The organism is Lysinibacillus sp. NPDC096212 (genome assembly GCF_044763105.1).
Taxonomy (GTDB): domain Bacteria; phylum Bacillota; class Bacilli; order Bacillales_A; family Planococcaceae; genus Lysinibacillus.
The window spans coordinates 1-41,258 of the sequence record NZ_JBIWFQ010000011.1; the positions used below are offsets into that span (position 1 = coordinate 1).

The following is a 41,258-nucleotide window of genomic DNA, read 5'->3' on the forward strand; positions in this document are numbered from 1 at the left end:
TTGTTTCTCGACAATTCAAGTATATATAAATCGGTGAATCTGTGCTTTTTTTATGCGTGGAATTATGTGAATACCCCAACAAATATTATAGAACCGAAAAAAAAGAGTTGTCTCAGCACTTGAGACAACTCTTTTTTCATTATTTGAATGTTGATCCGATAAAATCACGGAACAATGGCTGTGGACGGTTTGGACGTGATACCAATTCAGGATGGAATTGACATGCTACGAAGAAATTATTTTCTGGTAACTCGATAATTTCCACTAATTTACCGTCAGGGCTTGTACCTGAGAAGACAAGACCTTCAGCTTCCATCGCTTCACGATATTCATTGTTAAATTCATAACGATGGCGGTGACGTTCATAAACAAGTTCTTGACCATAAGCTTGGATTGCCTTTGAGCCTTCTTTTAACTTACATGGATATAAACCTAAACGTAATGTACCACCGATGTCTACACTGTCGTTTTGATCTGGTAGGAAATCGATAATAGGATATTGCGTTTTTGGATCAAGCTCTGTAGAATGCGCTCCTTGTAAACCAAGTACGTTACGAGCAAATTCTACTGTTGCAAGTTGCATACCTAGGCAAATACCTAAGAATGGTACATTATTTTCACGAGCATATTGCGTCGCTAAAATTTTACCTTCAACTCCACGATCACCGAAGCCACCTGGAACTAAAATTGCATCAGCACCTTTTAATAATGAAACAACATTGTCAGCATCCACATGTTCTGCATTGATCCAATCAATCTCAATATCAGAATTAAATGCATAGCCTGCATGCTTTAATGCCTCTACAACAGAAATGTAAGCATCTTGTAGTTCTACATATTTACCTACTAATGCTACTTTTCGTTTATTTGGTAAGCTCTTCACTTTTGCTACAAGCTCGCGCCATTCTTCCATATCTGCCTCTGGTGCTTCAATGCCAAAATGGTCAAGCACGATATCATCAATATCTTGTGCATGAAGGTTTAGTGGTACTTCATATAAATGTTCTGCATCGCGAGATTCAATAATTTCGTGTGGCTGAACATCACAGAATAAAGCTAATTTTTCTTTCATATCCTGAGGCACTTCTTGCTCTGTGCGTACAACGATAATATTTGGTTGAATACCTAAAGAACGTAATTCTTTTACAGAATGCTGAGTTGGTTTTGTTTTTAGCTCACCTGCAGCTTTAATATAAGGAATAAGCGTACAGTGAACATACATCACATTGTTATGACCTAAATTCGTTTTCATTTGACGAATTGCTTCAAGGAATGGCAATGACTCAATATCTCCAACTGTTCCGCCTACTTCTGTAATAACTACGTCTGCATTAGTTTCGCGACCAGCTCGTTGAATACGATCTTTGATCTCATTTGTAATGTGAGGAATTACTTGTACTGTTCCACCGTTGTATTCACCGCGGCGTTCTTTTTGTAATACAGATTGATAAACACGTCCTGATGTTACTGTAGAATGTTTTCCTAGGTTAATATCAATGAAACGTTCGTAGTGACCTAAGTCTAAGTCAGCTTCTGCGCCATCATCTGTTACGAAAACCTCACCATGTTGATAAGGACTCATTGTACCTGGGTCAATATTGATATATGGGTCAAATTTTTGAATCGTTACTTCTAATCCGCGATTTTTTAATAAACGACCTAGAGATGCTGCTACAATCCCTTTTCCAAGTGAAGAAACAACCCCACCTGTTACAAAAATATACTTCGTCATGAAAAAATTCCTCCTTTTGTTGTTCTAGAAATTACTAGTAAGAAAAGTGCATTCACGTCCTAAGCTAAGTAATCTTGAGCATTAATGCAAATGTCTCTACGGCCTAAGAAATTGATATTTCTTATCCCTAAAATAAGAAAAGCCGAGAATGCCTACAAAATTGTAGTCGATTCGAAGCTGTAATCGTTTCTATCTCTTTTCTACTTTCCTTTTAAAAAATCCATCCTAACATATACTCAGTCACCGATTAATATACATCATGAATAATTTAGAGCATTTATATTCATTCCGTAGCTATAAACATGGGAGAACTTGACTGAATATAGTTAAAAAAATAAAAAAACGCTCCTCCTGCATAGGTTTGCAGGGGAAGCGTATTACATACACGGTCTTTCTCCTTTAATTAAGGAGCCCAAGTAAAAGATTAAACGGAACCGCGATAGAAGTCAAGATTTTTTACTACACGGATAAAAGAAAGAAAATTTCAAAGAGTAATTATCATCAATTATGCCTCAGCATAATTGCATCCGGAATCGGCTTATTTCAGCGGTTGTTTGCTGAAATAAGTTAGATTTCGTCCTCTTCTTCAAATTCCTCTTCATCTTCATCAGTAAAGTCCTCGTCGATTTCTTCATCGATTTCCTCTATATCTTCTTCATCAAAATCGATATCTTCTTTATCTTCTTCTTCATCTAGATCATCATCTTCTTCAACGAATTCTTCATAATCTTCATCGAAGTCAATATCTTCTTCCTCTATATCTTCATCTAAATCATCTTCTTCAACGGCAGCTTTAGATTTTTTCTTATGAGTTTTAACAGAAGGAGCTGTTTCTTCTTCAATCTGTTCAACTTTATACCATTCACGTAAGCCCCAGCCAGTTTCCTGATTAAATAAGAAGCGGCCATCTACATTTAAATCTGTGTAAAATTGTAGTAGGCGAGCTTTCATTTCTTCATCACTATAGCCTACAAGCTCTTGAATAATTGTTAATAAGTCATTAAAAGACACTGAGGCACGTTTTTCATTTAAAATTGCATACGCTAAGTTAATTAACGACTCTTCCGTTAATTGTTCTTTTGTCATTTCACGAAAATTCATTCGTGCACTTCCTTTCCCTCATCACATTGGACGTTTTAAAATTTATATAGCTTTATTGTCGGAGCGCAGCAAAAAAGGCCGCACAAAAGTAACTTTCCATATCATAAGCATAATACCCATTATATACAAAGTTTTATCCTCTTTGCTAGCTTCAATTACTGTTTTTTATATCACGCATTTTTTTTATCCCTAAGTAAAACAAATAGAAAGATAATATAAGTAAAGGAACAGCGCCAAATTGCTTATCATACAGGAAAATAACTCCTACCACCAAAGCCAAAATAATGATGTAGTTAATTGTTGATTTCATCATTCTACTGCGCCTCCCCTTTTTTTTACATTTCTTATTATAACGGAAATAAAAAGAAGTGCCTAATCCTAAGACTAGACACTTAAAACTTCACAAACATTTTGCACAAACAAAATACTACGAATTACATATTACGACGATATTGTCCGCCAACCTCATATAAAGCATTTGTGATCTGCCCTAAGCTAGCGACTTTTACGGTTTCCATAAGCTCCGCGAAAATATTACCGTTGTTTACAGCTACTTGTTGTAAACGGGCAAGGGCCGCTTCGTTCTCACCTTCATGTTGCTTCCAGAAGGCATGTAAATTATGAATTTGCGTCTCTTTTTCTTCCGTCGAGGCACGCGCAATTTCCATATTGTTAATTTCATCTTCTGAAGGTGGGTTCGGATTTAAGTATGTGTTCACACCAATGATTGGTAACTCACCTGAATGCTTTAGCATCTCGTAGTGCATGGATTCCTCTTGAATTTTACCACGTTGATATTGTGTTTCCATTGCACCTAGCACGCCACCACGATCATTGATACGATCAAACTCTTCTAGTACCGCTTCTTCTACAAGGTCTGTTAACTCTTCTACGATAAACGCTCCTTGTAATGGATTTTCGTTTTTCGCTAAACCATGTTCCTTCGTAATAATCATTTGAATAGCCATTGCACGACGTACAGATTCTTCCGTAGGCGTTGTAATGGCCTCATCATATGCATTTGTATGCAATGAATTACAGTTATCCTGTAATGCCATTAACGCCTGTAACGTTGTGCGGATATCATTAAAATCAATCTCCTGTGCATGCAAACTGCGTCCAGATGTTTGGATATGATATTTTAATTTTTGTGCTCGTTCATTGGCGCCGTACTTATCACGCATGACAACTGCCCAAATGCGACGGGCTACACGTCCAATAACTGTGTACTCTGGATCAAGTCCGTTAGAGAAGAAGAATGATAGATTTGGCGCAAAGTCGTCAATATTCATTCCTCGGCTTAAATAATATTCCACATACGTGAAGCCATTTGCTAATGTGAAGGCCAATTGTGATATTGGGTTCGCACCAGCTTCAGCAATATGGTAACCAGAAATAGATACTGAGTAATAATTACGAACTTTATGATCGATAAAGTATTGCTGAATATCTCCCATCATTCGTAACGCAAACTCTGTTGAGAAAATACATGTATTTTGCCCTTGGTCTTCTTTTAAAATATCTGCTTGCACGGTTCCACGTACAACCTGTAATGTCTTCTCACGTGTCTCCGTAAATTCTTCAACTGTTAAAGGTCGACCAAGTTCTTCCTCACGTAGTTTCACTTGCTGATCAATAGCCGTATTCATGAACATCGCCAAAATAACCGGTGCCGGACCGTTAATTGTCATTGATACTGAAGTTGATGGTGCACATAAATCAAAACCTGCATAAAGCTTTTTCATATCCTCTAGCGTACAAATAGATACACCCGATTCTCCAACTTTCCCATAAATATCTGGTCGGTAATCAGGATCCTCACCATAAAGCGTTACCGAATCAAATGCTGTTGATAAACGCTTTGCATCATCATCCTTCGATAAATAATGGAATCGTTTATTCGTACGCTCAGGCGTTCCTTCACCAGCAAATTGTCGCTTCGGATCTTCACCTTCACGTTTAAATTGGAATACCCCCGCTGTATAAGGGAATTCACCAGGTACATTTTCTCTATAAACCCAGCGTAAAATTTCACCATAATCTACGAATTTCGGCAAAGCAACTTTAGGTATTTTTGTACCAGAAAGGCTTATTGTCTTTAAAATTGTTCGAATTTCTTTATCACGAACTTTTGTGACAAATTCGTCTCCTGCATACGCTTCTTTTAAAGCATGCCAATTGTCTAATATTCGTTTAGACTCAGCTGTTAATTCATCTCTAACACCTTCCGCTAAAGAAGTGAGAGATGCGATAAGTGCATCATTTGGCGCTTTTTCCTTAACCGCTGCAATAGCTCCCTCTAATTGGTATAGACGACGAGCAAATTCCACCTGTTGCTCTGATTTTTTATGATAGCCACGCACAGTATCTGTCAGTTCTCGTAAATAATAACGACGGTCGTTCGGAATGATAACATCTTGTTTTTGGGTTTTCGCAAATTGCTCATAGCCTGTTTCCCAATTACTACCTGTCTTCGTATTAATGATATTGACTAATGCAGCAAATAAAGCATTCGTTCCTTTATCATTAAATTGACTGGCAATCGTACCGTACACAGGCATATTATCAAGTGATTCATCCCAAAGCTCTCGTGAACGTTGATATTGCTTCTGCACTTGACGTAATGCATCCTCAGAACCTTTGCGTTCAAATTTATTGATAGCGATCACATCCGCAAAATCAATCATGTCAATTTTCTCAAGCTGTGTTGGCGCACCAAACTCACTTGTCATAACATACATAGATAGATCAGTGTATTTTGTAATTTCCGCATCACCCTGACCAATACCACTTGTTTCTACAATGATTAAATCATAACCCGCTACACGCGTTACATCTAGCACATCCCCAATGGAAGCAGTAAGCTCTGTACGAGATCCACGGGTTGCTAAACTACGCATATATACGCGATTATTGAAAATCGCATTCATACGAATTCGGTCACCAAGTAAAGCCCCACCTGTCTTTTGCTTTGTCGGATCGACAGAAAGAATAGCTACGCGTTTATCCGGAAACTCCTTCAAGAAGCGGCGAATTAATTCATCTGTTAAGGAAGATTTACCCGCACCACCTGTTCCAGTAATGCCCAATATAGGCGTCCCTTTTGAGCGTTTGCGAGCTTCCGCTAACATCTTTTTCGTTTCTTCATCATCATTTGACTCAGCAGCAGTTAATAAATTTGCTAAAATTTCAGGTGTTTCTGTGGATAGAGCATCCAGCTTTTCTTGATAGCTACCTATAGCAGTCGGGAAATCAGTTCCTTTAATTTTCTCATTAATCATCCCTTGTAAACCTAAAACACGCCCATCCTCTGGTGAGAAAATCCCTGCAATCCCGTAAGCATGTAGCTCTTTAATTTCACGTGGTAAAATAACACCACCGCCACCACCATAAATTTTAATATGTGGCGCCCCTTTTTCACGCAGCAAATCATACATATATTTAAAGTATTCCATATGCCCGCCTTGATAAGAAGATACCGCAATACCTTGAGCATCCTCTTGAATCGCAGCATTTACGACTTCTTCCACGGAGCGGTTATGTCCTAAATGGATTACCTCTACACCGCTTGATTGTAAAATACGTCGCATAATGTTAACCGAAGCATCATGTCCATCAAAAAGACTCGATGCTGTTACAAAACGTACGTGATTTTTTGGACGATATACTTCTACCTTTGTCATATGAAATCCCCACTTTCTCCCCTTAATGTTCTTTATCGACTCATCATCATAAAGTGTGGTTGATTTCCGTTCCGACTGGGCGCTTTCCTGGGGGCGTCCGATGAGCCGCTTCACTCGCACCGCTCGCTCCAGGGTCTCATCTGTGACGCTGATCCCCAAGGAGTCGCCCAGTCTCCACTTCAATCAACTAATTTACATGACATACATTTTTAACAAATATCATCCCCAACTTTGGTGATGAGCCTCATAAAAAAGCCGGTAATTGCAATGTCGCTCTATGCAATTACCGACAACCCCTTTACGGAACTTATTAGAACCCCTTTATGCCCGAAATAAACAATGTTATTTGCATTTCAATAAATTCGTCAATAGAGTGCTGACGATGGAGCGCCCATTTACGGAATGCCCAGCTTTGTCCAGAAACGACTAAGTTATTTGCCGCCAAGTGAATTTGTTGATCCGTCATCGTTATTTCACCTGACTGCACACAGCGTTGTAGTAATCGCTCAAAAGTACCTACCATTTCAAACTCTTTACTAAATACATAACGTTGTGCTTCTTTTGATAATGATTTAGTTTCCTGATACATGATTGTCAGCTCATCAACCATACTATCAATTTGCAAGAAATACTCTCGAATCATTTCCTTTAACTCTTCTATAGTTCCTGCCTTAATCTCATAACTTGAAAGTCGCTCCATCGCATGGTGATAAATACTATCACATACAAGGTAAAGGACATCTTCCTTAGTACGAATATATTCATATAATGTTCCGATACTAAAGCCTGCAGCTTTTGCGATTTCTCTCGTGGTAGCACGATGAAAACCTTTTTCTTTAAATAATTTAATGGCTCCCTCTATCATTTGTTCTCGACGAATGGCGATGAGATTTTCATCTTTTACCGTTGACTGTACTTGGGGTCTTTTATCTCTTTCTGTCATACGTTATTTTGTCAACATACGAGAGATAACAAGTCGTTGAATCTCTTGTGTACCTTCATAAATTTGTGTGATTTTTGCATCACGCATGAAGCGCTCAACTGGATAATCTTTCGTATAGCCATATCCACCAAAGACTTGAACCGCCTCAGTCGTTACATTCATCGCAGTATCGCCAGCCATTAATTTTGCCATTGCAGATGCCTTACCATAAGGTAGACCATTTGATTCCAACCAGGCCGCTTGGTATGTAAGCAGTCGAGATGCTTCAATTTGAGTTGCCATATCCGCTAGTTTAAAGGAGACACCTTGGTTAGCAGTAATCGGCTTACCAAATTGCACACGCTCTTTACCGTATTCAACAGCTGCATCTAACGCACCTTGTGCAATCCCTACAGCTTGTGCCGCAATACCATTACGTCCTCCATCAAGTGTTGTCATCGCAATTTTGAAGCCTTCTCCCTCAGCTCCAAGCATGTTTTCTTTCGGAACGCGACAGTTATCAAAAATAATTTCAGTTGTAGGAGATGAACGAATTCCTAGTTTTTTCTCCTTCTTTCCTACCGAGAAGCCTTCATAGCCAGCTTCAACGATAAAAGCGGTTGTGCCATGTTTAGCTTCTGGGTCTGTTACTGCAAATACAACATATGTATCTGCTACTCCACCATTGGTAATGAAAATCTTCGAGCCGTTTAAAATATAATCATCGCCATCACGTTTTGCATAAGTTTTCATGCCTCCAGCATCAGAACCTGATCCTGGCTCCGTTAAGCCATATGCACCGATATGTTTACCTTCTGCCATCGGACGAAGATATTTTTGTTTTTGTTCTTCATTACCGAATTTATAGATCGGCCAACCCGCAAGCGAAGTATGTGCTGATAAAGTTACCCCTGTTGACGCACATACACGTGATAATTCTTCTACAGCAATGACATACGCAAGATAATCAAAGCCTGCACCGCCGTATTCTTCTGGCCATGGAATACCTGTTAAGCCTAGCTCCGCCATTTTATCAAAAATTGCACGGTCAAACTCTTCGTTCTCGTCACGTTCAGCTGCTGTTGGTGCTACTTCATTAATAGCAAAATCACGAATCATTTCGCGTAATTGCTCATGCTCTTCTGATAATTGAAAGTTCATTGTCCATTTCCCCTTTTTCGTTAGACTCTGTTAGTGCTATATTGTTGATTTCAATTTTTGATAATGTTTCTGGATTATTGCTTCGAGAAACCGAGCAAATCTTTTTGTTACCTGATCAGTTCTTCGAGGTACCTGAGCGATTCATTGCTTTACCTGATCAGTTCTTCAGGTTACCCGAGCGATTTATTGCTTTACCTGATCAGATTTCCGGGTTACCCGAGCGATTTATTTTAGCAATCGACATCATCCTTGAAAAATCAACATTGTAAAGACCTTATTTAAGTAAATGTTTACTAATGACTAGCTTTTGAATTTCACTTGTACCCTCGTATATTTCTGTCACCTTTGCATCTCGGAAATAACGCTCTACGGGATAGTCTTTTGTATAGCCATAGCCACCAAAAATTTGGATAGCGTCTATTGCTGTTTGCACTGCCGTACGAGAGGCAAAAAGTTTTGCCGTCGAGGCCTCGGCTCCACACGGTAACCCTTTTGTGCGTAAATCCGCTGCCCGATAAACTAATAATTTCGCTGCTTCTACAGCAGTCGCCATATCAGCAAGCTTGAAGCCAACCCCTTGTTGCGCTGCAATAGGCTTTCCAAATTGAACACGTTCTTTGGCATAGGCAGTAGCTGCCTCTAGCGTTGCTTCAGCAATGCCTAGAGCTTGTGCTGCGATTCCAATACGTCCAACATCTAAGTTGGCCATTGCAATTTTAAAGCCTTCCCCTTCCTCCCCAAGAAGGTTCGTAGCTGGAATGCGACAGTTGTCGAATGTTAGTTGAACTGTACGTGAGCCGTGTAGACCCATTTTATGTTCATCTTTCCCTATGATTAAGCCAGGTGTTCCTTTTTCAACTATAAATGCTGAAATACCGCGTGTTTTTTCAGCAGGATTCGTTGAGGCAAAGACAATATAAACATCTGCTTCTCCGCCGTTTGTAATAAACACCTTGGAGCCGTTGATGACATATTCATCTCCATCTCGCACCGCTTTAGATTGTAAAGAGCCAGCGTCAGAACCAGCGCTAGGCTCCGTTAAACAAAATGCCCCTAAATATTCACCTGCAGCAAGCTTTGGAACATAACGTTTCTTTTGTTCATCGTTGCCGAAATAAATAATGGGATTTGTTCCAACCGAAGTATGCACAGATAAAATAACCCCCATTACCGCGCTAACCTTCGACAGTTCATTGATAGCAATTATGTACGATGTAAAATCCATCGCTGAGCCGCCTAATTCCTCAGGCGTCGTGATCCCCATTAAACCTAATTCTCCCATTTGTGCAAGGAGTTCGCGTGGAAACTCTCCTGCCTCCATACGTTCTACCCACGGTTCGATTTTATCCTGAGCGAAATTCCGAACCATATCACGCATCATTATTTGTTCATCTGTAAATTGTAAATACATCTATAATGTCACCCCCGTACGTTGTCCCGTAGCATTACACTTCGTTTGAATCGTCCCATCCCCATAGGATTATTCGTAAACGTAAAAGCCTCTTCCAGATTTTTTACCTAGCCATCCTGCTGCCACATATTTACGAAGCAATGGACAAGGTCTATATTTACTATCACCTAAGCCCTCATGTAAAATCTCCATGATGGATAGACATGTATCAAGACCAATGAAATCTGCTAATGTTAATGGCCCCATCGGATGATTCATTCCGAGCTTCATCACATCATCAATAGCTTCCTTCGATGCTACACCCTCATACAATGCGTAGATCGCTTCATTAATCATTGGTAATAAAATACGATTTGAAATAAAGCCTGGGAAGTCATTTACTTCCACTGGCGTTTTCGATAATTTTACTGTCATTTCTTCAACCGCTTTGTAGACTTCATCACTCGTAGCTAACCCTCTAATAATTTCTACAAGCTTCATAACAGGTACCGGATTCATAAAGTGCATACCAATCACTTGCTCTGGACGATTTGTGACAGCTGCAATTTCCGTAATTGGTAAAGATGATGTATTCGTAGCTAAAATGGCATGTGCCGGTGCAATCTGATCAATTTGCTTAAAGATGGATTGCTTTACTTCCATATTTTCCACTGCTGCCTCGATGATAATATCTACGTCACTAGCATCCTCTAAATCTAGTGACATATTAATACGACCTAGAATGGCCGCCTTCTCATCCTCAGTTTTACGACCCTTTTCGACATCACGTGTCAGGTTTTTCGTAATGACTCCTAAACCACGTTCGAAAAATTCTTGCTTCATGTCGTTCAGTTTGACGTCATAACCAGCTTGTGCACAAACTTGTGCAATGCCGGAGCCCATTTGCCCAGCACCAATAACCATTACTTTTTGAATTCCCATCATTCATGTCCCCCTGTTTTCGGTACTTCAATCATAATCGCATCGCCTTGCCCTCCACCTGAGCAGATAGCAGCAATTCCGATACCACCGCCACGGCGCTTTAATTCATGAGCAAGTGTTAAAATAATGCGTGCTCCAGATGCTCCGATTGGATGACCTAATGCAACTGCACCACCGTTAACATTGACCTTTTCAGCATCTAAATCCGCCAATTGTTTGCTGACAAGTGCTACTGCTGCAAATGCTTCATTGATTTCGATCAAATCAATGTCAGCTAATGATTTCCCCGTCTTTTTCAGTAATTTGTTAATGACAAGCCCTGGTGTTTGCGGGAAGCTCTCTGGCTCAATAGCAATCTCTTCATGGCCGATAATAACTGCAAGTGGCTCTCTGCCTTCACGAGTTGCACGTTCTTCACTCATTACTACTAAGGCACATGCACCATCGTTAACACCAGGTGCATTACCTGCTGTAATTGTTCCATCCTTGTCAAAGGCTGGTTTGAGTTTTGCAAGTACCTCCATTGATGTACCAGCTCTTGGTGCCTCGTCTGTATCGACTTGAAGCGGTTCTCCCTTACGTTGTGGAATTTCCACAGGCACAATTTCTTCAGCAAAGTAACCTTTTTCAATTGCTGCAAGTGCACGTTCATGACTGCGAACTGACCAAGCATCCTGCTCCTCACGGCTTAACGAATATTCTTTCGCCGTTGTATTACCGTAGCTTCCCATATGCGGCCTTGCCTTATTAAAGGCACATGTTAAGCCATCATATAGCATGCCATCCACCATCGTTGAGTCGCCCATGCGTAAGCCAGTTCGACCATTTTGTAAATAATACGGTGCATTGGACATGGACTCCATGCCACCAGCGATCATTACTTCTTCGTCCCCTAATCGAATTAGCTGATCTGCTAGTGTTACAGCACGCATCCCTGACGCACAAACTTTGTTAATCGTTTCTGTTTTTACCGCTATTGGTAAATTTGCTTTGATTGCAGCCTGCCTTGAAGGAATTTGGCCCTGTCCCCCTTGTAAAACGGAGCCTAAAATTACTTCATCCACTTCATCAGGCGAAAGATTCGCTTTCTCAAGTGCCCCTTTTATGGCGATTGCACCTAAATCACTTGCACTTAATGCTGATAGTGAACCTCCAAACTTACCAAATGCAGTTCTTGCTCCTGCTAAAATTACAGCTCTATTCAAGTAAAACACCCCTTTTGTTTTACGTTCTAGAAGAAGTATTAGAGCATCTACGTTGACTGAACGCTCGCTCGACCTCTTGCGATGAAAAATGGGAGTTTATTGATCAACTCCCATCTCCATTTAATCTTATTCTACAAAACAATTATTTATTGTGCAATTTATATTTTTCAGATAACAGAAATATTTCTACAATAACTATCATTTTTCTGCGTTAGCCTCTGTATTCTTGTCTTGTTCGACACTGTCCACTGAAGCTACCACTTCTTCAACCATTACATCCGCTGCTTCTTCAACAGATTCTTCGACAGCTTTCACTTTTTCACCAAATACAGAACGCTCTAATAGTTCTGCAACATCGAATGTACCGATTGAATCCTCAACCTCTTTTGCCTTTGTTCCATCCTCAAGCATTGTTAAGCAGTAAGGACATCCAGAAGAGATAACAGATGCATCAGTTGCTAAAGCTTGTTCTGTTCGTGCTACGTTAATACGGTTGCCGACATGCTCTTCCATCCACATTAAACCGCCACCTGCACCACAGCACATTGCCGTTTCACGATTACGCTCCATTTCCACAAGCTTAACACCTGGGATACCACGTAATATCTCGCGTGGTGCATCATAAACATCGTTATAACGACCTAAATAACAAGAATCGTGGAAAACAATCGTTTCATGAACTTCATAATTTAACGCTAGACGATTTTCTTCAATCAATTGATTCAATAATTCAGTATGGTGGTAGACCTCGCCCTTCCAGCCAAAGTCTTGGTATTCATTTTTAAAGATATTGTATGCGTGCGGGTCAATCGTAACGATTTTCTTCACATCGTTTTTCTCAAATTCATCGATATTTGCTGTTGCCAACTCTTGGAATAAGAACTCATTTCCTAAACGACGAGGAGTGTCCCCTGAGTTTTTCTCTTTATTTCCTAAAATCGCAAACTTCACGCCCGCCTCGTTTAATAAACGACAGAAAGCTAATGCAATTTTTTGCGAGCGGTTATCAAATGCACCCATTGAACCTACCCAGAATAAATATTCCATTTCCTCGCCTGATTTTTTCAGCTCTTTCACTGTTGGAATATGAATTGTTGGATCTAGGTCACGCCAATTTTCTTTTTCTTTACGGTTTAAGCCCCAAGGATTACCTTGACGCTCGATATTTGTCATCGCGCGTTGTGCATCAGGGTTTACTTTCCCTTCAGTCATTGTTAAGTAACGACGTAAATCAATAATTTTATCGACATGTTCGTTCATAACAGGACATTGATCCTCACAGTTACGGCAAGTTGTACATGCCCAAATCTCTGATTCTGTAATAACATCGCCAATTAAAGAAGGATTGTAGATATCTTCAATGACTGCCCCCTCAGCACCAGCTGCCATCGCTAGCTGATTCCCCTTTGTATTAGCAAAGAATTGATAAGGAACCCATGGCTTTTGCTTTGTTACAACAGCACCTGTAAATGTTAAATGATCACGAAGCTTCACGATTAAATCCATCGGTGATAGCATTTTCCCTGTTCCTGCCGCTGGACACATATTTGTACAGCGTCCGCACTCTACACAAGAATATAAATCGAGCATTTGTTTTTGTGTAAAGTCTTGAATACGTCCAACACCAATTGCTGGAATATCCTCTTCATCTTCAGCATTTTCTAATGCTTCAAAGTCGATTGGTGTTAAAGTGCCTGTACGATCCAAACGGTTCATATACACATTAATCAGGCTTACAATCAAGTGGAAATGCTTCGATTGTGGTACATACACTAAGAATGTCAAAAGAGTTAGTAAGTGCACCCACCACATTACAAAGAAAACAACAGCCGCTGCTGATGCTGGTAAGAAACTAAAAATAGCGGCAATGCTAGAAGCAACTGGCTCTGTATAAGTTAGTTCTTCACCATGCCAAATTATTCCCATACCATTTGCAAGTAATGTGGATACCATTAACCCACCAATGAAAATTAGGACAAGACCATTTTTCCAGCCTCGTTTTAGACGTACTAGCTTTTCTACATAGCGTCGGTAAAATGCCCACACAACCGCCACTAAAATCATTAATACTACAAGCTCTTGGAAGAATGTAAACACACTGTAGAAAACGCCAAGCGGTAAATGTGATCCAGGTGCTAACCCCTTCCAAATTAAATCAATGGCACCAAGCTGCACCATCAAAAATCCATAGAAGAACATGACGTGAATTAAACCACTCTTTGGATCTTTTAATAGCTTGTTTTGGCCAAGTACATTGACCATAAGATAACGAACTCGTTCTTTAACACTTTCATCAAACTCAACCTTTTTCCCCAATTGCACAAACTTATAGCGTGTTTTTAACAGATAGAAAAACAATCCTACTGCATAAAGCACAACCACGACTGTTAGAACAATGTTTGCAATTACTAATGGACTCATGGTTGGTCCCCCCTTTAGTCTGTCGTAAGTTTCTCTCTTTGTGGTAAATTTGCTAGCTCATACGTAAATGTACGTCATTCCATCATTATATTCCCATTCTAATAAATGAGTGAGCATTCAGTCAACATAAAACGGAAATATTTCTGATAATTTTATATTCTTACATTTTACAAGAAAAAAAGCCACCCTGAATTTTTCAGAGTGACTATTTTTCTCATTATTTTAAATACAAATATATAACTTCTCACCATAACGTGGGTTGATTTCCGTTCTAATTGAAATTATTCCGATAAAAACTGAAATTGTTCCGATAAAACGAGAAAACATTCCGATAAAAGCTAAAATTGTTCCGATAAAGTGAGATTTTGTTCCGATAAATCTCCAAAGTATTTATATAAAAATGAATTATAGTCGGAACGGAAATCAACCCCATGTATTGCTAACGAGCGTAATTTGTCTATAAATAGCAGACTATTTTTTAAAGACATTGCCGCTTCGAATATACTCAACATCTGCGACATTCAATCTAAAATTAACAACACGTGCTGCTGCAAATAAATAGTCAGATAGACGGTTTAAATATTTTTGTACAATTGTCGGTACGTCTTCGATTTCCTTCATAAGCGTTACCATTTGACGCTCTGCTCGACGTGCTACTGTGCGAGCAATGTGTAATGTTGCAGCTGCTGGTGCACCACCTGGTAGAATAAAGCGCTGTAACGGCGGTGCTTCATCTGACAATGCATCAATACGCGTTTCCAACACTTCAATTGGCTGCTCTGTCAGCTTATAATGACGTTCCTTCATGACGTTAGCAAGGTCGCCACCCGCATCAAAAAGCTCATGTTGAATCGTTTCTAAATCAATTAAAATATCCTTGAATAACTCACGATCTAATTCACTAACTGCCTTACCAATAAAAGAATTTAATTCATCGATGGCCCCATATGTTTCAACGCGTAAGCTATCTTTATCAACGCGTCCACCGATAAGACTTGTTTTCCCTGTATCGCCTGTTTTCGTGTAAAGCTTCATTTCTCTCATCTCCTAGAATTATTTTATCAATTTCGCCTTGGCGTAATTGTTGCTGTCGCTACGTTAGCACTACGCTTTCGCACAGATAAACAATGCGTCCGGATTTTGAATTGTGCCCTCACAATTCATTCCCTTGAAAATCCGTGACATCCGCCGGAGGCATTATCTTCATTCAGCAGAGGTTTCTGCTGAATGAAGATAATTTTCTATTGCCTGCACAGTTGTTTCAAAAATACCTTTACCGATAATCTTACCTACATCAGTAATGGGGCCTCCGTACAGCATTTCTTCCCCTTTTTGTGTAGCTGCTATCAATAAACTATCTGTAGCAGTACCTGTCGCAATTGTACCACTAAGCTCATCACGAATATTTTCCGATTGCAATGCCTTTGTTTTCGCCTCGGTAGCCGTCATCATTGCTTGGAAAAACGCTTCTTCTGATAAACAACCATTAACAATAACCCACGTATTTATTGTACCAATATGTGGTTCATCTTGTCTTTCATGTGTACGAGACACATCAACAGCATTGCCAACTCCGGCCGTAACTGCAACAAGTACGCTGCCAAAGGAAGCTTTAAATTCATTAATAGCTACAAGATTTGTTGGGACAGCTGTTAACATGACGACGGTACTTGTAGATGAAAAATGCTCTTTTAGTAAAAATCCAGCAACCTCTTTCTTTACATCACTAATGACATAATCTATTGGTACAGAGCGATTTAACAGACAATCATACCAACCGATACCCGGATTATGGACAGCTGAGGACACTGTTTTTAACGGAAACTCTGATTGAAGCTTAATATAACGATCTGTAATAGTGAAATTTTCTTTTGTAATGACAGCACGCTGCTGATGTTCAACTGAGGCTGGCATCATTGTAATTTGAGGCTTTGGAATTTCTGGATGTGCATAAGTTGCAACTCTGGCATGATAAACATCTTCGATTTGCGAAGCGATTAATACTTCATGTGGCGCCCCCAATGCTCGCATCCGACCTTCCTCCATTAGTAATAATTCATCACAATAGAGGGAGGCTAAATTCATATCATGTAGTACCATAATAACGGTCAAACCACTTTCAATTGCTTCTTTTCGCACCATATCTAAAATTTGGCGTTGATGAGCAATATCTAGATGGTTCGTTGGTTCATCTAGCAGCAATATTTCCGCGGTTTGTGCAAGAGCTTGAGCTACAAATACCCTTTGCTGTTCACCGCCCGACAAAAATTCCAACGGTGTCTGTTCATAGCGTTTCACACCAGTTTGCATCATGGCATGTTGGACTGCTTGTTCATCGCGATCAGACCAGCTTGAAAAGAAGCCTGTTTGATGTGGATAACGCCCAAGTGATACTGCCTCCCGTACACTGTTTGAAAAGGCATTAGCATGTAATTGTGGAAGCACCGCCATTTTTTTTGCTAATGCACGAGCATTGTAAGAGCTACTATTTTTGCCATCTACTAATATAGTGCCTGCAGTTGCTGGTAGTATGCCACTTATTACTTTTAACAGTGTGGATTTCCCGCTACCATTCGGCCCTAAAATCCCTAGTATTTTGCCTTTTTCAACGGAAAAACTTATATCCTGGACGATCGGTACGTCTTCATAGCCGCCGGAAAGATGTTCAACAACAATCATGCCCGTACCCCCTTGCTTCTACGTTGCTTATAAAAAATATAGGAAAAAACGGGCGCCCCAATAAATGCAGTAATGACACCAATCGGTAGCTCTCTTGGCATAATAATTGTTCGTGCTATTAAATCACAAATAATCAGCAAAGTTGCCCCATTTAAAAATGATAATGGCAATAAATGACGGTGATCAGAACCCCAAACCATTCTCGTCATATGAGGAACAACTAAACCAACAAAGCCAATCGTTCCAGAAACAGCTACCGCAGCTCCCGTCAGCATGGATCCACCCACTAAAATAATATATTTACTGCGCTTAACATTGACACCTAAATGCTGCGCGCGTTCTTCTCCATATAACAGAACATTTAACTCGCGTCTTTGTGTCCAAAGCATAATTGAGCCAATTATGACAAACGGAATAATCATCTGAACATATGGCCAACCACGCATCGATACTGAGCCTAGCAACCATCCGATTACTTGGCGTAGCTCTTCACCAGACAATGCAATCATTAATGAAATCAAAGAACCTAAAAATGAACTAAATATAACCCCTGTTAAAATAAGAGTTTCCATTTTTAGCGAGCGGTCTACTATTCTAGCAAAGCCCATAACAGCTACCATCGTTAATATGGCACCTATCATACTAAAGGTCGGCAATGTAAAATGGCCTACTACAGGTATTGATATACTAAAAAAAATTGTCATAACTGCGCCAACTGATGCACCAGAGGAAACACCTAATGTATAAGGATCAGCCAAAGGATTTTTTAATAAGCCCTGAAAAGCTGCCCCTGCAATTGCAAGTGACGCCCCTACAAGCCCTGCCAGCAGGACTCGGGGTAATCGAATTTTCCATAAAATATTGGCGGCTGTTTCATCAGCCGCCTTATTCCACAACACTTCTAGTGGAATATGAACTGAGCCTATCGCCACACCACACCAGATGCTAATGGTTAGAAGCGTAATTGCTGTTACATAGGCTACAATTGTTTTACTCATTTAAACGCCTCAGGGTAGACAGCTTTTGCTAGTTCCTCAAGACCATCTGCTAATCGAGGACCTTGACGACTTATCATATTTTCATCTACTTGTACTATGGCTTTATTTTTTACGGCAGAGATTGTCTCAAAGCCTGCACGTTGTGGAATTTTCGTTAAAATTTCAGGTACATAATTATATGCCACAACAATGACATCTGGATTTTTCGCGATAATTTTTTCAGCATCGATTTGATACCAGTCATTTACATCTGCTGCCACATTTTCAGCATGAATCATTTCTAGCATTTCATTCATAAATGTACCTTTACCAGCTGTATAAATCTGTGGCTCATCAGACGATTCTACAAAGACTTTCTTTGGCTCAACACCGTCAAGTTTTGTTTCAACTTCTTTAACTTTTGCCTTCATATTTGCAACAATTTTTTTAGCTTCTTCTAGTTTTCCTGTTGCACGACCAAGCTGTTCAATCGTTGTGTAAGTTTCATTAAAGTTTTTTGCATCCGCTACAACAAATACTTTCACACCTACCGCCTCAAGCTGTTCAATGGCTCCTTTTGAATAACTCATACCTGACGCATGCGTAAAAACGATATCTGGCGATAAAGCAATAATTTTTTCAATATTATAATCCATACCGCCAACCTTTTCTTTTTTAGTAACCTCTGGTGGATAATCGTCATTATCGGTCACGCCAACTATTTCATTATTTAAGCCAAGGCTAAATAATATTTCTGTGTTACTCGGAATGAGTGAGACAATTTTTTCAGGAGGTGCCTCTAGCGTAATATCCTTGCCAGTAGCATCCTTTATCGTCATTGGGAATGTAGCTTGATCTACTTTCGCAGTCTCTTGTTGCTCAGAAGATGACGGCTTTTCATTTGTCGCCTCTTTAGTATTACATGCAGCAAGTAAGCCCATAGCTAAAAATGCTGATAACCCTATTTTCCAAATTTTCTTCATGTGAATCCTCCTTAGTCTATTTGTGCTTATAGTTTTTATTGTTTTTCTGATTGATCGATACATTTTAGTTTTTGATCGCCTAACATTGTGGGGTTATCGTCAACATTGCGAACTTCCAGCCAACATTTTGAGCTTATCGCCTAACATTGTGAATTTATCGCCCATGTTTTCAAATTTATCGACATTCATCTTCCAAAACAAATACCCCTCATCATAAAATAATGAGGGGGTCAAATTTGCACAAAAATACATATACAAAATCCACCATCCTATCCTCGTAGGCTACAACGTGTTTTCTATAAAGGCAGGTCTCCTGGCTCGTGCTCCATACGCTTTTTCAAGCCTTCCCGAAATTTTCAGTGGCGCAGATTGAAAAAACTCACACATACAGTGGCGGGACCGCATCGGAATTACACCGATTTCCCTTTTCACTTTACTTAAGTAAAGAACCTTTATAATATTCAGTTGATTGTATTATACATGAAAATGAAAGAAGTCGCCTCCATTCGAGACGACTTCAAAACAAATCAATTATGTCCGGCATACTCTGTGACTTCCGCCGGAGGCTTTTGGTCAAAAAGATGTTTTTGTGCGAAAGCGTAGCGACAGCAACACTCAGTCATTGCCACAGGACGTGGCGTTCTTAGATTGAGTTCCTCTATTTCATCTGGTGTTTGGACACCCGCTGAAACAAGTTATACTATATCTGAAAAATACTGTACCGTTTTCATTGGTGCACCCATTTCTCGTAATGCCCATGTATCCTCCAAATAAATATCTGCTAGCTTCTCATATTTGCCGCCGAATCTTTGTGCCCACTCGACTGCTACCACACTTTCATATAAATGCGCCATTTTCTCTGCGACCTTTTTTGCTTCAAACGTTTTTGTTGCATCATCTAAACGGCTAAATGTTTGCAAAGTTGATTCTAGTTTTGCTAATTGATCCATGACAATTTCAACTAATGGACTGGCAACTAGTTTTTCTAGACGTTCTTCCATGACACGAACAAACATTTCGTGCGCATGAAACTTATCAACTAAACGAATGAGCTCTAAAGCTAAAATATTCGCAGTCCCTTCCCACACAGTAAGTACCTGTGCATCTCTTAATAACCGAGGTGTAACAAAATCTTCAATATAGCCGTTTCCGCCATGTAATTCAATGGCTTCACTAGCATAATGTACAGCTTGCTCTGCCGTTTCTTTTTTCATGATAGCAATATACAAGCGGTTTAAAATAATGTCTTCTTTATTCCCCTGCCCACTAGTTACTTTATCGTAAAGCTGAATAAGATCAAAAACCGTGGCAACTTCTACATGAAGCTTGGCAGCGAATTTCCCTAGTGTATCCTGAATCATAGGATATTGCGTTAAAGGTTTACCAAAGGCATGACGATTTGTCACATAATGCTTCGCCTCTAAATATCCGCGGCGCATAATGCCGATAGAAGCAACCGCATTGCAAATTCTTGATAAATTAAGTGCCTCCAGCATATAATAAATTCCTTTATTCGGATCACCAACAACATATGCTAGCGCACCATCAAATTCCACCTCACCAGAAGGCACTGCTCTAACGCCAAGTTTATCCTTTAAACGCCTAATGCGTAGGTTATTAACTGTGCCATCCTCGTTTCGCCATGGAACGGCAAACAATGTTAAGCCCTTTGAGCCTACCTGAGCCCCTTCCATACGTGCCAATACCATGGTTACTCCACACATTCCTACATTAGATGCAAAATATTTTTCCCCATATAAACGATACTGCTTGCCGTCCTTTCTTGCCTCCACAACATTCGCCCCAACATCAGAGCCACCTTGACGCTCCGTTAAAAATGTAGCCCCTTCATATAGCTCTGTATCTCCTGTTGCACAAACATGTGGTAAAAAGCGCTCCTTCACTTCATCACTCGCATAATGATCAAGTAAATAAGCAGTAGCCATTGTTAAAGTAACAGGACAGTAAAAGCCTGGCTCAGCATGTGATAGTAAATAGCCCTGAGCAAAGCTATACACATAATTGCCCTTCCTACCTAATTGCGGAATATCCTTATGCACATAACCAACAATGCCGGTATTGTACGTCTCTTCAATTGTTCTTTTATAGCCATCATTGACCCAAATCTCTGACACTTCTTCACCATAGGCATTATACCTTTGTAATCGAGGTTCACCCTCTCTATCTGTATGTTTGGCTCTCACATCAATATCTCCAGCACAAAGCTCACCAAAATCTGTTAGCTCACGTGTGGCATATTCCACAAACTCTTTATCTAGCATCATTTCTAAAACTTTATGAAGTGTATCATTATCGTTAAAAAAGTTTGTTGTTTTCATATCTTCCTGCTGTAAAACTTTCATACTATCTCACCTCTTGTCCCTTCAAGGATTGTTTTAGTATTTTGCCTGATGCATTTCGTGGTAACGCTTCCACACGTTCAAAGATGCGTGGAATTTTATATTTAGCAAGATGCTCCTCCAAATAAGCTTTCAGTTCATCCTCGTCAATTTCCGTTTTAGCGGCATAAACGGCCTTCACCGTTTCTCCCCACTCCGGATGCGGTACACCTATTACTGCCACTTCAAAAATCCCCCCATAGCTCAACATACTATCTTCAATTTCTTTCGGATAAATATTCACACCGCCTGACAAAATGACATCCTTTTTACGATCGACAATCTAAATATAGCCGTCCTCATCTAAGCGAGCTAAGTCACCTGTTTTCAGCCAGCCATCTATAAATGCAGCCTTTGTTGCCATATCATCCTTGTAATAGCCCAGCATATTACCCTCACCGAATATCACAATTTCTCCTACTTCACCAACACTGACATCTTCTCCATTGTCGTTAATAATACGCAGCTCCGCCCCAAGTGGTGCACGCCTACCAACGCTCCCTGCCTTCGTTGCATGCTCTTCGCCAAACAATATTGAACCGTTTGGACCAGCCTCTGTTAGGCCATAAACACAAGTTAAGTTTTCTGTTCTGAAAGCTTCTTGTAAATGGCGGACTTCGTTTTGTGATAACGGCGCTCCACCATAAGACCACCATTTCATCGATGATAAATCAGCTGTTTGCAATCTTGGCATTTGAGCGGTTAACAAATACGCGACAGGTGCGCCGAAGAAATGCGTTGTCCGTTCCCGCTCGATTGAATCTATCAATAAATCAGGCGTAAATGTTGGCGTTAGCACATTTGTCGAGCCTACAAATACTCCTGCCATTAAAAATAAATGTAATGGGGCTGAATGCGTCAACGGCATCATAAGAAGAATCCGACTTTCTGGCTTTACTTCCATTTCTACTGCAATCATTTGCGCTACAGTTAAAATATTGCGATAGCTAAACAATACTCCCTTTGGTTTTCCCGTTGTACCCGAGGTATATAAAATCGTAGAAACATCATCTTCATTCAACTGGCAATCAATTGTTTGACTGCTTGCATGTTGAATAAGTGATTCATAGATTAGCCAATCAGCCTGCTCTTGACCTGTTTTGATTTTTAAAGGAACAACCGTGATGTTTTCAACTGCTGCAAAAATCGCCTCATGCACTAGAATAGCTTTAGCATCAGCATGCTGCGCTACATACTCAACCTCTTGCAGCGTAAATTTCGCATTTACTGGAACAACAATAGCTCCAATACGCTGAATAGCAAAATAGCTAACAACAAACTCTACAACATTTGGCATAAAAATGATCACTTTATCGCCTTGCCAGACCCCCTGCTCTAACAAAGCATGACTAAGACGTGTCACTTGCTCATCTAAATCACGATAAGTCACACGTCTGCCCTGACAAACAACAGCTTCACTCATAGGGTACTTTCGCGCATTACGTGCTAACAAATTCGAACTATTCATCATGCATCTCTCCCTTTAAAGTCGCTAATTTTTCTGTAAATATGCCTTGTAATTGCTGTAACTCCTTTTTCATCTGTACAAGCTCTGCAATTTTGCCATCAATTTCTTGCATTTTTTGCTCCCCATATTCGACCGTACGCTCCAACTGCTGAATGCCCGTGCGATCATAATCAAACAGCAATACCATTTCCTTGATCTCCTCAAGTGAAAAACCGTATCGCTTTCCTCGGAAAATAAGCTTAAGCTTCGCTAATTCTTTTTTTGAAAAGGTTCGCTGATTAGTAGATGATCGATTAGGATTAAGCAGCCCAAGTTCCTCATAATAACGAATGGTCCGTGTTGAAACATTAAACTGCTTAGCCACTTCTTGAATCGTCTTCAACATCATCTCCCCCTTCCGTTTTCCATCAGTATACCATTGACGCTAACGTAAACTACAACAAGATTTCTGAATTTTAGAGAAAATACTTACTTTAAGTAGCTGAATCGATTTATTTCGGGTGCTGTTTGTCAGTTTGGCTGTTGTATCCGTCGGGGCGGCTGTTCTTTCCGTCGTTTAGCGGGGCTTTCCGTCGCTTTGGCGATTCATTCCGTCACTTTGACTGTTCTATCCGTCACTTCTGCTTCTATCCGTCGATTCGTCTGTTGCTTCCGTCGCTCTGACGGGGCTTTCCGTCGCTTCGAAGGGCCTATCCGTCGGGTTGGCGAGTTTATCCGCCAAGTCCTTAATATTATGTAAAATTCTATACAAAGTTTTTCAACCCTGACTTTAGTTTTGTTAAATTGTGCAGCTTATGTTGGAATTCGCCGCTAAAAGTGTGAATTGCGCCGCTAACCAAAGGAGGAACGCCGCCAAAACCCGAAATTCCGCCGCTAACCAAGCAAGGAACGCCGCTAAAACCTGAAATTCCGCCGCTAACCACAAGATCAAATCCATTTCAACAGAAAAAACCCCCGGCACATTGTCGTGCCGGGGGCTAGAGAGACTAGTATTACATTTTTTCCGGTGCAGATACGCCGATTAAGCGTAATGCGTTGGCAATTGTTGTACGTACAGCAGTAATAAGGGCTAAGCGAGCTTCTGTTAGCTCTTTATTTGAAGCGTCTAATACTTTTTCAGCGTTATAGAAGCTGTGGAATGCAGCTGCTGTGTCTTGAATATAGTTGGCGATACGGTGTGGTGTACGGTGCTTCGCAGCATCTGCTACCACTTTCGGGAAGTCGCCCACTTTTTTCAGTAAATCAATTTCTTTTTCTGCAGTTAACAGAGTTAAATGATCTGTTGTTGCAGCAAAGCCTTGCTCATTCGCTGAGCGTAAAATTGAAGAAATACGTGCATGCGCATATTGTGCGTAATACACTGGGTTTTCGTTTGATTGAGATACGGCAAGGTCAAGGTCAAAGTCCATGTGAGAATCGCCGGCAGTTTTCACGAAGAAGTAACGTACTGCATCTAAGCCAACCTCTTCTACAAGCTCACGCATTGTAACAGCGTTCCCTGTACGTTTAGACATTTTGAATTTCTCACCGTTTTTATAAAGCTGAACCATTTGGATGATTTCCACTTCAAGCGTATCACGGTCGTAGCCAAGCGCTTGAATAGCAGCCTTCATACGTGGGATATAGCCGTGGTGGTCAGCTCCCCAAATATTAATTAATTTATCGAAGCCACGTACAATTTTATCCTCATGGTATGCGATATCTGGAGTTAGATATGTGAAAGAACCATCGTTTTTAATTAACACGCGGTCTTTATCGTCACCAAATGTTGTTGAACGGAACCAAGTAGCGCCCTCTTCTTCAAATACATGACCATTGGCTTTCAGTTTATCTAACGCTACTTCGATTTTGCCGTTTTCGTATAGTGAAGTTTCTGAATACCACACATTAAAGTTTACACGGAAGTTTGCAAGGTCTGTTTTTAACTTGTCTAATTCTAACGCTAAACCATGTTGACGGAAGAATGCAAAACGTTCTTCATCAGATTTTGCTAAAATTGTATCGCCATGCTCGCCTGCTAGTTTACCAGCGATTTCAATAATATCTTGACCGTGGTAGCCGTCCTCTGGCATTTCAGCATCCATTCCTAAAGCTTGCTTATAACGCGCTTCAAGTGAATAAGCTAAGTTATTAATTTGGTTACCCGCATCGTTAATGTAGTACTCACGAGATACATCGTAACCTGCCATATCTAATACGTTACATAATGAATCCCCTACAGAAGCTCCACGTGCGTGACCTAAATGAAGATCACCTGTTGGATTTGCAGATACGAATTCAACTTGAACTTTTTCACCCGCACCAGCATTAGAACGACCATAATCAGCACCTTGCTCAAGCACTGCTTTTACTACACCTGTTAAGAAATCTTTACGTACAGTAATATTCATGAAACCAGGGCCAGCAATATCGATTTTCTCAATATCAGTGCCTGCTGTGTCAAGATTTTCTAAAATAGCTTCTGCAACCGCACGAGGTGGTTTTTTTGCTAATTTCGTTAATTGCATAGCAATATTTGTTGCATAGTCTCCGTTTGCTTTATCCTTCGGTGTTTCAAGGTGAATATTTAATTCTGTGCCAGCCTCGACTAAGCCAGCTTTTTCAACAGCCTGCGCAATCGCTGCTTTAATGGCTTGTTGTACTTGTTCTACTGCGTTCATCATTGTACCTCCGTAAATGTAATATCTAATTTATAATTGCCAACGGATTGCCCACCCATTAGTAAATCGTACTGTACATGGAAATCTCCGCTTACTGCCTGTTTTGTATACGTCATTTTTTTTGTGTGGATGACGAGTGGCATTGAACCGAATTCACTTTCATAATGACCTATCTGTTGTTCAATTATGTTAAGTGGTAGTCGCATTTTTACTGCTCCAGTACGCATAATTAATGCCTGTTCATTGCCTAGCTTCATAGTTGTGCGGATGGTTTTATCCTCCTGCACCTCTTCATATTTCAAATACATGCTTCCTGCTTTTTCAAGTAGCTGCCCTGTCAGCCACATTTCATAACTTTCAGAATCACCATCAATCGGGCGAATCGTAGAATTGAGCTTAATGTTCACCTGCGATCTTGCTTCGTTCGCCATTATGGACGCTCCCTTTTAATGTTTTTACTATAACCTTTTTATTATAGGATGAATCCTCATATTTTTTCAAGGTAGAAGTAAGTATTCCATCCGATGTGGCAGTAATTTGTTCATTATTTAATGATTGACACAATTCACCTGCAAATCTACAGTTATATTAAATAATCAGAATACTCAATTACTTATATGAAATGAGGGTTGCTGTATGTTAACACTTGAACAAATTCATGCTGCTAAACGAAGAATTTCATCTTATATATATGAAACGCCTATTATTCGATTAAATGGGCTCGATCAATTTTTAGGATGTCACGTCTATATAAAAGCCGAGAATATGCAAAAAACAAACTCCTTTAAGCTTCGAGGGGCTCTCAATAAAATGCTTTCCATGCCGTTAGAACAATTACAAAAAGGCGTAGTCGCTGCATCCTCAGGTAATCATGGCAAAGGTGTTGCCTATGCTGCCAAGCTATTAAATAGTAAGGCGACAATTGTTCTACCAGATTCAGCTCCTACCATTAAGATTGATGGAATACGTGCCTTAGGTGCAGAGATTGTACAATGTAAGCTGGCAGAAAGACATGTACTAACAGAAAAACTCAGTCGTGATCATGGCTTTTGCAACATACATCCTTATGATGATTACGATATTATGGCAGGACAAGGAACAGCAGGTTTGGAAATATTAGCACAGCTTCCTGATGTAGATACTATTGTTGTTCCTATTGGTGGTGGTGGATTAATTAGTGGCGTTGCAACTGCTGTAAAATCTATGGCCCCTCATATTAAAATAATCGGTGTGGAGCCTGCTGTCGTATCGCGTTATAGCAAAAGCTTAAAAGCTGGCGAAAGATTGCTGTTAGCGGACCAAAAATCTTTTGCTGATGCTCTACTAACTTTACAGCCTGGGGAACGGAACTTCCCAATTGTTCAACAGCTTGTCGATGAGGTTGTAAGTGTGGATGAAGTATTAATTCAACGCGGGATAAAAACCTTACTTTCAGAGGGTAAAATTATTGCAGAACCCTCCTCTTCTATCGGCATTGGCGCTGCCCTGCAAGGAGCTTTACCTATTCGTACAAATGAAAAAGTGTGCTTCCTTATTTCAGGAGGAAATGTTGGATTAGAAGCTTTGACATAAGAAAAATAGACAAAAAAAAGCATCTGCTCAAATTTAACGAGTAGATGCTTTTTTGCTTGTCGTGTTTAAACGTAACTCTCAGGATTTTTTAAATTCATAACAGCCTTTTTAGGAAATAAGGCTTTCCAGAAATAAATTGCGAGACCAATTAACACTAGACAATGAATGACATAAATAGAAACAGAAAGAACATTCGGCTCACTATCGGTCAAGAAAGCAATAAAATCGTGCGAAGCGTGCCAGACAATCGGGAAAATAATACTTTTTGTCTTTGCAACAATTTCTGCACAAACTAACCCAAAGAGGAATGCAAAAGCTACTTGTAGTAATGTCAATAAGAAATCTTGACCGGCAAATAAATTTTCAAGATGCCCAATCCCAAACAAAATAGAGGAACCTATAATAGCCGTTTTAAGCCCTTTTGCTGATAAATATTTGAAAATTAGGCCCCGGAAAATAAACTCTTCATAAAAACCAACGGCAATAACAAATAGAAGCAAAATAAATACATATTGCGCAGAAAAACCATCTCGATCTGTAATACCACTAAAGAATGCAATCAACTCAGAAATAACGATAACAGCCATCCATGCCTCTACTTTAAACTTTCTAAATCCGAAATCTTGGAAAGAGAATTTACTTTTTTTCATGATCCAAAGAGTAACTAGTGCACCAACTGCAAAGGCAATAAATCGAATTAAATCTATAGAACTTAAGCTACTTATATTTTTGACAGTTATAATTGCACCAGCTATGAAAGGAAAAACAAGTGCAAGTAAAGTAAATAATATCGATAAAAGAATAGGCGAATTTTTTATTCTCATTTATTTTCTCCATTCAATAATTTTAGTTTAACGCCTTCAAAAACGTCTTTTAAAATACCCTCAATTTCCGAGCTATCTAAATCGCAAGTATTCGTCGCACACATTGTCGCAATACCATGTGTTGTTAACCATATCTCTATAAATAGAGATTTTGCAGAGGCTTGTGTTAATCCTGTTAATTTAGAAATTAGAGTTATAATTCCTTGGTTTTCTACATCATTTACTAATTCCGAAAAGCTCGAGATCTTATATTTATTGGATAGGAATAACAGCTCAAATAACCTTTTTTCTTCGCGAGCAAAGTTAATATAAGCTAATCCCATCCCTAAAAAAGAACTTTCTTGCAAGCCCTGAAACATTCTTTCGTTGTAAAGATTCTCAGCCCTTTCATATATTGCATACTTCAAATCGTCCATACTCGAGAATAATCGAAATATAGGCTTTGTCGAACAGCCTAACTCTTTTGCTAGATCTCTTGCATTCACACTATCAATGCCACTCTTCTTAACCATTTCAAAAGCACAATCCAATAAAATTTCCTCTGTAAACCGCTCTTTTGGTGCCAAAAAAATTTACCTCCTTTCGATAGGTAACGTTTGTTACCTATAATGTAACAGTGTTTTCCTATTAATGTCAATAATGTATTCAAAAAATTTTCCAAAGAAATAAAAAAAGCTCACTTTGAAATGAGCCTCCTTTTTCCCCTCAATAGCTATTGTGATAAACAACGGTATCCTTGGAATGATTATGTTAGTCAAGCTTTAAAAGCAAGTGAGGCTAAAAGCGAGCACATTACGCCTCCCCACTTTTAGCCCCACATTAATCAATTATGCCGAGGCATAATTGCGTCCGGAATCGACTTTGTGCTTACACAAAGAACTCCTTTTCTATTCCGTGACATCCGCTGAAAGAAGTTAAATAAATTGTTTTACCTATCCTAAAATCATTTATCTTTGCAATTTGTTATATTTGCGACTGATGTTTCACTTTCGCAGTATCGGCTATTTAAATCATCGGAAATGACTTCATTATTTTTCTCATTGCTTTCTTGTTTAATTTGATCAATTCTTTTTTTGCCCCAATCATACATCATCTCAACAATTGGTAATAACGTCATCCCTAGTTCTGTCATGGAATATTCGACTTTTGGAGGAACTTCTGGAAACACTTCTCGATGAACAATCCCATCTTCCATCAGTTCACGTAATTGGTTTGTTAATATCTTATGAGATATTTTCGGAAAAAGTCTTTGAAGCTCACTGAAACGATGCGTCCCTTCTACACCTAAATGCCACAAAATCACAACTTTCCATTTCCCGCTAATGATCGATAAGGTAAGTTCTTTTTCACAATGGTAATCGTTATTTATTATTCTCTCTTTTATCTCTTCTCTTAATTTATCTGACATAGAGCTAACTCCCTTTTCATATAAGTAACTTTTAGTAACCTCCGCACCAAAAAGTGCACTCTTCACAATGTATAAAACCGTAGTAAAATGAGGATAGTCTTAAAGACAAATCTTAATCTATTTTTTCGTCTAAATAAAATGATCTTAACTGAAGGAGCAAAAAAACATGCAAACAATCGCAGGGAAAGTGGCGTTGATTACAGGGGCAGGACGTGGAATTGGACGCGCAACAGCAGTAGCTTTTGCACAAGAAGGTATTCACGTAGGTCTTGTTGGACGTACTCTTGAAAATTTACAACAAGTAGCAGAGGAACTTAAGCAGTATGATGTGAAGGTTGCAATCGCTGTGGCAAATGTAGCGGATTTAGATTCTATTACCGCAGCCGTTGAATCTATTCGCGGCGAGCTTGGCGCCATCGATATTTTAGTAAACAATGCCGGCATTTCAAAATTCGGTAACTTCATGGACTTAACGCCTGAAGAATGGACAAATATTATCGATGTTAACGTAAAAGGTGTGTACTACACAACACGCGCTGTATTACCGGAGATGTTAGAGCGCAACACAGGCGACATCATTAATATCTCATCAACAGCTGGTCAAAAAGGTGCACCGATTACAAGCGCATACTCAGCTTCAAAAGCTGCGGTTATCGGACTAAGTGAATCATTAATGCTTGAAGTACGTAAGAAAAACATTCGCGTTACAACATTAACGCCAAGTACAGTTGCTACGGATATGGCAGTTGAGCTTAACTTAACAGATGGCAATCCAGAAAAAGTGATGCAAGCAGAAGATTTAGCAGATTTAATGGTTGCACAGCTAAAACTTCATCCACGTGTTGTATTAAAACATGCTGGACTTTGGTCTACGAACCCTTAATAGAACTATTCGAAATATCAAGGCGCTATCTTTTGGATGGCGTCTTTTTTTATATTGATAAGGAAAATGGGGCTAGCTTATCGCTAACCCCATTCCAACCGCTTCATTTCGAAGCCCTACTTATTTGTAAAATCATTTCTATTAACAAATTAGAAGCTGTATTTGCGACTGACGTTTCACTTTCGTCGCAGAAAGCATTATGAGTGTTTTATTGCTTTATTTTACCCAGCCCAAAATCATTTCTCTTAATAGTTTTGAAGCTGTATTCGCAGTCATTTCTGATGAGTCGTAGATTGGTGCTACTTCAACTAGATCAAAGCCCACTACATTGACGTTACTTGCTGCAATCGCATGGATGGACGCTAGTAATTCTTTTGATGTAATGCCTCCGCAATCTACTGTTCCTGTACCTGGTGCATGCGCTGGGTCAAGTACATCTATATCAATCGTAACGTAAACATTACGTCCCGCTAAAGACGGTAATACTTCTTTTAATGGTTCTAGCACTTCAAATTTCGAAATGTGCATGCCATTTTCCTTTGCCCATTCGAATTCTTCCTTCATACCTGAACGAATACCAAATGAATAGACATTTTTTGGTCCGATATGTTCAGCAATTTTACGAATAGGCGTAGAGTGAGAAAGTGGCTCCCCTTCATATTCTACACGTAAGTCTGTATGTGCATCGAAGTGGATAATTGCTAGGTCATCATATTTTGCAGATACAGCTTTCATAACAGGCCACGATACTAAATGTTCGCCACCCATACCTACTGGAATCTTGCCATCTGCTAAAAGCTTCTCGATATACTTTTCAATTTCATCTAATGAGCGCTGTGCATTGCCGAATGGTAACGGTATATCACCCGCATCAAAATATTTCACTTCATCTAGCTCACGGTCTAAATATGGGCTATATTCTTCTAGCCCAATAGATACTTCACGGATACGTTGCGGTCCAAAGCGTGAGCCCGGACGATAACTAACTGTCCAGTCCATCGGCATGCCATAAATGACCGCCTGAGCATCCTCATATGTAGGATGACTTTTTATAAAAACATTTCCTGAATAAGCTTCATCAAATCTCATTACTCGACCTCCACTATATTAGAAATTACTAAATTCATTTTCACCACTAGAGTTGATATCCGTGCTGGGCGCTTTTCTGGGGCATCCATCTTCACCACTGCAATTCTAACAAAATGTCATTCAAATCCTTCGATGATGAACCTTTTATCATTACTCTATTAAGGACTTACAGGAATGTAATGAAACCTCTATCCTTGTATCCTCGTATACATTATTGGAATGTCTAGCAAAATTCGATTAAACTCTACAATGTGTTATTTTTTGTCGAACACTAGCATTTCAAACAGTACAAAAAAAGTATAGATGTTTTTGAATAAAGTGCAATAGTTTTTACCAATAATTTCGATTAAATATGAATGTTCAGACACATACTATACGCAAGTGTGAGAAAACGAGGTGAAGTCGGATGCAGAGAAAAAGCTATCAACGTAAACAAAAGCGTGTAAAGCGTACGCGTAAAGCACTTACCCTTTTTATCGCCTTTACATCTGCAATTGTAGTAGCATTTATAGCTTTACGCGTCTATGTTCAAGTGGCTGGTGCCCCACCTTTAACCGTACCTAAAGCCTCTATTTTCTTAGATGAAAATGAGAACCAAATTGGGGATCACTTTACGAATGAACGACGTTATTGGGTTGGGCGTGATGAGATGTCCCCCTATTTAGCAAAAGCAGTAGTCGCTGTTGAGGATAAAGATTTTTATAAGCATGGCGGTTTGGATTTTTCTCGTATCGCTGGTGCATTATTAGTGGACCTTAAGGCTGGGGGTAAGGTTCAAGGAGCAAGTACAATTACGCAACAATATGCTCGAAATCTATATCTTTCACATGAAAAATCTTGGACACGAAAATTAAATGAAGCACTGTATGCTTATAGATTAGAAGTTTTTTATAATAAGGATGAAATATTGGAAGGCTACTTAAATACTGTTTACTACGGACATGGGATGTACGGCGTAGAAGCAGCTAGTCGATTTTATTTCGGAAAATCAGCAAAAGACTTAACATTAGCAGAAGCTGCAATGTTAACAGGAATTCCAAAAGGGCCAAGTATTTACTCCCCTATTGTCAATCTAGATAAAGCAACTAATCGCCAACACGTTATTTTAAAACTGATGGCCGATCAAGGTGCTATTACGCAAGATGAAAAAACACGTGCAGAAAGTGAAAAGCTTGTCTTAAAGAATGATAGCTGGGTAGCAGCAAAATCAGTAGCACCATTTTTCCTTGACGTAGCATGGCAAGAGGCTAGTGAAATTTTGAAAGCGAAAAATCTCGACATTAGTGAAGGTGGCTGGACTATCCAAACAACTCTTAATCTAGAACACCAAAAGGCAGCGGAAGAAGCTGTAGCCAAACATATGCCTAATGATGATCTCCAAACTGCTTTTGTAAGTATGAAATCAAAATCAGGCGCCGTTACAGCATTAGTTGGTGGTCGCGACTATGCTACAAGTTCATTTAACCGAGTTACACAGGCAAAACGTCAGCCAGGCTCAACCATTAAACCTATTTTATATGCGGCAGCTTTAGAGAATGGTTATACACCTTTAACCTATTTAAATGTAGGTGAGACAACTTTCACTTATGATCATGGACGTGCCACATATGCACCCAAAAATGTTAATGGCAAATTCGCAAACCATGATATGTCTATGGCCCAAGCTATCGCTATTTCAGATAATATATACGCTGTGAAAACTTTAGAGGAAATTGGATTTAAAGCATTTCATAATATGGCTAATCGCTTCAACGTGAATATCGGTACTAAGGACAATTTATCTATCGCGCTTGGAACGACTGAAACAACATTATATGAAATGACGAATGCTTATAATATTTTAGCATCGCAAGGTAAAAAAACTACGCCTACTACTATTGTTTCTATTAAAAATGCTAATGGCGATATCATCTATGATAATAAAGAAGTTGATAAAGAAGATGAGACTGTTCTCTCAAAAGAAAATACGTATATCTTAACAGAAATGATGACGGGTATTTTCGATCCAGTCTTTAGTGATTATTCTCCTGCTACAGGGATTGGCATTCGCTCTCGCATGACGCATACGTATGCAGCCAAATCTGGCTCTACAAATAGCGATCAGTGGCTAATTGGATTTACACCTAGCTTAACTGCTGGCGTGTGGAACGGCTATGACCAAGGAAAAAATCTAACAGAAAGAGAAGATACTGCATCTACAAAGCAAATTTGGATCGACTTTATGGAGGCTGTCAATAAAGGAACAAAGAACGAAGATTTTGCAAAGCCTAAAAACGTTAAAGGTGCGGTCATCGATATTGAATCAGGTAAGTTAGCAACGGATGCCTGCCCGAAACAACGTCTCGTCTATATGGATGCAAAAGATGTGCCAACTGAAAAATGTTCAAACTTCGATATTCTCGATACAAATACGTGGGGGAAATTCTGGAACATGCTTCCATTCTCCATTTTTAAAGATTAACATGCGGAACCTTTATCAGAGATAGACGTTTTAATTAACGAAGTCTCTCGACAAAGTACAGACATATACGAAAAAGAAAAGCTTTCTCTTCCCCGGAGCCGTGTCCGTGGGAACAGAAAGCTTTTCTTATTTATGGTTCGCGAAGTAGATCAGCATCATGGGGCATTTGGCTTGGGTTTGGGTTGTTCAAATGCCGCATAGTGCTCATCACATTCGCAGAACCAAGTGTCCTAGCTTACTAAAATGTAAGCTCTGCATCAAGTTTACTTCGTTTCAAATCCACTTTCAACCTTATATCGAAGGCGATTGCAAAATGTCACAGATTGTTCAATCATTGCAGGTCTATTAAACAAATAAATCTTGACGCAATTGCTCCTCACTACGTGCCCACAAGTCCGGATTAAGCTCTTCTAGGAAAGAAGCTAACATCTTTTTAGATGGTGCATCCATATGTTCTACAATAATATGACGCTTCATCGATTTATCCATTTTATTCACATGATCAGCTAAAATTTTATAGCCGCGACGTTTTTCACGATTAACTACCATTTCACACGCCGTTACACCTGCATAGTAAGGTCCATCCGCTTTATGGTCTATTGTCACCCAAACCAACCAATACGGTTTCCCACCTTCTGAATCAGCACGATCTGTCGTAAATTTAATACCTCGTTCCACATCACTGCGAGCATGCATAGCACCAATTTCAACTGATGCCGTCCCCTCTTCTATATCGATAATGACTGGCGATACGTTTTCAAGCGAAAGCGAACCGATACCAAATCCCTTATGTCCGTCTGTTGGGTCATTTTTAATAATAGTAAAGCCCATTTTTTGTTTTGCTTTTTCTTCATTTGCCATACTTTAACTACCTCCGTTCTGCTATTATAAAAGTAAAGCATAGTTAAGCGCATTAGCACCGTAATGAACACGACACTGACATTGCGCATATGCCTATATACAAGTAAGAAGTTTATACTTTCTTATAAACTAACTATACAACATTATTCAATAAAGGAGGCAATATTATGCCATACGTAACAGTGAAAATGCTTGAAGGTCGTACAGAGGAACAAAAACGCGCACTAGTAAAAGAAGTAACAGAAGCCGTTTCTCGTACAGTTAATGCGCCACCAGAAAATGTAACAGTCTTCATCGAAGAAATGTCTAAAAACCATTACGGTGTTGCAGGCGTGCGCTTCAGCGATAAATAAAGAGTAGGACGGGTAGAGCATAAAAGCTCTACCCATTTTTAACGTATGGGTATCGGCGTTTTTCGATTTTAGCGGCGATACTTGACCCTTTAGCGGCGATATTTACCGTTTTAGCGGCGGAACTTGACCCTTTAGCGGTGTTATTTACTGTTTTAGCGGCGGAACTTGACCCTTTAGCGGCGACTTTTACTGTTTTAGCGGCGGAACTTGACCTTTAGCGGCGTTATTTACTGTTTTAGCGGCGGAACTTGACCTTTAGCGGCGACTTTTACTGTTTTAGCGGCGGAACTTGACCTTTTTGCGGCGATATTTACCGTTTTAGCGGCGGAACTTGACCCTTTAGCGGCGATATTTACTGTTTTAGCGGCGGAACTTGACCTTTTACCGGCGATTCTCACTTTTTTAGCGGCGGAACAGGATCTGTTGTACCGGCAACTCGTAATTTCAATACTAGGATGTGAACTATGAAATGAATAAATTTAAACTATCACTACTTATTTGTATGCTCATCGTTGGCCTCTTACTTATTTTTATTAACCCCATTCAAAATGCAATCATCGCTCATTTGAGTAAACAACTAAATACAACTGATTACAGTGCAGAAGATATAGAAAAAAACAATAACGCGGATGCCGATTTTGAATTTGAAGCAGTGCAATCTCTATCCATTGCGGAAATTTTAAAAGCTCAAACAACCGCAAATAAAATGCCTGTCATTGGTAGTATCGCTGTTCCTAGTGTTGGTATGAAACTTCCTATCGTCAAAGGAGTTGGTAATGCCTCTCTTGCCGTTGGAGCAGGCACAATGAAGCCTAATCAAAAACTCGGACAAGGAAACTACGCATTAGCAGGTCATTACTTTGAGGAAAAAGATATTTTATTTGGCCCCTTATACAAAGCGAACATCGGAGATACGATTTATTTAACGGATTTAACGAATATTTATGAGTACAAAATAACGATCAAGGAAATCATCGCTGCAACGGATGTTTATGTTATTAATGACATCCTTGATAAAACTATTTTAACCCTCGTGACATGCGCTGATAGAGGTACGAAACGACTTGCCGTACAAGCAGATTTTGTCGAGCAATATCCATTCGACCAAGCACCTGCAAAACTATCAGAAACTTTTTAGCATAAGAAAAGCCCCAAGATTTTATCATCTTGGGGCTTTCTTATTGAAAATTATTTCACTTCTGTATTGCGACGGCGCAATAAGAATAATGCACCTAGAACGAGAGCCACACCAATTAGTGTAAGAGCTGTTTGGTTTGCTCCATTTGTTTGTGGCAGTTTACCTTGTGCCTTTAACTGCGCTTCCATTTCTTTAGCATCTGCTTTGATTTTGTCAATATCAAGAGATTTTGCTACTTCTTCCTGTTCCTCTTTAGATAACTTGTTGTATTTATCGAGGAAATCCTTATATGCATCTAAAGTGTCTTTATTTGCTGTAGAAGGATTGTATGGCTTTAAGTCTTTCCCTTGGTCAATGACTTCTTGTACAGATGGTTTTCCAGGTTTTGTTGGATTTTTTGAATCTGTTTGGTTACCTGAATCACCTGGATTTGTTGATGGTTTTTCAGGATCAACTGGCTTTTCTGGCTCTGGTGTTGGTTTTTCTGGATTAACTGGTTTTTCCGGATCTGGGTTTGGTTTGTTTGGATCAACTGGTTTTTCCGGATCTGGATTTGGTTTGTTTGGATCAACTGGTTTTTCTGGATCTGGATTTGGTTTGTTTGGATCAACTGGTTTTTCCGGATCTGGATTTGGTTTGTTTGGATCAACTGGTTTTTCCGGATCTGGATTTGGTTTGTTTGGATCAACCGGTTTTTCCGGATCTGGATTTGGACCTGGGCCTGGGCCAGGGTTGGGACCTGGATCAGGTTTTGGTTTTACTAATGCAGAACATGTATCTTTTACAGTAAATAAGCCAATTAAACTACTTCCCTCATATACATAGTACGTACCTTGTTTAATAGCTTCGTTTGGCAATACAACCATTCCAACAACACTAGTTATTAGAACTTCACTGTTGTCTACACCTTTAATGATATTACCATTAGCATCTTTTACTGTTATCTTTGCATTCGCATTAGGCGTTCCAAATATAGTTTGTACTGTTAATGTAAATGAAGGACATGCAGGTGCTGCTGATACTTCTGCTTCACACTTAACTGAATATTTAACTGTTATTTGACCAATGAATAGATCGCCTTGGTACACACTATATTCACCAGAAGGAATTTCATTAGGTTGAATTGTAATTTGACCTAAATTATTTGTCGTTTGGTTAGTAGCAATAATTTTTCCTGTTTCTGCATCTTTAATTGTGATATTGCTAACATTAGGGCGTGGATTGCCATTTTCATCCTTCACCGTTAATGTGAATAGTTCACATTTTGGTGCTGGTTGAACTGTTTTTTCACATTCGATATTTGTTTCGAAAGTACCAATTTCTTCACCATTTACTTCAACTGTGTAAACACCTGGTTCTAAATTAGTTAATTTTATAACACCTGTCGTAGTTGTTGTGCTAATAATTTCGATACCGTCAACATCTTTAACAACGATTGTTGAAGTACCATCAGTAATATTATTACCATCAACGTCTTTTACAGTTAATTCAAACTCTTCGCATTTTGGTGCCTGTTTAACAATAAATTCATGCCCACAGTCTTCTGTATACGTTAAAGTTACTGTTCCTAAGAATTGGTTACCTTCGTATACAGTATACTCTCCTGGCTTCACGCCATTATCAGGATTAATTTTGTTTGATTCAAAAACAAACTTACCTGATGCATCAGTTGATACCTTTACTTCTGTAGTATCTGATTTTAATGTTAACTCTTTAATATTTGTACGGATATTTCCTTCTGTATCTTCAACCACGATTGTGAAGTTTTCACACTTAGGTGCTGGTTGAATACTCGCGTTACAGTTTTCACTGTACTCTACAGTAATCGTTTTTAACGTCTCACCATTATAAATAACATCGTACTGACCTGCTTTAACTTGGTCTGGAGTAAAAGTAACTTTACCGTTTTCAACAGTATGATTTTCTGATAACCCCGTCGACTTACTTACTAATGTTACTGTTCCATCCACTAATTTACCGTCAATATCGTATACCGTTAATTCAAACAGTGAACATTTCAATGGACTTTCTGGTATGTTGGCGATTTCAACAATTTGTTTACCTTCAAAAGGAACTGATGTTGCTTTTTTATCTCGATTTAATGTAAAGATTACATCCGGATTTTCAAAACCATCAACTTTTGTTTCTTTTAATGTATATTTACCCTCAGCTAATTTTAATCCGAAGTCTAATACACCGTTTTCATCTGTTTTAGCGCTAATTAATGGTTTATCACCTGTGTATTGACTGTATAAAGTAAATTTAACATCTTTCATTACTTCGCCTGTTGCAGCATTCGTTTTTACAATAACAAATGGTACTTTAACTGTTGATGCTTGGTTACCATACTTAAAATCAGCAATTGACCAACTATCTTTTCCACTTGTTTGACTGCCACCTTGATAGCTTACTTCTACTTCATTTTCAGCATTAGAGCCTGATTCACCTGTAAATACTGTGTCGTATTCTACATAGTATGCTTCAGTTACATTACCTAAATTAAGAGTGAACGTACCATTTTTCATATCTACATTTAATGTATACGCACTTGGATCTAAAAGTGTCTTCTTTTCAGCTGGATTACTTGGCGTTGTTCCAGACAATGCAACTTTATATACTTTAAATGTATCTTCTAAAATCAATTGTTCCGGGTTACCTTCAGCATCTTTACCTACTGTGTCGGTAATGACTACATTTTCTAATTTGGATTGTGCGTAGTTAAATTTAAAATTCCAGTTAGCTACTGCCGAACCTTTTTCTGCTTGAATACCGTTTTTGTTTAAAATTTTGTCTGTATGATTTACATTAACTGTTTTTGACCACGATGCATTATCACCATCAGCGCTTGTTAATGTAGCTGTATTCGTAATACTTACTGGGTTCCCATGTGGGAATATACCATCTGCATCTACTGATTCATACGTCACCTTATAAGGACGATCAATAACATCCCCTAATTCAAGCTTAATTTCGTTCGCTTTACCTGAAGTGTTTGGAATATTTATTGTTTCTGTTCCTGTGAAAACACCACTTGCATTTAATTCACCTTTTTGCACTACAATATTTTGAACTATTTGTGTATCTGGTAATTTATCCTCAAATACAGCATTTTTTAAAGAATTGTAGTTAAAGTTAAATTCAACATCCCAGTAGAAGGTTTTTGTTTCGTAATTATAATGACCTTCTTTTTTACCATTTGCTTTTTGTTCAGTTCGAACCTTTTGTTTATCTGAAGCAGATGAATTTGATAAATTATCATTTGTCATTGTTACTTCATTATTATATTCAATTGTATTTGTTCCAACATGTCGAATATCGTATTCTGTATCATACGTAATTTCGATAGGCTCATTTATCGCTTTGTTTAAAGTAATTGTAAATCCAGTTTTATTATCCTCATTATTGCTTAAAGTGTAATCTTCTTTATTAACTAATTTATTACCTACTTTTACTTCTAAAGTATTTTCTATTAATTTTAGATTTTTATCTGTAAAAGTATCAACAAACTCCGTGCCAGCAGCTAAATTATAACCAGCTTGGTTCGCCACAATCTTCCATGACATTGTTTTATTTTGATAGTCAATACCATTTGCAGATTTGTTTAGTAATAAATTTATTTTATTATAATTAGAATAATCTACTACCGTTGTTGACATATCTGGGCGTATTACTTCATTTTTTACCGTAAAACTCTCAGTTGGATACACACCATCTTTTGGCTTTGTTACATATTTGATAACATATGGTTCTGTTACAGGAGCATTAAATATTAATTTAAAGCCGTTTCCATCTTTCTCCACTTTGTGAGAAATAGCGGCAGGATTATTACCATCTGCCTCAAATACTTGTACCTCTCCAACTAATTCTTGAGTATCAGTCCAGATGTCTGTTAGTACTGCGTTTTCCTGTGAAATATTGCGGTTATTGAAGTTGTACTTAATTGTCCAATATGTTCCTAAATCACTAGCAGTGGGACCTGTATGCGTTTTTGCTAATGGATCACCAAAGCTCACGTTTACTGGTACAGTAGTGGATTCCCCATTATAAGTTGCCTCATTTTTAAAGGTAGCACTTTTAACATTACCTGGGTCACCAACTTCTGTTTGATACGTAATGCGGTAAGCAGTATGCTTTTCATTCGGCAATGCAATTGTCATTTTGTTGTTATCGAAGATTGGAGTCACAGTGACAGGGTCATTAGAGGCTGTTGTTGTGCCATTAGGTGATACATTTAACTTTGTAATTTTTACAGAATCTTGCTTAAATGTATGCGCGCCTTCTAGTGTATCAACAAAATTTGTAGTGCCTGATGCTTCATTAACTCGTAAATCTGTATTAACTTCAACTTCCCAGTCGATAAACTTACTATTTTTTCCACCATTATCTGCTACACCTAATTTGGACACAGGTTTACCGCTCGTTTTAGGTTGGAAATTCAACTTGATGTTTTCAGTGCCAGGTAAATTAATTGTTTCTTCCCATTCCGTATTACCGCTTGCAAAGTTTGCTTCTAAGCTAAAGTACGCACCTGGCTCAAGGGCTACACCCGTTCCGAAACCATCTCTTAACTCATCGTTAAATGTAATGACGATCTCATTTCCAGTTTTTGAAATTGTACCTACCTCACCATAAGCCGTTCCATTCGGGAATGTGATATCTTCAAAAATATCTGGCAAAGTGTACGTTAAAGTTGTACCTGGACCATATTTATGTCCCGCTGCTAGCTCTAAATGAAATTTAAACTCTGCAGATTGTCCATTAGTAACATTAATACTTTCATTTGAACTCACCTTTGTTCCATTCACAGTAAACTCAACATTTTTAATTACATCAACAGACATAGTTGGATCATACGACGGTGGTGTAGTTTCTTCTTCCAAATCTCCATTTGGATTTTCTCCTTCACCACTAATATCATCATTTCCAGGTTCCTGTGGTGTTTCAGG

At 39.1% G+C, this 41,258-nt stretch carries 30 protein-coding genes, 1 pseudogene and 1 riboswitch; of the genes and pseudogenes, 6 read left to right on the forward strand and 25 right to left on the reverse strand.

Going from position 1 to position 41,258, the window contains the following annotated elements:
- Window positions 1-139: 139 nt before the first annotated feature.
- From ACIQ7T_RS12405 to ACIQ7T_RS12430, 6 genes are all read right to left on the reverse strand, one after another.
- Window positions 140-1,732 (reverse strand): CTP synthase, encoded by a 1,593-nt coding sequence (locus ACIQ7T_RS12405; protein ID WP_370083036.1) that lies wholly within the window; start codon window positions 1,730-1,732, stop codon window positions 140-142.
- A gap of 567 nt (window positions 1,733-2,299) precedes the next feature.
- A complete protein-coding gene (gene rpoE / locus ACIQ7T_RS12410; RefSeq protein WP_402870660.1) occupies window positions 2,300-2,833 on the reverse strand; it encodes a DNA-directed RNA polymerase subunit delta in 534 nt (177 codons plus the stop codon).
- A gap of 151 nt (window positions 2,834-2,984) precedes the next feature.
- A complete protein-coding gene (locus tag ACIQ7T_RS12415; protein ID WP_370083040.1) occupies window positions 2,985-3,146 on the reverse strand; it encodes a hypothetical protein in 162 nt (53 codons plus the stop codon).
- 121 nt (window positions 3,147-3,267) lie between these two features.
- Window positions 3,268-6,516, reverse strand: coding sequence for a fused isobutyryl-CoA mutase/GTPase IcmF (icmF, locus tag ACIQ7T_RS12420; protein WP_402870663.1), 3,249 nt, complete (start codon window positions 6,514-6,516; stop codon window positions 3,268-3,270).
- Window positions 6,517-6,826: 310 nt separating this feature from the next.
- Complete coding sequence (locus ACIQ7T_RS12425; RefSeq protein ID WP_323654254.1) at window positions 6,827-7,459, reverse strand: TetR/AcrR family transcriptional regulator; 633 nt, start codon at window positions 7,457-7,459, stop codon at window positions 6,827-6,829.
- A 3-nt stretch (window positions 7,460-7,462) separates the two neighbouring features.
- Window positions 7,463-8,599: an acyl-CoA dehydrogenase gene (locus ACIQ7T_RS12430; protein WP_402870666.1), complete on the reverse strand. Its 1,137-nt coding sequence runs from the start codon at window positions 8,597-8,599 to the stop codon at window positions 7,463-7,465.
- Between the two features lie 44 nt (window positions 8,600-8,643).
- Between ACIQ7T_RS12430 and ACIQ7T_RS12435 the strand changes: the two genes are divergently transcribed.
- A complete protein-coding gene (locus ACIQ7T_RS12435; protein WP_402870669.1) occupies window positions 8,644-8,868 on the forward strand; it encodes a hypothetical protein in 225 nt (74 codons plus the stop codon).
- Window positions 8,869-8,873: 5 nt separating this feature from the next.
- On the opposite strand, the gene ACIQ7T_RS12440 is transcribed toward ACIQ7T_RS12435, so the two are convergent.
- The 13 genes and pseudogenes from ACIQ7T_RS12440 to ACIQ7T_RS12500 all read right to left on the reverse strand — a co-directional run bounded on the left by ACIQ7T_RS12440 (window position 8,874) and on the right by ACIQ7T_RS12500 (window position 26,154).
- The gene (locus ACIQ7T_RS12440; protein ID WP_402870672.1) at window positions 8,874-10,010 is read right to left on the reverse strand and encodes an acyl-CoA dehydrogenase; all 1,137 of its coding nucleotides are present in this window, start codon (window positions 10,008-10,010) and stop codon (window positions 8,874-8,876) included.
- A gap of 69 nt (window positions 10,011-10,079) precedes the next feature.
- Entirely contained in the window at window positions 10,080-10,931 is an 852-nt protein-coding gene (locus tag ACIQ7T_RS12445; RefSeq protein ID WP_370083068.1) for a 3-hydroxybutyryl-CoA dehydrogenase, read from the reverse strand.
- A complete protein-coding gene (locus ACIQ7T_RS12450; RefSeq protein WP_402870675.1) occupies window positions 10,931-12,136 on the reverse strand; it encodes an acetyl-CoA C-acetyltransferase in 1,206 nt (401 codons plus the stop codon). The genes ACIQ7T_RS12445 and ACIQ7T_RS12450 overlap by 1 nt, the downstream gene beginning before the upstream one ends.
- A gap of 198 nt (window positions 12,137-12,334) precedes the next feature.
- On the reverse strand, window positions 12,335-14,557 hold the full coding sequence (locus tag ACIQ7T_RS12455) for a heterodisulfide reductase-related iron-sulfur binding cluster (protein ID WP_402870678.1): 2,223 nt from the start codon (window positions 14,555-14,557) through the stop codon (window positions 12,335-12,337).
- Window positions 14,558-15,028: 471 nt separating this feature from the next.
- Window positions 15,029-15,592: a cob(I)yrinic acid a,c-diamide adenosyltransferase gene (locus tag ACIQ7T_RS12460; RefSeq protein ID WP_248717808.1), complete on the reverse strand. Its 564-nt coding sequence runs from the start codon at window positions 15,590-15,592 to the stop codon at window positions 15,029-15,031.
- Between the two features lie 168 nt (window positions 15,593-15,760).
- Window positions 15,761-17,236, reverse strand: a complete 1,476-nt coding sequence (locus ACIQ7T_RS12465; RefSeq protein ID WP_402870681.1) for an adenosylcobinamide amidohydrolase — start codon at window positions 17,234-17,236, stop codon at window positions 15,761-15,763.
- Window positions 17,233-18,234 (reverse strand): FecCD family ABC transporter permease, encoded by a 1,002-nt coding sequence (locus tag ACIQ7T_RS12470; protein ID WP_370083056.1) that lies wholly within the window; start codon window positions 18,232-18,234, stop codon window positions 17,233-17,235. The genes ACIQ7T_RS12465 and ACIQ7T_RS12470 overlap by 4 nt, the downstream gene beginning before the upstream one ends.
- Window positions 18,231-19,196, reverse strand: a complete 966-nt coding sequence (locus tag ACIQ7T_RS12475) for an ABC transporter substrate-binding protein (protein ID WP_402870684.1) — start codon at window positions 19,194-19,196, stop codon at window positions 18,231-18,233. The genes ACIQ7T_RS12470 and ACIQ7T_RS12475 overlap by 4 nt, the downstream gene beginning before the upstream one ends.
- A 286-nt stretch (window positions 19,197-19,482) precedes the next feature.
- Window positions 19,483-19,665, reverse strand: a riboswitch (cobalamin riboswitch).
- Between the two features lie 226 nt (window positions 19,666-19,891).
- A complete protein-coding gene (locus tag ACIQ7T_RS12480) occupies window positions 19,892-21,559 on the reverse strand; it encodes an acyl-CoA dehydrogenase family protein (RefSeq protein ID WP_402870687.1) in 1,668 nt (555 codons plus the stop codon).
- 1 nt (window position 21,560) lies between these two features.
- Window positions 21,561-23,063: pseudogene (locus ACIQ7T_RS12485) on the reverse strand (class I adenylate-forming enzyme family protein).
- Window positions 23,056-23,445: a MerR family transcriptional regulator gene (locus ACIQ7T_RS12490; RefSeq protein WP_402870690.1), complete on the reverse strand. Its 390-nt coding sequence runs from the start codon at window positions 23,443-23,445 to the stop codon at window positions 23,056-23,058. Before ACIQ7T_RS12490 ends, ACIQ7T_RS12485 begins: the two are co-directional and overlap by 8 nt.
- A 610-nt stretch (window positions 23,446-24,055) precedes the next feature.
- Entirely contained in the window at window positions 24,056-25,723 is a 1,668-nt protein-coding gene (gene argS, locus ACIQ7T_RS12495) for an arginine--tRNA ligase (protein WP_402870693.1), read from the reverse strand.
- Window positions 25,723-26,154 (reverse strand): YwiB family protein, encoded by a 432-nt coding sequence (locus tag ACIQ7T_RS12500; protein ID WP_402870696.1) that lies wholly within the window; start codon window positions 26,152-26,154, stop codon window positions 25,723-25,725. The genes argS and ACIQ7T_RS12500 overlap by 1 nt, the downstream gene beginning before the upstream one ends.
- Before the next feature lie 205 nt (window positions 26,155-26,359).
- Here ACIQ7T_RS12500 and ACIQ7T_RS12505 point away from each other — a divergent pair, with 205 nt between their 5' ends.
- A complete protein-coding gene (locus ACIQ7T_RS12505; RefSeq protein WP_402870698.1) occupies window positions 26,360-27,295 on the forward strand; it encodes a threonine ammonia-lyase in 936 nt (311 codons plus the stop codon).
- Window positions 27,296-27,360: 65 nt separating this feature from the next.
- Here ACIQ7T_RS12505 and ACIQ7T_RS12510 read toward each other — a convergent pair whose 3' ends face one another.
- The 3 genes from ACIQ7T_RS12510 to ACIQ7T_RS12520 all read right to left on the reverse strand — a co-directional run bounded on the left by ACIQ7T_RS12510 (window position 27,361) and on the right by ACIQ7T_RS12520 (window position 29,527).
- Window positions 27,361-28,119, reverse strand: coding sequence for a CPBP family intramembrane glutamic endopeptidase (locus ACIQ7T_RS12510; protein ID WP_402870701.1), 759 nt, complete (start codon window positions 28,117-28,119; stop codon window positions 27,361-27,363).
- A complete protein-coding gene (locus tag ACIQ7T_RS12515) occupies window positions 28,116-28,685 on the reverse strand; it encodes a TetR/AcrR family transcriptional regulator (RefSeq protein ID WP_370083520.1) in 570 nt (189 codons plus the stop codon). The genes ACIQ7T_RS12510 and ACIQ7T_RS12515 overlap by 4 nt, the downstream gene beginning before the upstream one ends.
- A gap of 377 nt (window positions 28,686-29,062) precedes the next feature.
- On the reverse strand, window positions 29,063-29,527 hold the full coding sequence (locus ACIQ7T_RS12520) for a winged helix-turn-helix transcriptional regulator (RefSeq protein WP_402870704.1): 465 nt from the start codon (window positions 29,525-29,527) through the stop codon (window positions 29,063-29,065).
- A gap of 166 nt (window positions 29,528-29,693) precedes the next feature.
- Between ACIQ7T_RS12520 and ACIQ7T_RS12525 the strand changes: the two genes are divergently transcribed.
- Window positions 29,694-30,410, forward strand: coding sequence for a 3-ketoacyl-ACP reductase (locus ACIQ7T_RS12525; RefSeq protein WP_402870707.1), 717 nt, complete (start codon window positions 29,694-29,696; stop codon window positions 30,408-30,410).
- A gap of 216 nt (window positions 30,411-30,626) precedes the next feature.
- On the opposite strand, the gene speB is transcribed toward ACIQ7T_RS12525, so the two are convergent.
- Window positions 30,627-31,499 (reverse strand): agmatinase, encoded by an 873-nt coding sequence (gene speB, locus ACIQ7T_RS12530; RefSeq protein WP_402870711.1) that lies wholly within the window; start codon window positions 31,497-31,499, stop codon window positions 30,627-30,629.
- 406 nt (window positions 31,500-31,905) lie between these two features.
- Here speB and ACIQ7T_RS12535 point away from each other — a divergent pair, with 406 nt between their 5' ends.
- A complete protein-coding gene (locus ACIQ7T_RS12535; protein WP_402870714.1) occupies window positions 31,906-33,960 on the forward strand; it encodes a transglycosylase domain-containing protein in 2,055 nt (684 codons plus the stop codon).
- Between the two features lie 345 nt (window positions 33,961-34,305).
- On the opposite strand, the gene ACIQ7T_RS12540 is transcribed toward ACIQ7T_RS12535, so the two are convergent.
- Window positions 34,306-34,821, reverse strand: a complete 516-nt coding sequence (locus ACIQ7T_RS12540) for a YwhD family protein (RefSeq protein ID WP_400935916.1) — start codon at window positions 34,819-34,821, stop codon at window positions 34,306-34,308.
- Between the two features lie 167 nt (window positions 34,822-34,988).
- Here ACIQ7T_RS12540 and ACIQ7T_RS12545 point away from each other — a divergent pair, with 167 nt between their 5' ends.
- Both ACIQ7T_RS12545 and ACIQ7T_RS12550 read left to right on the forward strand, forming a co-directional pair.
- Window positions 34,989-35,174 carry a 2-hydroxymuconate tautomerase gene (locus ACIQ7T_RS12545; protein ID WP_053484500.1) on the forward strand — a complete coding sequence of 62 codons (186 nt, stop codon included), beginning with the start codon at window positions 34,989-34,991 and terminating at the stop codon, window positions 35,172-35,174.
- Window positions 35,175-35,643: 469 nt separating this feature from the next.
- Entirely contained in the window at window positions 35,644-36,312 is a 669-nt protein-coding gene (locus ACIQ7T_RS12550) for a class A sortase (protein ID WP_402870716.1), read from the forward strand.
- 50 nt (window positions 36,313-36,362) lie between these two features.
- Here ACIQ7T_RS12550 and ACIQ7T_RS12555 read toward each other — a convergent pair.
- Window positions 36,363-41,258 (reverse strand): collagen binding domain-containing protein (locus tag ACIQ7T_RS12555; RefSeq protein ID WP_402870719.1); only part of this gene is annotated, 4,896 nt, incomplete at its 5' end.

Coding starts and splice junctions, on each gene's coding strand:
- rpoE (WP_402870660.1), bottom strand. CDS start 2,833: ATGAATTTTCGTGAAATGACAAAAGAACAATTAACGGAAGAGTCGTTA.
- ACIQ7T_RS12405 (WP_370083036.1), bottom strand. CDS start 1,732: ATGACGAAGTATATTTTTGTAACAGGTGGGGTTGTTTCTTCACTTGGA.
- ACIQ7T_RS12460 (WP_248717808.1), bottom strand. CDS start 15,592: ATGAAGCTTTACACGAAAACAGGCGATACAGGGAAAACAAGTCTTATC.
- ACIQ7T_RS12455 (WP_402870678.1), bottom strand. CDS start 14,557: ATGAGTCCATTAGTAATTGCAAACATTGTTCTAACAGTCGTGGTTGTG.
- ACIQ7T_RS12550 (WP_402870716.1), top strand. CDS start 35,644: ATGAATAAATTTAAACTATCACTACTTATTTGTATGCTCATCGTTGGC.
- ACIQ7T_RS12480 (WP_402870687.1), bottom strand. CDS start 21,559: ATGAAAGTTTTACAGCAGGAAGATATGAAAACAACAAACTTTTTTAAC.
- ACIQ7T_RS12465 (WP_402870681.1), bottom strand. CDS start 17,236: ATGATTGTTGTTGAACATCTTTCCGGCGGCTATGAAGACGTACCGATC.
- ACIQ7T_RS12440 (WP_402870672.1), bottom strand. CDS start 10,010: ATGTATTTACAATTTACAGATGAACAAATAATGATGCGTGATATGGTT.
- ACIQ7T_RS12430 (WP_402870666.1), bottom strand. CDS start 8,599: ATGAACTTTCAATTATCAGAAGAGCATGAGCAATTACGCGAAATGATT.
- ACIQ7T_RS12535 (WP_402870714.1), top strand. CDS start 31,906: ATGCAGAGAAAAAGCTATCAACGTAAACAAAAGCGTGTAAAGCGTACG.
- speB (WP_402870711.1), bottom strand. CDS start 31,499: ATGAGATTTGATGAAGCTTATTCAGGAAATGTTTTTATAAAAAGTCAT.
- icmF (WP_402870663.1), bottom strand. CDS start 6,516: ATGACAAAGGTAGAAGTATATCGTCCAAAAAATCACGTACGTTTTGTA.
- ACIQ7T_RS12540 (WP_400935916.1), bottom strand. CDS start 34,821: ATGGCAAATGAAGAAAAAGCAAAACAAAAAATGGGCTTTACTATTATT.
- ACIQ7T_RS12470 (WP_370083056.1), bottom strand. CDS start 18,234: ATGAGTAAAACAATTGTAGCCTATGTAACAGCAATTACGCTTCTAACC.
- ACIQ7T_RS12525 (WP_402870707.1), top strand. CDS start 29,694: ATGCAAACAATCGCAGGGAAAGTGGCGTTGATTACAGGGGCAGGACGT.
- ACIQ7T_RS12545 (WP_053484500.1), top strand. CDS start 34,989: ATGCCATACGTAACAGTGAAAATGCTTGAAGGTCGTACAGAGGAACAA.
- argS (WP_402870693.1), bottom strand. CDS start 25,723: ATGAACGCAGTAGAACAAGTACAACAAGCCATTAAAGCAGCGATTGCG.
- ACIQ7T_RS12510 (WP_402870701.1), bottom strand. CDS start 28,119: ATGAGAATAAAAAATTCGCCTATTCTTTTATCGATATTATTTACTTTA.
- ACIQ7T_RS12445 (WP_370083068.1), bottom strand. CDS start 10,931: ATGGGAATTCAAAAAGTAATGGTTATTGGTGCTGGGCAAATGGGCTCC.
- ACIQ7T_RS12415 (WP_370083040.1), bottom strand. CDS start 3,146: ATGATGAAATCAACAATTAACTACATCATTATTTTGGCTTTGGTGGTA.
- ACIQ7T_RS12520 (WP_402870704.1), bottom strand. CDS start 29,527: ATGTCAGATAAATTAAGAGAAGAGATAAAAGAGAGAATAATAAATAAC.
- ACIQ7T_RS12500 (WP_402870696.1), bottom strand. CDS start 26,154: ATGGCGAACGAAGCAAGATCGCAGGTGAACATTAAGCTCAATTCTACG.
- ACIQ7T_RS12505 (WP_402870698.1), top strand. CDS start 26,360: ATGTTAACACTTGAACAAATTCATGCTGCTAAACGAAGAATTTCATCT.
- ACIQ7T_RS12475 (WP_402870684.1), bottom strand. CDS start 19,196: ATGAAGAAAATTTGGAAAATAGGGTTATCAGCATTTTTAGCTATGGGC.
- ACIQ7T_RS12425 (WP_323654254.1), bottom strand. CDS start 7,459: ATGACAGAAAGAGATAAAAGACCCCAAGTACAGTCAACGGTAAAAGAT.